Genomic DNA, 56282 nt, shown 5'->3' with positions numbered 1-56282 from the left:
CGCATCCCGCGGACCACATCGACCCGGGCGCCATTGATGTTGCCCGCCGCCACGGCGTCGCTCTCGCGGACGTTCCGCCGCGCCGGCTGGATGAGGTGGCGAACGATGGAGACTTCGTTGTGACCGTGTGCGATAACGCCCACGAGGAAATCCGCGACCTGGGCGGGATCCACTGGTCCGTTCCGGATCCGCTCCGGCTGAACACCGAGGACGCCTTCGAAGGCGCTTTCACTGACATCGCACGCCGCATCAGCGGCCTCGCACCCCGCCTGCACGCCGCGTAAAACCCGACAACCCGCCAATATTGACAAGTGTCGATTTGTTGTTCGATACTGCATGCATCGACAGGCATCAATGTCTAGTCGCTCAGTGCGGGGACAATGACCTCATCAAAAACCGATCCATACGTAACTGATTCCAGGAGAAAACCCGTGACCGCCGAAGCCGCCAAGAAGCCCTCCGTCCTGTTTGTCTGCGTCCACAATGCCGGCCGTTCCCAGATGGCCGCCGCCTTCCTGACAACCCTCTCGAAGGGCGGCATCGAGGTCCGCTCCGCGGGATCCCAGCCCGCTGACAAGGTGAACCCGGCCGCCGTCGAGGCCATGGCCGAGCTCGGCATCGACATGTCCGCCGAGATCCCGAAGGTCCTCACCACCGAGGCCGTCAGGGAATCGGACGTGGTGATCACCATGGGTTGCGGCGATGAGTGCCCGTACTTCCCCGGCAAGCGTTATGAGGACTGGGTCCTGGAGGACCCTGCCGGCCAGGGCGTCGACGCCGTCCGCCCGATCCGCGACGAGATCAAGACCCGCATCGAGGGCCTGATCGCTTCCCTCAGCCCCGCCGCCAAGTAACTGTCCCGGACACCAGGAGAGATCTTCGTGAGCACCAAAGAAGTAAGCACCGAACAGCTGATCATCATCGGGTCCGGCCCCGCCGGCTACACCGCGGCCATCTATGCCGCCCGAGCCGGACTGAAGCCCCTGGTTCTGGCCGGGGCGGTCACTGCCGGCGGCGCGCTGATGAACACCACCGAGGTGGAGAACTTTCCCGGCTTCCCCGGCGGTATCCAGGGGCCCGAGCTCATGGACGGCCTGCAGCAGCAGGCTGAACGGTTCGGCGCGCAGGTGGTGTTCGACGACGTCACCGAGGTTCAGCTGACCGGTCACCTCAAGCGGGTGGTCACCGGTGCCGGCGACATCCACGAGGCGCCCGCTGTCATCCTCGCCACCGGCTCCGCATACAAGGAACTGGGCCTGGCTGAGGAGAAGAAGTTCAGCGGCCACGGCGTCTCCTGGTGCGCCACCTGCGACGGATTCTTCTTCCGCGACCAGGACATTGTGGTGGTGGGAGGCGGGGACTCGGCCATGGAGGAAGCGACCTTCCTGACCCGCTTCGGGAAGTCCGTGACCGTCGTGGTCCGCAAGGGTGAGTTGCGCGCTTCCCGGATCATGGCCCAGCGGGCCAAGGACAACCCGAAGATCAGCTTCGCCTGGCACTCGGCCGTCAGCGCCATCCACGGTGACGGCAAGGTCACTGGTGTGACGCTGAAGGACACCCGCACCGGCGAAACCCGCCAAAAGGCCGCGACCGGAATCTTCGCGTGCGGCGACGCCGTGGACCACCGCTACCGCCAGGCCATCACCGCCGCCGGCACCGGCTGCGCCGCCGCCCTGGACGCCGAACGTTACCTGGCCGCCCTGGACGACGCGGACAGCATCGCCACCGCCTTGGTGGAAGAACCCACCCACGCCTAATCCAGTACAGGGGAGGAGGTGAGCTGAATGAACACCGGATGCTGCGACGACGGTTGCTGCGACAACGATCAGGACTGCTGCTAACACCCTCCCGCCTGCCGGCCCCCACAAGGGACCGGCAGGCATCTCCCACCAAAACCGCCAAACCTACGGATGAAACAGAGGACAACCATGGATTCAGCGAAGAACCTTCCCGTTGCTGTGATCGGCGCCGGCCCCGTGGGTCTGGCCGCCGCCGCCCACCTGCTCGAACGCGGCCGCGAACCCCTGATCCTCGAAGCCGGGCCCACAGCGGGCGCCGCCATCGAGCAATGGCGCCATATCCGCCTCTTCTCCCCGTGGCGGTTCAACATCGACGCCGCCGCCGTCCGCCTGCTCGAGACAACCGGCTGGGAATCACCCCGGCCCACGGCCCTTCCCTACGGCGGGGAACTCATCGACCAGTACCTGACACCGCTGGCCGCCCTTCCCGAGATCGCTTCCCGGTTGCAGACCGGCGCCAAGGTACTCGCCGTGACCCGCACGGGCATGGACAAGACCCACACCCGCAACCGCGACACCGCACCCTTCGTCGTCCGGGTTCAGCATGAGGACGGAGAAACCCGCGACCACACCGTGGCCGGAGTCATTGACGCCTCCGGCACGTGGTCTATCCGCAACCCGCTCGGCACCTCGGGCCTGGCCGCCATCGGCGAGGATGCCGCAGCCGACCGGATCTCCGCCCCGCTCCCGGACGTCACCGGCCGCGACCGCGCAGCGTTCGCCGGCCGCCGTGTCCTGGTCGTCGGCGCCGGCCACTCCGCCGCCAACACTCTGATCAGCCTCGCCGATCTCGCCAAGGAAGAACCGGACACCCGGATCCTGTGGGCGGTCCGCGGCGCGTCCGCAGAGAAGGTCTACGGCGGCGGGGACGCCGACGGGCTGCCCGCCCGCGGCCAGCTCGGTGCCCGACTGCGCCGCCTCGTCGAGGCAGACACCATCGAACTGCACACCGGCTTCGGCATCGCTTCCCTCAAGGCACTGGCTTCCGGCGTGACAGTCGAAGCGGTTGACGGCCGCACCTTGGACGCCGACGTCGTGGTGCCCTGCACCGGCTTCCGGCCGGACCTGGAGATCCTGCGCGAACTCCGCCTCGAACTTGATCCCGCCGTCGAAGCTCCCAGGGAGCTGGGCCCGCTGATCGACCCCGAATTCCACTCCTGCGGCACCGTCCCCCCGCACGGCGCGAGGGTCCTGGCTCACCCGGACAAGGACTTCTACATCGTGGGCATGAAGTCTTACGGACGGGCGCCGACCTTCCTGCTGGCCACCGGCTACGAACAGGTCCGTTCCGTGGTGGCCGCCCTCGCCGGAGACCGTGAAGCCGCGGACACCGTCCACCTCGAACTCCCCGAGACGGGCGTCTGCAACACCGACGCCGGCACCAGCTGCGACGTCCCCGCATCTGCCGCGGCCACTCCAGACGCGGAGGAGGCGGGATGCTGCGGCGCGCCGGAACCGGTGCTGGTCGGTTTCCCTACCGGCCTGGCCCACGGCCGCTCCGGCATAAACTAGGACCCCCGCCGACCGAGCAATGGAGTGCTTCCCTGCCGGCAACCGAATTCTCGACCCCGCCGTCGTGACTGTAGTGTCCGAGATGGGCCCGGACCTGTCCCGGAACTACCCCCTTCGACACGGTCCGGGGGATCCGCGACCTGATCCACGCCAGGGTCAAAACCCTGGTCGACTCACTCACAAAGGAAACAACGCATTCATGACCCAGGAAACGTTCAACGCCCAGAAGATCCCCGCCGTGCTCTTCGTCTGCAGCAAGAACGGCGGCAAATCCCAGCTCGCCGCCGGACTGATGAAGCAGCTCGCCGGCGGAGCCGTCACCGTATACTCCGCTGGCACCAAACCGGGCAGGTCCCTCAACCCGCAGGCCGTGGAGTCCCTGACCGAACTCGGCATCGACATCACCGGAGAACACCCCAAACCCGTCACCGACGAGGTCCTGGACACCGTGGACGCCGTCATCATCCTGGGCACCGAAGCGAAGCTCGAACCGCACGAGGGCACCCGCTTCGAGATCTGGGAAACAGACGAGCCCTCCGACCGAGCCATTGAAGGCATGGAACGCATGCGCCTGGTCCGGGATGACATCAAGGCCCGGGTCCAGAAGCTCCACTCGGAGCTGACCGGGGACTAGCATGCCCGCCCCCGCGGTAACCCGGTCACTGGTCGCGGAGGGTGCACCGCGCGGGGGTCTCGCCGCACTGTGCATCACCCAGACCACCGGGCGGGGCGTGCTCTACTATGCGCTGTTGGCGGCGGTCCGTCCCATCCTCGAGGACACCGGCTGGGACCCCGCCGTCGTGACCGGGGCGTTTCGGCCGGACTCCGGGCGGGCAGGGTGAGGACCCTGAACTCATCGATCCCGGCGGCTCTGCGGTGGAGACCTGCCGCGAGGACTACCCGTACGAGGAGCGGATGTCGCGGGAGGAATAGGAGCTCGAGAAATACCGCCTGCAGGCCGAACTACTGAAGTTCCAGTACTGGGGCCAGGACCACGGCCTCAAGAACGTGATCGTTTTCGAGGGGCGCGACGCCGCCGGCAAAGGCGGGACGATCAAGCGATTCACCGAACACCTGGATCCCAACGGGTCATGGGCTTCTGCACCGACGAGGAGTATCGCACCCTTATGGAGCAGGCGCCGGTTTTTGAGAAGATGCTGGTGGACTCCGGGATCCACCTGAACAAGTTCTGGTTCTCAGTGACCCGCCACGAGCAGCGCACCCGCTTTGCAATCCGGCAGATCGACCCGGTGCGGCGCTGGAAGCTTTCGCCCGTGGACCTCGCCTCCCTGGACCGGTGGGAGGCCTACACGGAAGCCAAGGAAGAGACGTTCCTGCGCACCGATACCGATCACGCGCCGTGGATCACCATCAAGTCCAACGACAAGAAACGGGGACGAATCAACGCCATCCGATTCTTCCTCAACCAATTCGACTACGACGACAAGAACATGTCCGTCGTTCATGACGCTGATCCGCTCCTCGTGCGCCGCGGCCGCGAAGCCGTCGGAGACTGAACCCCATCCAGCCAGCTGGAGTTCACCCTGCCGGCGCGTGGCTTCGGGGACGTCAGATATCCGCGGATTCGGCGGCGAACTCGCGTTTGAGTCTGTTCTTGGCTCCGTGTTCGACCAGGGTCGGGATGTAGGTCCGGATCCTGCTGGCATCCAATGATTCGTATTCCTCCGCGACGACCCGGGCTACGCGGGAGCGGGGGGCGCCGGGATAGCGTGCGGCGAGCCGGTCAGTGACTTTGGCGATGGTGTCGTGCTTTTCCGTGTCGTCCATCAGACAAGTTTGATGCCCGGGGCTGCAGGCGTCCATCAGCTTCCTTAGGGTTTGCGCGGCCCGGGCCCGGGCACGAAGAAATCATGCGGCGGAAACTTTCGTGCAACCCTGAACGTGCACTCTGTGAGAGCGGAACGCTTCGGAAAGGATGCGACTCATGACCATGAGTGTAGAAACTGTTGTGGGTACCTGCCATGAACTCGCTGCCGGGGATTTCATCGTCGCGCGGTACAAGGGTGCCCTCGTTCACCGCGGACGCGTGACCGAGCGGGTCCCGGACCACGGCCTGTTCTGGATCCTGGACGAGCTGACCGGCGGGCGGCGTTTGCTGGACATGGCCGACCTTGAGATCGCCCTTGTGTGCAGCGGCAGCACCGCACCGAAGGCCCCGGACGCTGAGCGGGCCGCCGCCTGACCCTCAACGGGCGCACTGACGCACTCGAGCCGACCCTCGTCACGCTGACTGATGCCTCCGACGTTTTCCGCTCTTCCAGCATCCCGGAACCGAATTCATCTACATGCTCGCCGGCAAGATGATCTACGGCCACGGGGCCTCGGTCCTTTACAGCTGCTGCCGAACCTTCCGCCGGAGGGATGAGCCCAATAGTGATGCGCCCACAAGGGCGAACAGCGAACCTATTCCAAAGAACAACCATGTGCCGAACATGTTGACGTTTCTGAATTCGCCGACGATAGCGCCACTTTCGGGATGGCGGGTGTCATAGGTTACCACGCTGTCACCGATCTTCCATTCGCATGGGTAGACGTACAGCTCAGACTTTGCCTGGATTCTCTCGTGGTTGGATTTGAGCCGTCCACCCGGTCCCGTTCCAGTACTGCATTGAGTCGGGATAGTACGGGGACGGATACCAGGGGAGGATGCATTTCCTTAGACGCGATTAGTTTCCGCGGGCCGGCCCGATCTGGCTATCTGGCTATCGGCAGTTTCGTCTATGACGCGGGCCGGGCGCCCGTTTTGAGTGAAGAAGTTAGGTTAGCCTACACTTTGCAATGGTCTTCTCCTGTCGTTTCAATGCGTCTGCCCCGTTTACAGGCGCTCAATCTAGGTGGTTTTCGTTGCGCAATTCTTTCCCGCTGCTTGTGTCCCTGGGGCTCGCGGCGCTTCTCCCACTGTCCGGCTGCGGCTTCAGCGGCGCGGCAGGAAACACCAGCAAGGCGGCCGACCTTGACCAGCGGATCGTCGTCGACAACTTCCGGGCGCCGGTAGCTGACTGGGCACTGGAGAGCGACGCCGCCTACATCCTCTCCCTGTCCGGCTGCCTTGAGACCCTGACCCGCTATGACGAGGCACAGGGAAAGATCGTGCCCTCCCTGGCAACAGACTGGAAGCAGGTTTCCGCCCTTGAATGGGACTTCAAGATCCGCGAGGGCGTCAAGTTCCAGGACGGGAGCGCGCTGACCGCCGATGCCGTGGTCGGTTCCCTGCAGAACGTCCTCGAGGCCGACGTCCCGGCCCGCGCCTTCAGCCCCAAGGTGGTCAGCGCGGTCAAGGCCCTCGACGGTCACACGGTCCGCGTGACCACCCCGACCGAGAGCCCTCTGGTTCCGTACCGACTGGCGAGCGTCAACACGGGCGTGCTGTCCCCGGCCGCATTCAAGGGCGAAACAGTCGATCCCTTCGGCCACTGCACCGGCCCCTTCAAACCGGTGTCCGAGAAGCCGAAGCAGTCCCTGACCCTGGACCGCAACGAAAACTACTGGGGCGGGCAGGTGCAGCTCGCCGGCGCGGAGATCCGGTTCATCACCGACGGAGCCACCCGTACGGCTCAGGTCCAGACGGGCGAAGCGGACGTGTCCCTCTCCATTCCCGTCTCCGGCCTTGCGGCCTTGGAAGCGGACTCCAACGTCAAGGTCCTCAAAGCCGATTCGCCGAGGACCGCCACGCTGTACATGAACAACGGAAAGGCTCCGTTCGACGACGTCGACTTCCGCAAGGCGGTCCGCGCGGCTCTCGATCTGGATGCCCTCGCCGCCAGCGTTTATGAAGGTGCGGCCGTCGCGGCCAGCGGGCCGTTCGCCCCCTCGGAGCCCTGGGCCAGTGAAGGTGCCGAGGCGCCCAAACAGGACGTTGAGGCTGCCAAAAAGCTGCTTGCCTCCGCCGGCTACACCGCCAGCCGGCCGCTGGAGATCGTGGCCATCGTGGAACGCGCGGAGTTCGCGGACGTGGCCACCGTCATCCAGGACAACCTGAAGGCCGTGGGTGTTCCTGTGAAGATCCAGACCAAGGAATACGCTGCGGTGGAACCGGACCTGCTGTCCGGCAACTATGACATGGTGCTGAGCCAGCGTAACCGCCTGATCGACATCGCCGATCCCATCGGCTTCCTCACCGCTGACTACACCTGCGATGGCAGCTACAACCTCAGCCATTTCTGCAACGAGGAGTACGACAAGAAGGTTGCCCAGGCCGCCAAGACGGCCGGCGCCGAGGAGCGTTACAAGCTGTACGCCGAGGCCGGACAAATCCTCCAGGACCAGGCGGTGAACGTTTGGCTCGTCAACGAGCAGGCAATCGACGCCGTCCGCACCGATCTGCAGGCCCACGTCCAGGACCCGCTGTCCCGTTACGTGCTCCGGGCGGATACTGCCAAGTCGGGATCCTGACCATGGCCTTCCCCCGCAGGGAATCCCACGAGCGGGTTCCCCGATGATGCTGTTCCTCGCCAGAAGATCGGCGGCCCTTGTGACCGCCGTTCTTCTGGCGTCTTTCGTGGTGTTCCTTATCCCTTACGTGACCCCGGGCGACCCGGTGCGGAAGATCATACGTTCCCGGGTGGCCGGAGAGGCGATCGAGGACTCCGCCGTCGATTCCCTGGCCCTTCAGCTGGGACTGCAGGATCCCCTGTGGTCGCAGTACCTGCGCTGGCTGGGGCGGCTTGCCACCGGCGACATGGGGCTGTCCTACACCAGCCGCACGCCGGTGGCCGACCAGGTGCTGCCCGCCCTCTGGGTCACGCTCAGCCTGGTGGTCATGACCCTGGCCGTGGCGGTACTGATTTCTGTGCTTCTGGGCGTTGCGGCCGCACTGAACGAGGGACGCGCGGCCGACAAGGCCATCACTGCGGTCAGCCAGGCGTTCATCGCCATGCCGGAATACTGGCTCGCGCCGATGCTCGTGCTGGTCTTCGCGCTCGAGCTGTCAGTCCTGCCCTCGGCAGGCTGGGAAGGCCCGACGTCGGCAGTTCTGCCCGTGGCCGTCCTCGCCTTGCGGCCGGCCAGCCATTTCACTTCCGCCGTCCGGGAGGGAATGCTCGAGGCCCTGGGTGCCGACCATGTTGCTGCCGCGCGGGGCAGGGGACTCAGCCACTTCCACACCGTGCGCAAGCACGTCATCCCCAACGGCCTGCTGCCCCTGACCACCCTGGTGGCGGTGTGGTTCGCCGGCCTGCTGGGCGGATCCGTCATCGTCGAGGTCATTTTCGCCATCCCGGGCATGGGACGCCTGCTCTTCGACGGCGTCCTGAACAGCGACATTCCGCTGGCCCAAGGGGCGGTGGTGCTCGTCGTCGGGCTTGCCGTGCTGCTGACAACAGCAGCGGACCTGGTCCACGGACTACTCAACCCCCAAGTCAGGATGCGCCATGCGTAACCTATCCATGCTGAATCTGCCTTTACACTTGCGCGTTGCTGCCTCCGCGCTGGCCCTCATCGTGCTCTCCGTGGTCCTGGCCGGCTGGATCGCACCGTATCCGCCCGCAGAACAGGACCTCGCGTCCCGGCTGGCCGCGCCCGGCGTGGCCCACTGGCTGGGCACCGACCATCTGGGCCGCGACACCTTGAGCCGCCTGCTCGACGGCGGGCGCTTCTCCTTGACCATCGCGGCCCTGGCCACTGTCCTTACGGCGGCAATCGGCACAGCGATCGGCGTGCTCAGTGCCCGACGGCGGGGCTGGCTGGACGAGTTTTTCACCCGCACAAACGACGTCCTCCTGGCAATGCCGGAGATGGTGGTGGCACTGTTCCTGGTGGCCGCGCTGGGTGCCGGCTACCCGTCGCTGCTGCTGGCCCTGACAGTGACCGGCTGGACACCCTTCGCCCGTCTGGCGAGGGCACTCGCCTACGACGTCTCGGCCCGCGGCTTCATCGAGGCTGCCCGTGTACTGGGCTGCCCGCCCTGGTTCATCGTCCTGCGGCACATCCTGCCCCATCTGGCCGGCCCCCTTCTCGGACAGGCAACACTCCGGTTCGGACAGTTTCTGATCAGCGTGGGCGCCCTGTCATACCTGGGTCTCGGAGTGCAGCCCCCGCAGTCCGATTGGGGGTCGATGCTCGCCGCAGCGCAGCCATACGCAGTGAGGTCGCCGATGACCATCCTTGCCCCCGGTTTGGTGATCTTCACGGTGGCACTCTGCGTCACCCTCCTCGGCCAGCACCTCGCGAGCATGTCCAGCAGCAGGCTGCTGCTGGCTGCCGCCCCTGCAGCGGTGGTCACCAGTGTCTGAGGGGCTGTTCATCGAGGGGCTGCGCGTCGGCCAGCGGGCATCCCCGGCCGTTCGTGGGGCAGGCGCCGAGGCGTGCGGAGCGGCCGCCGACGCGTGCGGGGTATCCGCCGGTGAACGGCGACTTCTGCCGTCCGGTAGGGTTCCGTCGCTGCAGGGGCCGCCCTGCCGGCCGGTCCTCGCCGGCGTCGGCCTTTCCGTGGCGCCGGGCGAGTTCGTAGCCCTGGTGGGGTCCTCGGGAAGCGGCAAGACGATGACGGCGCTGTCCGTCCTGGGACTTCTCCCGCCGCAGCTCCATGTCGAGTCCGGGGCAATCCGGCTGGGCGGGGCAGACCTGCTGCGGGCCGGCGACAGGCAGCTCAACCGAATTCGCGGCGGACGGCTGGGCATGCTGTACCAGCAGCCAAAGCGCATGTTCAATCCGCGACTGACAATTGGCAGCCATCTGGCCGAACCGCTGAAGCTTCACCGCGGACTGCGCGGACGCACTGCCAGTGCACAGGCGCTGGAGCTCCTTGCCGACGCCGGCTTCGACGACCCGGCGCGGTGTGCCCGGGCCTATCCCCATCAGCTCTCGGGGGGCATGGCCCAGCGCGCGATGCTTGCGCTGGCCATGGCCGGCCAGCCGGAGATGCTGCTCGCGGACGAACCGACCTCCGCCCTGGACAAGGTGCTGGAGCGGCAGATCCTGGAGCTGATCGACAGCCAAAGGCACCACCACGGGCTAGGGGTCCTTTACATCACCCACGACCTGGCAACCGTCTCCGCATTCGCTGACCGGGTGGTAGTGATGGACGCCGGACGCGTCTTGGAGGCGGGGCCCGTCAGGACCGTCCTCGACACGCCCCGGACCAAATGCACAATGGACCTGCTGGAGGCGTCTGCCCTCGCGCGCCAGCCACTCACGCCGGCTCCGTCCCGCACGATTGTGGCGCTGGACGGTGTCACCAAGCGGTTCCCCTCCACCGGGCGCGGCGCCAGGCCGGCGCTGGAGAACGTGTCGCTCAATTTACAGGAAGGCGAGATCCTCGGCGTCCTGGGGCAGTCCGGTTCCGGGAAAAGCACCTTGGCGAGGCTGCTTGTCGGGCTCGAGAGCCCGGACAGCGGCAGCATCACCCGGTTGCTCCGGACCGAGGACCGGGCGGATAGCGCAAACCATGGCAGGGCTGCCACCATTGCGGCGGACACGGACGTGCAGCTCGTCTTCCAGGAACCGCACGGTGCCTTCGACCCGCGGATGACCCTCCGCGCGAGCTTGGAGGCTCCGCTGCTGCGGAGGCGGAACTGGACGGCCGACGAGCGCAGGAAGCGCGTCGATCAGACCGTTCGGGACGTTGAACTGGACTCCGAGCTGCTGGACAGGTATCCGAGCCAGTGCTCGGGGGGCCAGCTACAAAGGCTCACCATCGCCCGGGCACTTCTTTTGGAACCGGCGGTGCTGATCTGCGACGAGGCCACCTCGGCCCTGGACGCAGTCACGCAACGCAAGGTCCTGGATCTGCTGCTGGGTCTGCAGAAGGTCCGACAGCTTTCCCTGATCATGATCTCGCACGACATGAACGTCATCCGGTACATGAGCCACAGGGTGGCAGTGCTGTATCAGGGTGAATTGGTGGAACTCGCGCAAAACGCCGCCTTCTTTGCCAACCCCCGGCACGGGCACAGCAAGGAACTGGTGGCGGCGGCCGTTCCTTGCCCGAAGGCGGCCGCAGCCGCCACGAGTGTTAGCGCCCCGGCCAGCGAATCCCGGGCCCCGCACGCCCTGAGCCTCGTCAGCACCGCGAAGGATGCCGGCAGCACTGGCTAGTCCTTCGGGTGCAGTCCCGCCTGTTCCACGAGTTCAGCCAGCCATGGTCGATGACCCTGGTGGAAAACCATTCCGTCGGGCAGTCCCTGGACTGTGGGTACGGAATTGGTGATGTCTATGGTGATCCGGCCGCCCGCCATGGGCGCGTTGGTGATGTGCAGGTCACCGTAGGAATCGGGGAGCACTGGATCCAGCCAAAATCCGCCGCGGGAAACGTGTGTGTCGTAGCGCATGAGGCTTGTCACGAGCTGGATCGGGGTGGTCGCCGCCCAGGCCTGGGGGGAGCACGCCGTCGGATAGGGCACTGGCTCAGCGAACTGCTCCCGGCTGAAGCCGCAGAACAGCTCCGGCAGTCGCCCGCCCGAATATTCGGCCGCCTCCAGGAGGGCGGTGGAGATCCGCTTCGCCTGCTCCACGAAGCCGTAGCGCATGAGGCCGGCCACGATCACCGCATTGTCATGGGGCCAGACCGACCCGTTGTGGTAGCTGGCCGGATTGTAGGCGCCCATGTCGCTGGCGAGGGTGCGCACGCCCCAACCGCTGAACATCTCCGGCGACATCAACCGTTCGGCCACCAGCGGTGCCTTGTCCTCATCAATCAGACCCACCCACAGGCAGTGGCCCATGTTGGAGGCGCATGCGTCGACCGGCCGTTTGTTGCCGTCCAGTGCGATCGCGTAGTAGCCGCGCTCGGGCAGCCAGAACTGCTCATTGAACCGCTTCTTCAGTTGGGCCGCCTCGTCGGCAAGTCGGGCCGCCAAAGGCGCGTCGCCGGCGTCGTATGCTATCCAGGCGCGCGCCATGAATGCGTCGTAAACGTAGGCTTGCACTTCGCAGAGCGCGATGGGCGGCTCGGCCATGCGTCCGTTGGCGAAATTGATGCCGTCCCAGGAGTCCTTCCAGCCCTGATTGATGAGCCCCCGGGGGTTGAGGCGCTCATATTCGACGAAGCCGTCGCCGTCCTTGTCCCCATAGTTGCGGATCCAGTCGAGGGCACGGTCGGCATTGGGCAGTAGCGCGGCGATGGTCTCGGCAGCAAAGCCCCAGCGGCTCACCGATCCAAGTACCGCCACGAAAAGGGGAGTGGCGTCCGCGCTGCCGTAGTAGATGCTTTTACCGCCAAGGGAAAGACCGCTTGAGACATCGAGCCTGACCTCGTGCAGGATTTTCCCCGGCTCTTCCTCGCTTACCGGATCCACCACGCTTCCCTGGCGGTCAGCCAACGTCTGGAGCGTGCCGAGAGCCAGTGAGGGGTCCACAGGCATGGACATTTCTGAAGCCCACAGTGAGTCCCTGCCGAACAGGGTCATGAACCACGGGGCGCCGGCGGCCACCACAACACGCTCAGGGTGGTTCGGATCCTCGATGCGAAGCGCGCCCAGGTCATCGTAGCTGCGACGCAGCGTCCGTTCGATGGATTGGTTGCCCATGTGTAGCTTCGGAATCTTCGCCACCCACTCTTGCCGGCGGCGGTCCCTGGGGGACAAGCCATCACCCCCGGTGTGGACGAACGACGGCGGCGGGGGGCTGGCCGCCTCGTTGATCGGCACGGCGGTGAGGACTGTACTCCACTGGCTGTGTGGTGCGACAGTCACGCTGTAGGTCATGGCATCCTGAGTGACGTCGGCTCCGGGCGCCTGGACAAGGATGCCCTTCCGGACATCCTGCCACGTAGCCCGGATGGTCAGGGAATCACCGTCCACGTGCCTGGTCTGGTCCCAGCGCCGGGGGATCCGTGCTTCTTTTACCTCGAAAAGGTCAGCGAAATCCGCTTCGGCCCTCAAGGAAATGACGCAGGTGGCCGGCTCGGTCGAGTGATTGCGAATAGTGACCTGCTCCTGGATCCCGGCGCCCACTTCACGCAGCCGCTCCACTATCACCGGGCTGTCCGCATACCCGTCCGAGCGGGTGACGCGGCCGGCAAACAGCGCCCTGTACGGCTCTTTCGTCTGCGCTGCCAGCGGTTCCAGGGGTTGCCCGTTGACGGTCAGGTTCCAGCGGGACAGGATGCGCGTGTCCTGGTAGAAAACACCGTGCGGATGTTCGGGATGGATATCGCCGTTTGGCAAGGAGATGCAGAAGGATGTGCCTTCCACGAGGGTGACCGTCCCGGCCCCGAGAGGTCCGGCAGCGGTGTCAGCGTTCCATCCAGCCATCCCGGCCCCTTAATGAAAACCAACCGGGCGCCCCGGACCATCAAGTCATCCTTCTGCCGGCATCGCCCTGTTCTTTACGACGCTACTCTTGCTTGCGTGCGGATTCCAGCATGCAGCAGAGACTGTCCGGGGGCTCTAGTCCACGTCACGGGGAGAGTTTTCACCGGTAATGCTTTCTTTGGCTTGCGTTGGTGCGGTGAGATCCTCAACGGCCGTTTGCATGTGCTGCTTGATGGCCTTGAGCAGCCCTTTTCTGTCCCCTGCTTCGAGGAGGTCCAGAAGGTTCTGGTGTTCCTCCACCAGAACGTCCGCGCGTGGATAGGAAACTTCCAGATTGAGAATGCACATCCTGGATTCTGCCGCGAGGGTCTTGTAGATCCGGATCAGGCGGGTATTGCCTGCACCGGCAACGAAAGAGGTGTGGAATTCCATGTCCAGCCGCGCAATTGCCTGCCAGTCGGACACGGCGACCTGCTTTGCCATGTCTTTGACGATCCCCTTCAGCACTTGGCAGGTGTCGTTGATCTGCTCTTTCCCGGCGTCCAGCAGAGTATTTGCGGCGGTGGATTCGACGGCCTCGCGGACGGCGTAAATCTCCTTGATGTCGCCAGCTGATAGCTCCAGGACGAACACCCCCCGGTTGCGATGGCTCACCAGGATCCCCTCCTGGGCCAGCCGCTGCAATGCCTCGCGGACAGGACCGCGGGAGGTGCGCAGCTGGCCCGAGAGGACTGATTCGTTAATCTGCTGTCCTGGGCGGAAGACCCCCTGGACGATTTGCTCCCGCAATTGATCTGCGATCAGTTGAGCTGTGGGCCTTCCCTCCAGCACAAACAGTCCTTCCGGTGCCGTCATTGACATCCCTTCATCTCCCTCTTGTAGGCGTAAACAAAATTCAGGCAGGCGGAACGACCAAGGCCCATGATGAACAGCTTTCCATTCAACATCAGAGCACCCTATCCAGAAAGGCCCTGGTCCGGAGCTCTTTCGGATTGGCGAGGACCGCCCGTGCATCGCCGCGTTCGACGACGAAGCCTTCGTCCATGAAGAGAAGGGAGTCGGACACCTCCCGGGCGAAGCCCATTTCGTGGGTGACCACCACCATGGTCATGCCCTTCTTGGCGAGCTGCTTCATGACTGCGAGGACTTCGCCGACTTTTTCGGGATCCAGGGCGCTCGTAGGCTCGTCGAAGAGCATAATCTGCGGATCCATGGCCAGGGAACGGGCGATTGCGACGCGCTGCTGCTGGCCGCCGGAAAGCTGCGCGGGATAGTAGTCGCCGAAACCACTGAGGCCGACGCTTTCCAGCAGCTCATGGGCCCGCTTGGCTGACTCTTTCCTGTCAGCACTCTTGACCAGGACCGGACCGGCCATGATGTTCTCCCGGGCGGTCATGTTGGGAAAGAGGTTGAATTGCTGGAAAACCATGCCGATTCTGGTGCGTTGTTGGGCGGTTTCCTTCTTGCTGAGGGCCTGGTACGCGGTTTCTGACTCGTAGTAGCCGAGGTCTTCGCCGTTGACTTTGAGAACTCCTGAATCAACGGTCTCCAGGCCATTGATGCAGCGGAGGAGGGTTGATTTACCGGACCCACTGGGCCCGATGATGCAGCACATTTCACCGCTGGCGATGTCAAGATCAACGTCTTTCAAGACTAATTTGGGGCCGAAGGACTTTCGGATGGCGCGGGCATGAATGGTGCCGTCGGCACTCATCGGGCAATACCTTCCGGTGCTGTCAGCACAACCTTCGCCTTCCGGGGAAGCCTGGAGGATGTACGGGAGTATTTTTTCTCAAGCTGGGACTGCGGGTAGCTCAAGACGAGGGTCATCACGAGGTACCACAAGCTGGCAACGATCAGCAGCGGGATGGTCTCGTAGGTGCGGGCGTAGATTAGCTGGGCACTTTGGAGCAGTTCCGCGACCCCGAGCACGCTGACGAGGGAGGTTTCCTTGAACATGCCGATGACCTGGTTGCCTGTCGCTGGAATGATCGAGGGCATCGCCTGGGGGATGATGACTTTGCGCATCTTCATCGCGCCGCTCATTCCCAGTGAGTCGGCGGCCTCGATTTGGCCTTTGCCCACGGAGGAGAACCCGCCGCGGATGATCTCGGCCATGTAGGCGGCCTCGTTCAGGGTGAGGCCGATCAGGGCTGCGGTGATGGGTGCCATCAGCGCGTTGATGTCGATTGCGGTGCTGAGGTCCGTGAAGGGGATGCCGATGGTCAGGGTGGGGTACAGGGCGGCGATGTTGAACCAGAAGATCAGCTGTACCAGGACCGGTGTGCCGCGGAACAGCGTGATGTAGACACCTGCCGTCACTGCAATGGGTTTGATGCTGGAGGACCTCATGATCGCCAGCACCAGACCGAGGAGGGTACCGAGGATCATGCTGGCAACCGTCAGGAAGATGGTGAGCATCAGGCCGCGGATGATGGTTTCATGGGTGAAGTATCTGGCAACCACGCTCCACTTGAAGTTGGGATTGGTTGCTACGGAAATGAGGATGCCCAGGGCCAGCAAGCAGCATACGATCCAGGCGGCGTATTCGAAGGTACTTCGACGCCGCAGCCTTGGTTTGAGTGCAGGGTCTGTCGTGCCCGCGGTCGTTTCGCGTCTGTGGCCTTTGAATTTCAGCACAGTGTCCCCTAGTTGAGCTTTGCTTCTGTGATGGCGCCCGCCCCGAGGCCCCAATTGGCGAGCGACTTCTTGTATTCGGGGCTGTCCAGGACCGACTGGACTGCAGCCTGAAGAGCGGGGGTCAGGGCCGAGCCCTTCTTGAGGCCGATGGACGTAACGTCGCTGGATCCGACGTTGATCTGGGGGGTGAGTATGGTGAACGCGCCCGGCTGCTGCTTCGCGGCCCACGCGAGGGAGGTGGTGTCGTAGAGGATGCCGTCGATGCGTTTTGACGCCAGCTGGGTCAGCGCGTCCTGGACGTTGGGCAGTGTCACGGGGTTGATGGCTGGCTGCCCCTGGGACGTACAGGTTTGCTCCGAGAGGGCAGGGAGGCGCTTCAGCTGCCCCGTCGAACCGGCTGTGACGGCAATGTTCTTACCGCACAGGCTCTCATTCGTGAGCTTCAGCGGATTTCCCGCACTCACGGCCACTGAATTGCCGGCTTTGAAGTAGTCGATCATATCCAGGACCTTCAGCCGCTCGGGCGTGGGAGACATGGTGGTGACAGTGAAGTCGTAGCGGCCCCCGTCAATGCCGGGAATGATCGTGTCAAACACGGTGTTCTCGAACTTCAGCTTCAGCCCAAGCTTCTTGGCCACCAGGCGGGCAATATCCGGGTTCAGGCCGATCGGCGTGCTGTTGTCCTCGGCGAGGAACGTGGTGGGCGGGTAGTGAAGGTCCATGGCCACGGTAAGTTCGCCCTTGTCCTTGTAGGACTGCGGTAGGAGCTTGACCGCGGCATCGTGGGGCTGGACTCCTTCGGAGATGTCAGCCGAATTTGAGGTGCTCGGGCCCTCCTGTGCCGGATCACTGCTGCAGCCGGCGCACGCGCCGAGTGCCAGCAGCACTGCTAATCCTGCAACTGCACGCCGGACTTTGCTACGAGTCTTCATCGCTGCTTCCCTGGGCGGGGGTGGTGCTGGAGCCGGTTCCTGAGCAGACCGGCCCTAACGTTCTTACCTAATAATGGAACCATTCAGATCGCAGATCATCGACAATTTACAGAAGATTTTTTTGCGGTTTCCTTTCGTCCCGTCCGGGCAGGTAGACGGAAGAGGTGGCCAGGCCCATGGGGACCTCGCCACCTCTTCTGTGGATCGTGCTCGGGAAGGCCCTAGGCGCGGATTTCGTTGTCCTGCGTCGAGAGGGTGAGATCCTCAACAGCCTTTTGCAGGTGGCGTTTGACGGCCTGCTGCAGTCCTTCCCTGTTTTCTGCCTCGAGCAGGTCAAGCAGGTTCTGGTGTTCCTGGACCAGTACATCCAAGCGGGGATAGGCAACTTCCAGGCTGAGGATACACATTCTCGATTCGGCTGCCAGTGTCTCGTAAATGCGGATCAGGCGGGTATTCCCCGTTCCTGCAACGAAGGATGTGTGGAACTGCATGTCCAACCGTGCAATCGCCTGCCAGTCGGACACAGCAACGTGCTTCGCCATGTCCCTGATGATTTCCTTCAGCACCCGGCAGGTGTCCTTGATCTGGTCCTGCCCCGCGTCCATCAAGGTGTTGGACGCGGCCAGTTCCACCGCCTCGCGGACGGCGTAGATCTCCTTGATGTCGGCAGTCGAAAGCTCCAGGACGAAGACTCCTCGGTTACGGTGGCTGATCAGGAGACCCTCCTGGCACAGGCGCTGCAGTGCTTCCCTGAGCGGGCCCCTGGACGTACGCAACTGCGCGGCCACTGCAGATTCATTGATCTGCTGTCCAGGGCGGAACGTCCCCTGGACGATTTGCTCCCGCAGCTGATCGGCGATCAGCTGCGCCGTGGGTCTTCCTTCCAGGACAAACAGTCCTTCTGGTGCCGCCATTGACATCCCCCTCATTTTCATTTTTCGGCTTGCTGCACTCTAGACCGCTATTGCGGTGTACTTGGTCTCGAGGAATTCTTCGATGCCGATCTTGCCGCCTTCGCGTCCCAGCCCGGACTGCTTGATACCGCCGAACGGTGCTGCAGGATTGGAAACAAGGCCGGTGTTCAGTCCGACCATGCCTACTTCCAGTTCCGTGGAGAAGCGCAGGGCCTTGTCCATGTTCTCGGTGAAGACGTAGCCAACGAGGCCCCACTCGGTGTCATTGGCGAGGCGAAGGACTTCGTCCTCGCTGTCGAACGGGGTGATGGCTGCTACCGGTCCGAAGATCTCGGTGCTCATCAGATCAGCGTCCAGGGGCACGTCGGTCAGGACGGTGGGGGTGTAGAAGTATCCCGGGCCCTCGGGGCGGCTTCCGCCGGTCAGGATGCGTGCACCCTTGGACACCGCGTCGGCCACCAGGCTTTCAACTTTGTCCAGGCCCTTCTGTTCGATCAGGGGGCCGACTTCGGTTCCTTCCAGGGCGCCGTTGCCTACCTGCAGTTCGGAGATCTTCTTGGCGAACTTCTCGCTGAATTCCCCGACGACGGAGCGGTGCACGAAGAAGCGGTTGGCCGCGGTGCAGGCCTCGCCCATGTTGCGCATTTTGGCCTTCATGGCTCCGTCGACTGCCTTTTCGATGTCTGCGTCGGCCAGGACGATGAAGGGGGCGTTTCCGCCCAGTTCCATCGAGGAGCGCATGACGTTCTCGGCCGCCTGGCGCAGCAGGATCTTGCCCACCTCGGTGGAGCCGGTGAAGCTGATCTTGCGGGCAATGCCGCTGCTGGTCCAGGTTCCAACGACGCTGGCGGCGCTGGAGGTGGTGACGACGTTCAGAACGCCGTCAGGTAGGCCTGCCTCCCGGAAGATCTGCACCAGGGCGAGGGATGTCAGCGGTGTGAGCTCCGCGGGCTTGAAGACCATGGTGCAGCCGGCCGCGACGGCTGGCGCGATCTTGCGGGCACCCATGGCCAGTGGGAAGTTCCACGGGGTGACGAGCACGCACGGACCTACCGGTTCCTTGGTGATCATGATCCGGGTGTTGCCATCAACGGAGGTGGCGTGGTCTCCGCTAATGCGGACGGCTTCTTCGGAGAACCAGCGGAGCATTTCGGCGCCGTAGGCCACCTCACCCTTCGCTTCGGCCAGGGGCTTGCCCATCTCCGCGGTCATGATTGCCGCGAGCCGGTCGGTGTTGGCAATGACCAGTTCAAAGGCGCGTCGCAGGATGTCGGCCCGTTCGCGGGGAGTGGACTTTCCCCACTGTGCCTGGGCCCGCCCGGCGGCCTCGATGGCTGCGCGGGCTTCCTCGGGGCCGCCATCGGCGACGTGGGCGATGACCTCATGGGTGGCCGGATTCTCGACTGGGAACGTGGCGCCGCTTGCGGCCTTCCGCCAGGCACCGTCGATGAACAGGTCAGTGTGAAGGGTATTTGGGTCAAATGAAGAGCTCATGGCACGCTTTCAAGGATCGTGGGGGAGATTAGGAGGTGGCTGTCTTCAGCGCTTGGGTGAACCTGGTCAGCCCAGCCTGGATCTCGTCGCTGCTGACGTTGAGCGCCGGGATGATGCGGACCACGTTGCCGTTGGGGCCGCAGGTGAGAAGGAGGAGCTCTTCCTTGACAGCGGCCTGCTGGACAGCCAAAGCGGTTCCGGCGTCCGGGGTGTTGTCCTCAGCGGTGAATTCGACGCCCTGCATGAGGCCGCGGCCGCGGACGTTGCCGATGCCGGTGAATTCTGTTTTGAGCTTATCCAGTCCTGCGCGCAGCTCGTCTCCTCGGAGCAGCGCATTCTGAACCAGGTCCTCGCGTTCGATGACGCCCAGGGTTGCGACGCCGGCTGCAGCTGCGACGGCGTTTCCGCCGTAGGTACCGCCCTGTGAACCTGCCCAGGCTTTGCCCATCAGCTCGGTGGAGGCGGCGATGGCTGAGATGGGGAAGCCGCTGGCGAGTCCCTTGGCGGTGATGACCACGTCAGGGCTGATCCCTGCCCAGTCGTGACCCCAGAACTTGCCGGTCCGGCCGACGCCGGCCTGGACTTCGTCCAGGATGAGCACGATGCCGTGCCGGTCGGCGCGTTCCCGCAGGCCCTGGAGGAAGGCCGTGGGAGTGGGGATGTAGCCGCCGTCGCCCAGGACGGGTTCGATGATGAAACCGGCCGTGTCGCTTGGGCTGCTGATGGTGAGGAGGAGGTGGTCCAGTTCCTTCAGGGCGAAGGCGACGGCGGTTTCCTCATCCCAGCCGTACCGGTAGCTGTGCGGGAAGGGAGCGATGTGCACCCCGCCCATGAGCGGGGAGAAGCCTGAGCGGAACTTCGTGCCGGCGGTGGTGAGCGACGCGGCGCCCACGGTCCGGCCGTGGAAGCCGCCGTGGAAGGAGATGATGTTGGGCCGGCCGGTGGCCATGCGGGCCAGGCGGACCGAAGCCTCCACTGCCTCGGAGCCGGACGTGGCGTAGAAGACGCTGTCCAGCCCCGAGGGCAGGAAATCTCCCAGTTTCTCGGTGAGCTCAAGCAGGGGCTTGTGCATCACGGTGGTGTACTGGGCATGGACAATCTTGCCCACCTGCTCGCGTGCTGCCGCTACGACGTCGGGGTGGCAGTGACCTGTGCTGGTAACACCGATTCCGGTGGTGAAATCGAGGTACTTTTTGCCGTCGGTCGCGTGGATCCAGCTGCCGAGAGCGTGGTCAACGACGACCGGAGTGGCCTGCTTGAGGAGGGGGCTGAGAGTTGCCATGGGCTTCATACTTTCTTAGAGAGTGTAGATTGTCAACAATAGGCGATGTTGAGGGAATCGGAAAGGTGAGTGCTTCTGTTAGCTCGACTTGAAGCGTCGGGGTCGCGCAAAATCGAGGCCGTCGAAGTTTCGCTTGCCCAGGGCTTCGAGCGCGGCGATTTCGCCGTAGCCGGTGGCCATTTTGAAGCCCTGGCCGGAGAAGCCCGTGGCGACGTAGATTCTGCTCTCGTCGTTCAGGTGTCCGAGCAGAGGCTTCCCATCAGAGGTGAAAAGGTCCGGGAAGGCATCCGAGCGGACGATGTTGGGGAACAGCCCTGGGAAGAATTCGGTGACCGTCTCCATGGTTTCCGAGATTTCCGCGGATGTCAGGTCCCGGGGGACTGAATCCGCCTGAGGTGTTGGTCCTCCCCGTCCGTCAAGGGTTGCCTTAACCGTCACGCCGTCGACGGCCGGTGCGCCGTACATGGAGCGGTCCCCGGAGATTCGGATGAAGACGGGAAACTTCTCCGGCGAGAACTCCGATGCATCCCGGGCGACGAACCAGGTCAGGAAGACCCGTTTGGTTTGGGTTGCTGCCTTCAGGTAGTCGGGCATCAGCCGCTGGGACCACCCGCCGGAAGCGACGATGACGTTCTCAAAGGTCCAGGACTTCTCGCCGGAAGTGATGGCGACGCCGTCGGCGGTTTCGGTGATGCTGTCGATCGGGGTGTTGCTGTGGACGGTCGCACCGTTGGCCTGGGCGGCGGCCACCGCCGCCGTGACCGCGCGGTCGGTGCGCAGGGCGCCGGCGTGGGGGTCGTAGACGGCGACGTCGTCCGGGCGGAGGTTGTGCTGCGGGTAGCGTTCGGCCATCTCTTCTCGGCTGAGGATTTCGTGGTCCGCGCCGTTGATCCTGGTGGTTTCCAGCAGGGCCGGGATGTAGGGCCCATCGGCGGATCCGATGGAGAGTCCGCCGCAGCGGGTGAGGATGTTCTGTCCGGTCTCGGCTTCGAGCTCGGCCCAGAGCGTGCGTGAGCGCTCCAGGATGGGGTAGAAGTCAGGCACACCGCGGTAAAGCATGCGGAAGAGCCGGGTGTCCCCGCCAACGGCGCTGCGGGCGTGGGCGGGTGCATGTGCTTCGAATCCGGTGACGGAACCGGTCAGGCGGGAGGCCTGCCAGAGGGCCATGGATCCGATGCTGCCCAGGCCGATGACTGCGAGTTTTCCGTCCATGGTTAGAGCACCTGTTCGAGGAAGGCCTGGGTGCGGGCTTCCTTGGGGTTGGAGAGGACTTCGCGGGCGTCGCCGCGTTCTACGACGTAGCCGTCGTCCATGAAGATCAGCGAGTCGGCGACTTCGCGGGCGAAGCCCATTTCGTGGGTGACCACGACCATGGTCATGCCTTTTTTGGCGAGCTGTTTCATGACGGCGAGGACTTCACCGACCTTTTCGGGGTCCAGGGCGGAGGTCGGTTCGTCGAAGAGCATGATCTCGGGGTCCATGGCCAGGGACCGGGCGATCGCGACGCGTTGCTGCTGCCCGCCGGAGAGTTGGGCGGGGTAGTAGTCCCCGAACCGGGCCAGGCCGACACTGGCGAGCAGTTCGTGGGCCTGCTTCATGGCTTGTTTTTTGTCCTGGCCTTTGACCAGGACCGGTCCGGACATGACGTTTTCGTTCGCTGTCATGTTCGGGAAGAGGTTGAATGACTGGAAGACCATGCCGACCCTGGTGCGCTGCTGGGCGAGTTTCTTCGGCGGCAGGGCGTGGTAGGCGGTGTCGGTTTCGTAGTAGCCGAAGTCTTCGCCGTTGACTTTCAGGACCCCGGAGTCCACGGTTTCCAGGCCGTTGATGCAGCGCAGGATCGTGGATTTACCGGAGCCGCTGGGCCCGATGATGCAGCAGATCTCTCCGCTGGCGATCTCCAGGTCGATGTCTTTGAGGACTGTTTTGGGTCCGAAGGACTTTCGGATCTTCCGGGCAAGTATCGTGCCGTCGGTGCTCATCGGAGGTTACCTTCCGGGTCGGCCAGCACAACTTTTTTCGCTTTCCGGGGAAGCCGGGAGGTTGCGCGGGAGTATTTCTGTTCGAGCTTGGACTGCGGGTAGCTCAGCAGCAGGGTCATCACGAGGTACCAGAGACTGGCAACGAGCAGCAGCGGGATGGTCTCGTAGGTGCGGGCGTAGATCAGCTGGGCGCTTTGGAGCAGTTCGGCAACACCGAGCACACTGACCAGGGAGGTTCCCTTGAACATGCCGATCACCTGATTACCGGTGGCGGGGATGATCGAGGGCATCGCCTGGGGGATGATGACCTTGCGCATCCTGGTGCCGGAGCTCATGCCCAGGGAGTCGGCGGCCTCGAGCTGGCCCTTGCCGACCGAGGAGAACCCGCCGCGGATGATCTCGGCCATATAGGCGGCCTCGTTCAGGGTCAGGCCGACCAGGGCCGCGGTGATGGGTGCCATCAGGGCGTTCATGTCAATCGCGGTGCCGATGTCCGTGAACGGGATCCCGATCGTCAGGTTCGGGTACAGGGCCGAGATGTTGAACCAGAAGATCAGCTGCACCAGGACCGGGGTGCCCCGGAACAGGGTGATGTAGATACTCGCGGCGATGGAAACCGGCTTCACGTGCGAGGAGCGCATGATCGCCAGGCCCAGCCCCAGCAACGTTCCCAGGGTCATGCTCGCAACGGTGAGGAAGATCGTGAGCATCAGCCCGCGGAGGATGGATTCATGCGTGAAGTACTGGGCAACCACACCCCACTTGAAGTTGGGGTTGGTCAGGACGGAGGTGAGGATCCCGATGCCGACGAGAATGCTGAGGACCCATCCCGCGTACTCTTTGGGAGTCCGAAGCCGAAGCCGTGGCTTGAGGGCTGCATCAATGCTACCCATCGTTGCTTTACTTTCTTTAGTAGCTGTGACCATGGTGGCCTCCTGCTAGTTCAGTTTGGCGTCGGTGATGGCCCCGGAGTCGAGACCCCAGGTCTCCAGGGACTTCTTGTACTCCGGGGTTTCCAGGACGGACTGGATCGCTGCCTGCAGGGCAGGGGTCAGCGGCGAGCCTTTCTTCACGCCGACGGCGGTCACGTCGCTGTTGCCGACGTTGACCCGGCCGATGAGGGTGAAGGAGTCGGGCTGCTGCTTCTGGGCCCACCCGAGCGCGGTGGTGTCGTAGAGGATGCCGTCGACCCGCTTGGAGTGCAGCTGGGTCAGGGCGTCCTGGACGTTGGGCAGGGTCACGCCGTTGATCGCGGGCTGTCCCTTGGAGGTGCAGGTCTGCTCGCTCAGGGCCGGAAGGCGCTTGAGCTGGCCGGTGGAACCCTGGGTGACGGCGATGTTCTTCCCACACAGGGTCTCGACGGTGAGGTTCAGCGGGTTCCCGGAGGCTGCGGCCACAGAGGTGCCGGCCTGGAAGTAATCGATCATATCCAGGACCTTGAGCCGCTCTTCGGTCTTGGCCATGGTGGTGGCGGTGAAGTCGAAGCGTCCACCGTCGAGGCCCGGGACGATCGTGTCGAACTTCGTGTCCACGAACTTCACCTTCACCCCGAGCTTCTTCGCAATGAGCCGGGCGACGTCCGGGTTCAGGCCGATCGCGGTGGTGTTGTCCTCAGCAAGGAAGGTCGTCGGCGGGTAGTGCAAGTCCATCGCGACCGACAGCTCGCCCTTGTCCTTGATGGACTGCGGCAACAGCGCCACCGCGGCCGCATCAGGCTGCACGCCTTCTGAAATGTCGGTGGTGTTGTTGGTCTTTGACTCGGATCCCGGCGTGCTGCTGGCCGCGCCGCCGCAAGCGCTCAGTGCCAGGAGCGCGGCGAGGGCGGCTGCTGCGGTCTGAACTTTGTTTATGGTCTTCATGGTGCTTCCCTTCGAATGGTTTCGGCTGAATTGGATCCGCCAAAACGGGTGCATATTTCGCGGGACCGACCGGTCGGCATCCCTGACTTTAAGGGTGCCGGGTCGGTACAAACGTGTCTTGCGTCATGCGGAGCTGTGATCCTGATCTCGTTCCGCATCTAACCCAATGCAACCGCCTCAACAGCGGATTGTCAACAATTGACGAAAAGAAAAATGATGGGTAAATGATTCCCGAAGGGGACCCTGAACTGTTGACAATTTACAATTTGCGGTTCTAGAGTCGATGTATCGGGCAGCAGAGTCCCCTGCCACGGGGAAGAATCCAACCGGCTCTGCACATGCCTTGGGACCAGAATGAGACTCGGTATCCGAGCCTTCGACACAACTTCAAGAAACGGACGAATCATGGCAGACTCCAACCGCCCGAAGTACATCTCTTTTGATGTGTACGGCACACTGATCAACTTCGACATTGATCCCACCACGCGTCGCCTGCTTGATGGCCGCATCTCTGAGGAGCAGTGGCCTGCATTCAAGAAGCAGTTCCGTGGGTACCGGTTCGACGAGGTCCTTGGCGACTTCAAGCCCTACGAGCAGATCCTTCAGGATTCCTTTGACCGGGTGTGCAAGCGCTGGGGCATTGGGCCGACCGAAGGCGCCGGCGCAGCGTTCGCTGAGGCGGTACGCGGCTGGGTTGCCCACGAGGATGTGCCGGCTCCGCTGAAGCTCATGGGCGATAACTACAAGCTGGTGGCTTTGTCCAACGCAGACGACAGCTTCCTGGACATCAGCATTCCCAAGCTCGGCGCACACTTCCACGCCGTGCTTACTGCTGAGCAGGCCCAGGCCTACAAGCCGCGCTACCAGGCCTTCGAGTACATGCTGGACACGCTGAACGCCAAGCCGGAGGACTTCCTGCACGTCTCCTCGCATACCCGCTACGACGTGCATCCGATGCACGACATGGGCTTCCGGAACCTCTGGTTGCTCGACCGTGGCTATGACCCCATTGGCCCGGGCTACGACCTCAACACTGCTAAGTCCTTGGACGAGATCAACAAGCACCTCGGTCTCTAAACCGACTCCGAGGCGAAAGGTCAAACCGTGAAACTCATTCCTTACTGGCTGGACACAGCCGAAGCATCCGGAGACTACCGGCAGACTCCGGTACCCGAGAATGTCGATGTGGCAATCATCGGCGCCGGATTTACGGGGCTGTCCGCGGCCATTGAATTTGCCAAGCAGGGCGCCAGTGTTGCCGTTTTCGAACGCCACACGGTGGGGTGGGGCGCATCGGGCCGGAACGGGGGAATGGCGACTACCGGGTTGGCCATCAGCTTCAGCACCGCGGTCAAGCGCTACGGCGCCACGCGCGCCGTGGAGATGTTCCAGGAATACAACGACGCCATCGACACCATCGAGAAGCTGGTGCGCGACAACGGCATCGACTGCGACTACAACCGCTTTGGAAAGCTCTCGCTGGCCTTCCACAAATCTCACTATGAGGGCTTCCTGAAGTCGCAGGAGAAGCTGGCCACCCTGGCCGACCACCACGTCACCGTTATCCCGAAATCCGAGATCCACAGCGAAATCGGCACGGACTTCTACCAGGGCGCGATGGTGGACCCGCTCGGGGCAGGTCTGCACGTGGGCAAATTCGTCCATGGCCTGGCCGGAGTGGCTGTTGCAGCCGGAGCCGATATTTGCGAGAACGCTGCAGTAACCGAGCTGAAGAAAGTCTCCGGCACCGTGCACGACGTCCACACCACCCGGGGCATCACCCGGGCCAAGCAGGTCCTGGTGGCAACCAGCGGCTACACCGGCGGGGTCACTCCGTGGCTGCAGCGCCGTGTCATCCCGGTGGGAAGCTTCATCATTGTCACCGACCCGCTGCCCGAAGACGTGGTCAACCGGATCCTGCCCAACCGGCGCCAGGCCTCGGACAGCAAGATGCTGACCTACTACTTCCGGATCACCCCGGACAACCGTCTGCTGTTCGGCGGCAGGGCCCGTTTTGCCCTGTCCAGCCCGGACTCGGACGTCAAGAGCGCCGAGATCCTGCGCAAGGCCATGCTCGAACTCTTCCCGTACCTCTCCAACGCCAAGGTGGACTACATCTGGGGCGGCCTGGTGGACCTTTCGATGGACCAGATGGTCCACGCGGGTGTCCACGACGGCCTCTATTACTCCCTCTGCTACAGCGGACACGGCGTGCAGATGGCCGCGCACATGGGCAAGAGGATGGCCCACTACATGGCCGGAGACAAGTCTGCGAATGTGTGGGAAGACCTGAAGAACCCTCCCGTTCCCGGCCACTTCGGCCCGCCATGGTTCCTGCCGTTCATCGGCGCAGCCGCAAAAATCATCGACCGAGTCAAATAGGTAAATTAAGGGTTCCCATGATCGCATCTACAACCGTGGCTGAAGCACGCCCAAAATCAGCCGAAGAAACCGCCTACAGGCGCACAAAATTTGCGAATCTCCCAGGAGGAGCGTTCTTCGAGGGCCAGTGGCAAACTGCCGACATGACCCTTGAAGTAAGGGACCCTGAAGACGGTGTCTTGCTGGGGCGCGTATGTACCTCCACGGCGGAGGACGTTCGCCGGGCAGTAGCGCACCTTCACCGGCACCTCCAGGGTGACGAGTGGCCGCTGCGTTCCCGCCGTCAGGCGCTGGAAAAGGCAACTCAGCTGCTGACGGAACAGGCTGACAGGTTCGCCAACATCATTGCTTCGGAGAGCAGCAAAACCATCACCGAAGCCGAGCGCGAGGTCCGCCGCTGCATTGAGACCTTCAGGCTCTCCGCCGCAGCGTCCGGCGAGCTGACCGGAGAGACGCTGGGCTTTGAGGACAGCATGGCCGGCGGCAGCAAGATCGGCTGGTACAGCCGCAAACCGGTGGGGATCGTCGCGGCCATCACCCCGTTCAACGACCCGCTGAACCTGGTGGCGCACAAGCTGGGCCCGGCCCTCATCGGAGGCAACGGCGTCGTCCTTAAGCCATCGGCCCGCACCCCGCTGACCGGGCTGGCCCTTGTCCAGCTGCTGCTCGAAGCAGGCGTCCCGTCCGGACGCATCGCGGCGATCGTGAGCGGGCCGGGCGTTGCCGAAGCGCTGGTCACGGATGACCAGGTGGACTTGATTTCCTTCACCGGCGGTCCCCAGACGGCGGAACGCATTGCCGCGGCCGCCGGTGCCAAGAAGATCCTCTCCGAGCTCGGCGGCAACAACGCCACAATTGTCTGCGCCGACGCCGACGCGCACCAGGCAGCCGAAGCCATCGTGGCCGGAGCCTTCGGCGTGGCCGGACAGAACTGCCTCTCGGTCCAGCGCGTGTACGTGCACATCTCACTGTTCGAGGAAGTCCTGGAACAGGTCACCCGTGGCACAGAGGCGCTCAGGACCGGGCCGAAGCTCGACCGCGGCACCGACGTGGGACCGCTCATTTCCGAGGCGGAAGCACGGCGCGTCGAGGAGTGGGTGGAGGAGGCCAGGGCCGCCGGGGCAACCGTCCATGTGGGAGGGACGCGGCGGAACGCCTACTACGAGCCGACCGTCCTGACCGATGTGCCCGCCGAGTGCCGGGTGATCCGGGATGAAGTGTTCGGCCCCGTCGTCAGCATCACGCCCTTCATCAGTGTCGCGGACGCCGTCCATGCCGCCAACAGCTCCGACTACGGTCTTCAAGCCGGCGTCTTCACCCAGTCCATCGACCAGGCGCTGGACATTGCCGAGAAGCTGCACGTGGGAGCCGTGGTCATCAACGAGACCAGCGACGTCCGGATCGATTCGATGCCCTTTGGCGGTTTCAAGAAGTCCGGTGTGGGACGCGAAGGTGTCAGGTATGCCGTCCACGAGATGACAGAGCCTAAAAGCACCATCGTCAACCTTCGAGGATCCGGTGCCCGCTGGCAGCCGATGCCGGGCGCCCTGCCAGAGCGGACAATGCCATGAGCAATCACAAAATCGCAGTTATCGCCGGAGACGGCATCGGGAATGAAGTTGTCCCGGCAGCCATCGAATGCCTCGAACGGATCGCGGGAATCCATTCCCTGAACCTGGAGTTCACGTATTTTGATTGGGGATGCGACTACTATGCCCGGCACGGTCGGATGATGGCCGAGGACGGGCTGGAGCAGCTCGCCCGGCACGACGCCATCTTCCTTGGCGCTGTCGGTTCGCCGGAGGTCCCCGATACGGAGTCCCTGTGGGGGCTGCTGATCCCCATCCGCCGGGAGTTCCAGCAGTACATCAACCTCCGCCCCGTCAAAACGCTCGACGGCGTCACGTCTCCTCTTGCGCCCGGGCATCCGATCGATCTCCTCATTGTCCGGGAAAACAATGAAGGGGAGTATTCCGAAATCGGCGGCCGGATGTACCGTGGCCTGCCCGAGGAAAGTGCCATGCAGACCACCGTCTTTACCCGATTGGGCGTCCTGCGGGCGGCGCACTATGCGGCACGGCTGGCCGCGTCCAGGCGCGGACAGCTCACTTCGGCCACCAAGAGCAACGGCATAGTGCACACCATGCCGTTCTGGGACGAGGTCGTTGCCGAAACGGTCCGGGAGTACCCGGACGTCAGCCTCACCAGCGAACTGGTGGATGCACTCGCCGCGCACCTTGTCCTGAAGCCCTGGACCTTGGACGTTATCGTCGCCTCTAACCTGTTCGGCGACATCCTCTCGGACCTTGGCAGTGCCGTGACGGGCTCCATTGGCCTGGCTCCCAGCGCAAACCTGAACCCGGAGGGCGACTACCCGTCCCTCTTCGAACCCGTTCACGGCTCGGCGCCGGACATCGCCGGAAAGGGCCTGGCAAACCCCGTGGGGCAGATCTGGTCCGGCGCCATGATGCTGGAGCACCTCGGACACCGCGAAGCTGCCGCCCACCTCCAGGATGCATTCGAGTCAGCCCTGCGCGACGGCTACGGCACCCGCGATGTCGGCGGCACGTCGTCGACGTCGGAATTCACCGCGGCGGTCCTTGCCGCGATCGACACCCTGGCCGCGGAACAGGCAGGCAGCCCCACTGCAGTAGCGGCCTCATGACCGCGGCAGTAGAACGCAAGCGGCCCGTCGTGGCGGTCCTTTACAGGGAGGCGCTGCCGCCCCGGTTATCCGAGATCGAGGAGCTTGCAGAGGTCCGGCTGACTAAAGCTGATGGTCTCGCCGACGCGCTGGACGGCGCCGACGTGCTCTACCAGTGGCACTCGTTCTCCCCGGCATTGCGAGAGAACTGGGATGCGGCATCGTCCCTTCGGTGGGTTCATGTCTCGGCGGCGGGCGTGAGCCAGCTGCTGTTCGATGATCTGATCCGCAGCAATGTCGTCTACACCAACTCCCGCGGAGTCCTCAGCCGGGCCATCGCAGAGTTTGCCCTCGGTTTCGTACTGGACATGGCCAAGGATGCGCAGGGCTCGTTCCGGCTGCAGCAGCAACAGCGGTGGCAACACAGGGTGACGCGCAAGGTCCAGGGACAACGGGCCCTGGTGGTCGGCACCGGTTCCATCGGGCGTGAAATTGCCCGCCTCTTCCGCGCTGTAGGAATGGGGATCAGCGGCGCGGGCCGTACAAGCCGGGCAGGGGACGATGACTTCGAACGGATCCACTCCTCACAGGATCTGGCCGGAATCGTCCATGACTACGACTATCTTGTGCTCGCCGCTCCGCTGACTTCAGAGACCAAGGGACTGGTGAACGCCGAGGTCCTGGCGGCCATGAAACCGTCTGCACACCTGGTCAACGTAGGGCGCGGCGAGCTGGTGCACACCGATGCCCTGACTGAAGCATTGGCGTCGGGTTCGATTGCAGGCGCGGCGCTGGACGTTGTCCACCCGGAACCGCTCCCTGCCGGCCACGCGCTGTGGAGCATGGAGAACGTCATCATCACACCGCACATGAGCGGGGACACTGAAGACCACATTGACGACCTTGGCCTGCTGTTTCTGGACAACCTGACGCGGTACCGCGCAGGCGAGCCACTGCAGAACGTCGTCGATAAGGAACTTGGCTTCGTTGCCGCTTCCTGAACCACTGTAGAAACGGAACCCTTATGCCTACCCACGCCAAAGCTTATATCGCAGTCTCGGCCACGGCGCCTCTGCAGCCCGGCACCGTCGAACGCCGTGAACCCGGTGAGTTCGAGGTGCAGATAGCCATCAAGTTCACAGGGATCTGCCATTCCGATATCCACACCTCGCGGGGCGACTGGGCGGGCGTGAATTACCCGGTGGTCGTTGGGCATGAGATTGCCGGCGTCGTGGAGGCTGTCGGGGCCAAGGTGACGCGTCATTCAGTGGGGGACCGTGTGGGTGTGGGCTGCTTTGTGGATTCCTGCCGTGAGTGCGTCAACTGCCGTGCTGGCGAGGAACAGCACTGTTTGTCCGGTGCGACGAGCACCTACAACGCGGTTGGCAGGGACGGCCTGCCCACAGCCGGAGGCTACAGCACCAGCATTGTGGTGGACGAGAACTATATCCTGCGGATTCCTGACGGCATTCCGCTAGAGACTGCTGCGCCCCTGCTGTGCGCCGGCATCACAATGTACTCGCCGCTGCGCACGTGGGCCGCCGGACCTGGGAAGCGCGTGGCCATCATCGGCATGGGCGGGCTCGGCCACATGGGCGTAAAGATCGCAGCAGCCATGGGCGCGGAGGTCACAGTGCTTAGCCAGTCCCTTAAGAAGCAGGAGGACGCGCTCCGCCTTGGGGCGAAGCATTACTATGCCACGTCGGATCCCACCACCTTCGAAATCCTGAGAGGTCATTTCGACCTGATCGTCAACACGGTCTCCGCTGATATCGACATCGACGAATACCTTTCGCTGCTTGCTTTGGACGGCACCCTGGTCCTCGTAGGGCTGCCTTCGATGCCGCTGACGCAGCGCGCCTGGTCACTGGTCAGTTTCCGCCGCAGCCTCGCCGGGTCCAAGATGGGCGGCATACGGCAGACGCAGGAGATGCTCAACTTCTGCGGTGCCCACGGGCTCGGGGCAGAGGTGGAAGTCATTCCGGCCAGCAAAATCAACGAGGCCTATGAACGCGTCCTCGCCAGTGACGTGCGGTACCGCTTCGTCATCGACGCAAACACTTTCTGAGCCATCGTTGCAGATCACTGCCCTCTCCGAAGGAACAACATGAAGAAAAGACCCCTGGACTCGAGGCCGACTTATGACGCACGCGTGGCATCCCTGACTGGTCATCATTGCCCGCAGACCGGCTGGTGGTTAGCGGATGAAGACCTCGACCAGAGATTCATTTTCGAGGGTGATGTGATGCCTGCGGTCAACGGCAGGCCCACGCATTGGCAGAGGTACGCTTCCAAGGCCTTCGGCCTGCTTCGGCGTCTGGGACCGGGCCCTAGCAGCGCATAACGGCGCCAGTCTTGGATCAGGCGCGACCCAGTAACCGGTTGGGTTTGTGTTCTGCACGGGCCGGAAGTTAATGTCCCAGGTGCCCGGTCTGATACTGTTGCTAGACCTTTCCGCAGCACAGTCCCTGTGCCGGCACGCCTGCACAGGAGGCATTCCATGGCTGAAATCTTGTCGGACTTTTCGGGTGAGTGGCGCTTTGACCCCACCCACACCCGCATCGGATTCTCAACCCGCCACGCAATGGTGACCAAAGTGCGCGGGGCGTTCAACGACGTTGAGGGCGCCATTCACGTCAATGCCGAAAACCCCGAGCAGTCGTCGGCACGGATGACCATCAAGGTGGCCAGCATCGACACCCGCAATGCGGACCGCGACCAGCACCTGCGTACTAACGAATTCTTTGACGCACCACAGTTTCCGGAGATCACGTTCTCCAGCAACCGGGTGGACCAGGTCGACGACGGCCACTTCATCGTTGGCGGTGACGTCACCATCCGCGGAGTCACCAAGGACATCGCCATCCCGCTGGACTTCATCGGCGTCGAACGAGACCCCATGGGTAACCTCCGGGCGGGCTTTGAAGGCTCACGCCGGATTGACCGGCAGGACTTCGGTCTCACATGGAATGCGGCTCTTGACTCCGGCGGGGTGCTGATCTCGGAAAAGATCACTCTGGAATTCGAAATCTCCGCCGTGAAAGTCGAAGAACCGGCGGCCTGACACCCGGCGGCCAATGCCCTCTCGACAAGGGTTCTGGCGCCCGTCGGCGTCTGGTGCGGTAGAACGAGGAGGAATTCTTCACCGCCGAAGCGGTACACCCCGTCGCTCTGCCGTGCCTCGTTCGCCAGCGCGGCAGCCACTGCCCGAAGGGCAAGGTCGCCGGCCTGGTGGCCGTAGATGTCGTTGTAGCCCTTGAAGTTGTCCACGTCGCACATCGCGAGGGCGTAATCGTGCTCGTACCGCTCGCTGCGCGCGTGCAATTGTTCCAGATCCTCGGCGAGTTTCAGCCGGTTGTGCAGCCCTGTCAGGGGATCGGTGCGGGCCTGTTCGGACAGTACCTTCCGGTAATGGTCCAGGTCGGCGTGCAAAGTGGTCACCCGAGGGGCCACGAGCAGTCTGGCGTGCAGTACGAAGGGATCCAGGGGTTTGGTGACGTAGTCGTCGGCGCCTGCCTGCAGTCCTGCGAGCATGTCGTCCCTGGGTCCCTGGGAGGTGCACAGCACGATGTAGGTGTAAAGGTCATTCTTCCGTGCCCGGATTGCCCGGCACAGGGAAAGCCCGTCCATACCGGGCATCATCAGGTCCGTGACCACGACGTCCGGCTGGTGTTCCTACCCGCAGTCCCCCTTCGCCCCGTAACCGCCACAGTAGGAACGCGCGGAATTCAGGCGCGGCTATTCTTGGTGGATGGATGCTGTATCGCTGTCAGCCGTGACCTTGAGCGGCCACTTCGCCCGTGACTTTCCGGAGATGGCCATTGCGTGGCGGGCGGAGGAGGTTCCTGACCCTGAACTGCTGGTCATTAACGAGCCGTTGGCCGCCGAGTTGGGACTGGACACTGACTTCTTAACGAGTTCTGACGGGGTGGGTCTGCTGACCGGATGTCGGCTCCCCGTTGATCTCACGCCGGTCGCGCAGGCTTACGCCGGTCACCAGTTCGGCTGGTACGCCCCGCGGCTTGGCGACGGGCGTGCCCTGTTGCTGGGCGAGATCACACACTCCGACGGTAAACTGCGGGACGTGCACCTCAAAGGTTCGGGGCGCACACCCTTCGGCCGCGGGGGTGACGGCCTGGCCGTTGTCGGACCGATGCTGCGCGAATATCTCGTCAGCGAAGCCATGCACGCGCTAGGCATTCCCACCACACGGTCCCTTGCCGTGGTGGGAACGGGGCGTTTGGTGCAGCGTGAGACCGTGCTGCCGGGGGCGGTGCTCACCCGCGTCGCGACGAGTCATGTGCGCGTGGGCAGCTTCCAGTACGCCGCGGCCACGGGGGACACCGGCCTCGTTCGCCGCCTTGCCGAGTACGCGATCAGCCGGCACTATCCAGCGGCGGCCGCTGCCGAGAACCCCTATCTCGCCCTGTTCCACGCGGTCACTGCCGCGCAGGCGTCGCTGGTAGCCCGCTGGATGCTGGTGGGATTCGTCCATGGGGTGATGAACACCGACAACATGACGATCTCGGGCGAGACCATCGATTACGGCCCGTGTGCGTTCAGGGACGCGTTCGATCCCGCTGCCGTTTACAGCTCGGTCGACGACGGCGGCCGCTACGCCTATCGGAACCAGCCCGTGGTGGCGGAATGGAATCTTGCCCGTCTCGCGGAGTCGCTGCTGCCCCTGCTGCACGAGGACCAGGAGACGGCGATCGGCCTTGCGGTGGAAGCCCTGGATGATTTCCGCCGGCAGTACAGTGCTGCGTGGGCGGCGGGCATGAACGCGAAGCTTGGATTCCGTCGCGGGCTCGAGGACGCTGTGACCGGGCCCCTTGTCGAGGAGCTTTTGGTCCTCCTGCAGGAGGGACAGGTCGACTACACGTCGATCTTCCGCAGCCTTGGCAAAGCGGCCCGCGGCGAGCCCGAGCCTGCGCGGCAGCTTGTCCCGGATGTGACGGCGTTCGATGCCTGGGTTGAGCGCTGGCGTGCCTTGAGCCCGGATGCCGACGCGATGGACCGGGTCAATCCGGTGTACATTCCCCGCAACCACCTGGTGGAGGGGGCCCTGGCCGCTGCCACCGGCGGCGACCTCGACCCGCTGTTCCGGCTTCTGGACGCGGTCACCCGCCCGTTTGAGGAACGCCCCGGTCTCGAGCGATACGCGGTTGGCGCTCCGGAAGAATTCGGAACCTACCGGACCTTCTGCGGAACCTGAGCAGGCTATGACCTGGCTCCCGCCGGGGCCTTTTGTGAGCCGGAAGCTCATGACGAGGTCGGTTCCGTCGGCAAAGAAGGGAATCACCAGGTGCTGGAACTCCAGAAGAACACGACGACGGCGGCCCCCTTCCAGTTCCTGATACTGTTCCGGGATCGCCGGATCCGACGAACAGAGGATCCCACCCACAGATCCTGAGGGATGCGGCCGGGTGCCAGGAGCCTCTACCTGTCGTGCCTGCTGACGCTATGTGTCCCTGCCACTTCCAATTTATCGCGTAGAAGGGGGCTTGCGGCAAGGCCCCCGTCATGCCTCAAACTGGGTCGGACGTGCCCGTAAGAGGCGCACGGAAAATAGTGGGAGAGGGGGCTGTGATGGTTGATGTGATCGTTGCCGGCGGCGGTCCGACCGGGATGATGCTGGCCGCTGAGCTGACGCTGGCGGGGGTGGATGCGGCGATTGTGGAGCGCCGCCCGACGACGGTGCTGGTGGGCTCGCGTGCGGGCGGGTTCCACTCGCGGACGATCGAAATCCTCGATCAGCGTGGGATCGCCGACCGGTTCCTCGCCGAGGGCCAGCGCGTCCAGGCGGCGTTCTTCGGGAACACCACATTGGATGTGAGCGACTTTCCCACGCGACACCCCTACACGCTCGGCCTGTGGCAGAACCATATTGAACGGATCCTGGCCGGCTGGATCGGGGAGCTGGGAGTGCCGGTCCGACGGGGGCACGAGGTGGCCGGCTTCGCCCAGGACGGCAGCGGGGTCGACGTGCATCTCGCTGACGGCGGGTCGGTGCGCGCGCTGTACCTGGTCGGCGCCGACAGCGGGCGAAGTGCTGTCCGCAAGGCAGCAGGCATCGGCTTCCCCGGCTGGGATGCGACCAGGAGCAGCCTGATCGCCGAAGTGGAGGTGACCGAGGAGACGCCGGCAGGCATGCGCATCGACGAGGTGGGGGTTCACGGGCTGCACCTGATGGAGGATGGGCGGACCATGCGTGTGGTGGTCACTGAGAAGCAACTTGGACCGGCGACCGAGCCCACTTTGGCTGACCTCGGCAAAGCGCTGACCGAGATCTACGGTACGGACTTCGGGGTCCACACTCCGACATGGATCTCGCGGTTCACCGACGCCACCCGGCAGGCCGCGGCTTACCGCAGCGGCCGCGTGCTGCTCGCCGGGGACGCCGCGCACATCCATGCTCCTTCGGGCGGGCAGGGGATCGGGCTCGGCATCCAGGACGCCGTGAACCTCGGCTGGAAGCTCGCCCAGGTGGTCAAGGGCACTGCGCCGGACAGCCTGCTGGACACTTATCACGCCGAGCGGCACCCCGCCGGGGCCCGCGCGCTGAAGCACACCATGGCACAGTCGATAATGCAGCGGGCGGACCCGCGCATCGGCGCGTTGGCAGACACCGTGATGGGCCTGCTGACCATCGATGAGGCCCGGAAGCAGCTGGGCGGGCTCATTTCCGGACTGGACATCCGCTACGACCTCGGTGAGGGGCACCCGCTGCTGGGGCGCCGCATGCCCGACCTCGACGTCGTCACCGCCAACGGACCGCTGCGCCTCTTCGCCCTCCTGCACGACGCCCGTGCGGTGCTGCTCAACCTCGGCGCGCCGGGCAGCATCGACCCGGGGCCATGGGCTGATCGGGTGCAGCTGGTCGACGCAACGTACGACGGCGGGTGGGAGCTTCCGGTGATCGGTTCAGTCAGCGCCCCCGCGGCCATGTTGATCCGGCCCGACGGGCACGTGGCGTGGACGGGAGACGGCACGCAGACGGGGCTGGAGGACGCGCTGGCCAGCTGGTTCGGGCCTGCCGGCATTAACGCCCCGCGATGTTGATGGCGAAGGCCATCACAAAGCCGACCGACGCGGTGCGGCCGGAGTTCAGGTTGTAAGGAGGCCGCGGGCGGCTGCGGTGATGTGGCGGGCGGAGATGCCGGCGGCGTCGAGCAGTTCCTGTGGTTTGCCAGAGGTGGGCAGGGCTTTGACGGCGAGTAAGACGACGTGGAGTTCGGGGGTGTCCGTGCCGGCCAGGGCCTCGAGGACGGCGGAGCCGATGCCGCCTTCGGGGTAGTGGTCCTCGGCGACAACGATCCTGCCCCCGGTCGCCTGGCAGGTCCGGCGCAGGGTGTCCGCGTCGATGGGTTTGATGGAGTAGAGGTCAATGACGCGGGCGTTTATCCCGTCTTCGGACAGTTGATCGGCGGCGGTGAGGCATTCGTGCAGGGTCACGCCGGCGCCGATCAGTGTCACGGCGTCGTCGGGCCCGGCGCGGTGGACTTTGCACCCGCCGAGCGGGAATTGCTCATCCGGCCCGTAGATGACCGGGTAGGCGCCGCGGGTGGCCCGAAGGTAGGAGATTCCTGTGGTGTCTGCCATGGTCTTGACGAGCCGGGCAGTGGAGGGGGCGTCGGCGGGGTAGAGCACACTCGAGGTGTGCACCGCCCGCATGGCGGCGATGTCCTCCAATGCCATTTGCGAGGGGCCGTCCTGGCCGATTTCCACCCCGGCGTGTGTACCGACGAGCCGGATGCTGACCTGGGAGACTCCTGCCATCCGGATGAAGTCGTAGGGCCGGGAGATCAGGAAAGCGGCGAAACTCGCGGCGTACGCGATGTAGCCGCGGACCGAGAGCCCGATCGCGGAGGCGATGAGTTGCTGTTCAGCAATGAACATTTCGAAATACCGTTCCGGAGCGGCATCTTTGAATTCGCCGGCGTGGGTCGAGTTTCCGACTTCGCCGTCCAGGACAACGATTTCGGGTCGGGCGGCCAGCGCGGACACGGCGGCGCCGAAGGCAGCCCGGGTTGCCACCTCCTCACCCACCTCCCACCGGGGCAAACTGACGGCTGCCCCGGGATTGGGAGTGATCGCAGGGACGCCCGGTTCGGGGAGTGCCGTAGTGATCCGCAGGTCGCTGGGACCGCCGAGGGCTGCCACCGCCCGTTCGGCCATGTCCTTCGGAAGCGCTTTGCCGTGCCAGCCGTTCTGGTCCTCGATCTCGGCAACGCCTTTGCCCTTGATGGTTTTGGCGAGAACGACCGTTGGTTGGTCGGGCCGGGATCGTGCGCTGGTGAGCGCGTCGTCGATCGCGGAAATGTCATGGCCGTCGACGACGAGGGGATAGGCTCCGAAGGACTCTACCCGCCGGGCGTAGCGGTCCATGTCCCATTGGAGTTCGGTGGGACCGTTCTGGCCCAGGCGGTTGACGTCCACGATGGCGGTGAGATTGCCCAGCTTGTAGTACGCGGCTTTGTCCAGGGCCTCCCAGATGGACCCCTCGGCCAGTTCGCTATCCCCGCACAGGACCCAGGTCCGGTAGGGCAGCCGGTCCAGGTACCGTCCGGCCAGTGCCACTCCGACCGCATCCGGCAGGCCCTGACCCAATGAGCCTGTCGCCACGTCAACCCAGGGCAGGACTGGTGTGGGGTGGCCTTGCAGCCGGCCGCCGAACTGCCGGTAGGTGTGGATCAGTTCGTCCTCCTCGACCACGCCGACGGCCCGGTACATCGAATACAGCAGCGGGGAGGCATGACCCTTTGAAAAAATGAGGTGGTCGTTGGTCGCCAGCGACGGCTGGTCCCAGTCATAGCGGAGATGCCGCATGACGAGGACGGCCATGAGATCCGCAGCCGACAACGATGAGGTGGGATGGCCAGAACCGGCCTGTGTGCTGCACCGGATGGAGTCCACCCGCAGTTGCGCCGCCAGGCTTCCGATAACCTCAGCCTGTGCAGCAGCCATAGGCGCCGAGGGCAGTTCCTGATGTTCGGTCATCGCAATCACCTTTCGCCCTTCATGGGGTCCTCGTGTCCGGGACGGCTAATACCCGTCATACCCGATGCCGGTTCCAGGCGGAAGACGCGCACAAAGGCGACCCTCAGCGCACCTAGGACTTCATGCGGCACCCGAACCGTACGGACGCGTGATCGCCTCGAGGAAATGCCCGTCAGGATCCGCGAAGTAGACGCCACGTCCGCCGTCGTTGTGGTTGATCTGCTGCGGGCGGGACCGAGCCGGGTCCGCCCAGTAGGGGATGCCCTGGGCCTGGATCCTTGCGAAGATTCCGTCGAAGTCCTCCTCGCTGACCAGGAAGGCGTAGTGCTGCGGGGAGATGGGCCGGTCCGCCGTGGCGAAATCGAGGGCTACTCCGTGGTCGAGGGGCACGGCCATGAAGGACCACATGGCCTGGGGTTTCGGCAGACCGAGCACGTTGGCCAGGAACTCCGCCGAACGGCGCTTGTCCGTTGCGTAGACGATGGTGTGGTTGAAAGTGACCGTCATGGTGACCTCCTCGGGTGTTTTGTCCAGCAGTCGGCGTTCACAACTTCAACTAACGCGAAGGTCTGATCCGGCCCCGGCGAGCGGCAGCACCAGCATGTAGCCGGTCGGCATTTCGATGCTCCAGCGTCGCGGCTCGCGGACGACGAACTGCGTCGCCAACTGCTCTGGGGTGAGCAAGGTATTAGGCGCGGGAGATGGTCCCCACTGCTGGTCGCCGTACGGGTAGAGCGGATCTTGGACGCGGATTCCGGTGACTGAGAACTCCGGGAAATGGTCCGGATCGCCGAGTGACTCGAAGCCGCTCATCACCCATACGTGGCGACCGCGCCACATGACCAGCCCGACCGGCCGGTCCGTGTCGGCGATGGCGCGCGAAGCGGTTCGCAGCGCTTCCTCGTAGTCAGTGATGCTAACGACGGCGTACGGCCCCATCCCGACCTCGTTCAGCACCTGCGCCCAACCCAAGGGGTTGGCACCGTTGAACGAGTTGGAGGACCGTGCCCGGGCCATCTCCCACAGTTCGCCCTGCTGAACGTCATCGGCCCACGTGCCGGCCCCCGTGTCGTCGATGAGGTTGTGCATCATCTGGATGCTCGCCGCCACACACCACTCAAAGGTGTACTGCGGCACGAAGTCCCCCTCCTGGTAGAGGTTGAGGGCGAACGCCTGGGGCACGGGAGGCGGCGTGGGAACCGACGTCGGGGTGGGGGACGGGGTCCGGTGAGGAGCGGGGACGTCATCGCGTGCGGCCGGCGGAGCCGAGGAAATCTGGATCGGTCGATCGGTGGCGGCCTCATCGAGTCTGATCGCGGGCGCGCAGGCCGAGAGGAGGGTCGCTAGGATGACGAACCCGGCCAGACGACGGAGCGGGGCACCGAACATGATCGATCCAGTTTATCGCGACGCGGCGGGAATGCATCGTGCAGGGTGGGCTCGTCGCGTCAGGACAGACGTCGGAATTCCCCCGACAGGAGCTGGACATGGATCGGCAGCACCATCTGGATAGGAGTATTGCCGACCGGCGCATCGAGCAGTTCGTTGATCGAGGTCTGCCCTTCCAGTTCGCCGGTCTGGTCCCTGTCCATGAATCGACAATATCTGCGCCTGGCTGCGGTGAGTACTCAGACACGCAGATCAGGTCTCAGCCCGCCGTTCGGGACTCGTCGCCCGCGATCTCGCCCAGGCACTGGCCGGCGCGCCGTGTGGAGTGTCAGGATTGGGACACGACACATGTGTAGGCCAGAGGAGGCTCGTGGATGACCGACGGGATGACAGCGGCACCCGAAACGGGATACGCGCCGGTGAACGGGCTCCAGATGTACTACGAGTTGCATGGCGACGACGGCGACGGTGATACCCCGCTGTTGCTCCTGCACGGTGGGCTCTTCGACATCGAGCTGCAGTTCGGCGCACTGATCCCGAGCCTGTCGGCCGGGCGCCGGGTGATCGCGACGGACTTCCAAGGGCACGGACACACCAACGACATCGATCGGCCGCTGGGCACTGCTGATCTGACATCCGATGTCGTCGGGCTTCTTGAGCACCTCGGTGTCGACAGCGTCGACGTGTTCGGGTTCAGCGTCGGCGGTGCGGTTGCGCTGGACCTCGCGATCCACCACCCGGAACTCGTGCGTAAGCTCATCGTTTCGTCGGTGTCTTTCCGGCCGGAGGGCGACCGTGGCGGCAACGCCGAAGCGGTAGCGGAGATGACGGTGGATATGATCGCGGGAACCCCGATGGAGGAACGCTACCTTGCCGTGTCGCCGCATCCCGATCGCGAGCACCTGCAGGGCCTGCTCGGCAAGCTCTCACGCTACGGCGCGGGCGAAACCGGATGGAGCGACGACGAGATCCGTGGAATCGCCGCCCCGACGCTCCTCACGGTCGGCGACTGCGACATGGTCAAGCTCGACCACGCGGTGAAGTTCCTCCGACTGCGCGGGGGAGACGTGAACGGCGACTTCGAGGGCGTGCCCGCGTCGCAGCTCGCGGTGTTCCCCGGAACGACGCATTTCTTCGGCCTCGCGCGGACAGACCTCGTGCGCGACGTCGTGATCACGTTCCTCGACGCACCCGCGCCCACCGGCTGGGCCGATCGCTGAGGCTGCACCGACGAATGTTGGCAGTGTTGCGGTACGGGAGAGTGTTTCCGTGGCCAAATAGAGAGTGATGCTCAGGCGTTCGGGGAAGCGCACAGAATGAAGTGTTCCACCAGCGGCTCCTTTGCCTCAGCCCCGCTGACAATAGAGAGCTCGACCAAGTCCGCGCGTTCCTTTATCTGTCGCCACACAAGGTCATCCGGCTGCTGCCGCACGGATGATTCCGGGGCCAGAGTCACCCCTAGCCCGCACTTGACCATGGCCAGCTGGGAATTGATGGAGTTGGCGTAGTGCTGCGCTTCCGGGCTGAAGCCCACTTGCCGGCACGCGGCGACGAGTTCGTCGTGGTAGTCCGGGGAAATCTGCCGGGGCAGCCACACCCAGGAGTCTTCCCGGAACTCCGACAGGCTGACAGGCCCTCTTCCTCGGGCGAGCGGGTGGTCTTTAGGCATAGCGACCACAAAGTGATCCCGGCGCAGTGGTACCGATATAAGCCGGCGGCCAGTTTCGGAATGGCGGATCACAGCGACGTCGAGCTCGCGGCGACCTAGGGCATCCCGCCCGTGATGGGAGTCGATCTCCTGAACGCGCAATTCCACTAGCGGGCGCGTGGCACGAAAGCGGGCCAGGATCTCCGGAAGCACTTCGCTGAACGCCGAGGTGACCGCTCCAATGCGCAGAGTTCCAATGGTGCCTGAACTCGCCAATTGGGCTGTCTCCTGAGCGCGTTCTGACGCGCCGACCAGCAATCTGCATTGCTCGAGGAAGAGGCTGCCCGCCTCTGTCAGCAAAACGCTGCGGCTCGATCTGTTGAGCAGCGTGGTGCCAAGCTGGCGTTCCAGCTGCAAGATGGCTTGGCTTAGTGGCGGCTGGGACATGCTGAGACGATCAGCCGCCCGGCCAAAATGGAGCTCTTCGGCCACAGCTATGAAATACCTTGCCTGACGTACTTCAACCGTCATTCATTCGCCTTTCGTCTTACACCTGGGTGAAGTCAGACCTTCATTGTATTGATGCAGCGACCACTGCTGCCATCGGTTCCATGGATACCAGCTATCCCAAATGCTTGATTCCCCCGATGGCTCAGGGTTTGCCACAGTGAGGAAGTCACTTTCGGCGGCTGAACGGCGCCGATTCTCCGTGACCACCACGAGGCAAAGGGAGATTCAATGGAGAATATTCAGCTCACGGGTACAGCGACCAGGGAAGCTGCACCCGACCCTGCGGCGACGCGACAGGCCGGACCACTCCAGGCAACCCTGCTGGTGGCAGGCAGCTGCATGCCGGTGCTGGGGGCCGTCCTGCTGGCACCCATCCTCCCAACCCTTAACCAGGCGTTCGCAGACACCCCCGGGGTTGCCATCCTGGTGCCGCTCACCCTGACGCTGCCGGCGCTGTTCGTGGCGCTTTTCTCGCCCCTGGCCGGCTATGTTGCCGACCGGGTAGGGCGGAAGCAGCTCCTGATCTTCGCCATGCTGGCCTACGCCGCCTTCGGGACGGCACCGCTTTGGCTGGAGACCCTGGAAGCCATCGCGTTGTCCCGTGTCGGCGTCGGAATCGCCGAAGCCGCCATCATGACCTGCTGCACCACCCTCATCACGGATTACTATGCGGGCGAACAGCGGAACAAATACCTAGGGCTTCAGACCATGGTCAGTGCGCTCGCAGCCACCGGATTCTTCGCGCTGGGCGGTGCTTTGGGCAGCATCGGCTGGCGGACGCCGTTCTGGCTCTACGCCGCAAGCGCAGTCATCGTCATCCTCATGGTCTTCAAGCTCTGGGAGCCGGCCAAGAGCCAGCGCACGAGGGCGGACAAAACGCCGGTGCCGTGGCGGCAGATCGGTGCCCCGGCCGCAGTGACGCTGTTCGGCGGGATTGTTTTCTACGCACTGATCGTGCACCTGCCGTACGTCATTACCGGCCTGGGTGTCGGTGACGCGGCACTCATCGGACTGGCCGCGGCCATCGCCTCCCTCGCCACCGCGGCAGGCGCCATCTCATTCCGCTTCCTGGCGAAGCTGGGCACGCGGAACCTGCTGGCTCTCGCATTCGGGCTGGCCGCCGTCGGACTTTCCCTCGTATCCGTCGCGGGCACGGTGCCTCTGGCGATCGCAGGGGCGGTCATTGCCAGCGCAGGAACAGGCGTGCTGCTGCCTACGCTGCTTACATGGGCCGTCAATGGCCTCGAATTTCAGCAGCGCGGCCGTGGCACAGGCATCTGGACCGGGACGCTGTTCATCGGCCAGTTCCTGACTCCCATCGTCCTGGGAGCCGCCACGGCGGGACTTGGGAGCTTCGGCTTCGCCCTTGGCGCGCTGGGAATCGGCTGCGCCGTTGCACTGCTTGCCGTCTTGTTCCGCGGTCCCCGGATGATGCCCGTCAGTAACTAGGACGGCCGGTGTCCTGTACGGATAGCCTGTGGGTATGAAGAACCTGGACCTGAACCTGTTGCCCCAACTTCAGGTCCTTTTGGAGCTGCGTAACGTTTCCCGCGCGGCTGAGAGGCTTCAGCTCAGCCAGCCGGCCACCAGTGCAGCGATGGCCAGGCTCCGGCGGCACTTCGACGACGAACTCCTGGTCCGAAATGGCCGTACGTACGACCTCACGCCGTTCGCCCAGGCATTGGTCCCGCTGGTTGATGAGGCTATGCTTCACATCCAGCGGGCCACACGGGTGCGCTCGGGCTTCGATGCCGCCACAAGCGAGCGGGAGTTCATCATCGCCGCCTCGGACTACGCGGCGGCGCTGATGGTGAGTCCCCTCCGCCGGATTCTGCGAAAGGAAGCACCGAACGTCTCCGTGGACTTCGTCCCCACCGCCGGCTCCGGAATCCAGGGCCAGATGGCGGACTACTCGAAAATCGACCTGCTCGTGGGGCCAACTGGCTACCACATGCAGGGCGCCACCAAACAGCTGTTCCGGGACAGTTTCGTGGCCGTGGCTGACGCTGGAAACCCTCTGCTCCAGCAGCCCCGGCTGACCCTGGAGGACATGATCACGGTTCCCCACGCCGTCGGCTATTTCGGTGAGGGAATCAGCACCCCGGCGGACAAGCTCTTCGAATCCCGCGGTGTTCAGCGCCAGGTGGCGGCAGTCGTGGCCGGCTTCCTGTCCCTGCCGCTCCTCGTCGAGGGCACGGACCTGGTGGCGCTTGTCCCACGGATGCTGGCTGCCAGGGCCCAGCGCGGCGCGGACATCGCCGTAGTGGAGTTCGCTGAGGACGCCGAGGCTTCCCTCGTGGAGGCCATGTACTGGCACCCGTCCCAGACGGAGGATCCCGCGAGCGCCTGGCTGCGTTCCGTGGTCCAGCGGGCCTGCGCCCGGTTGCATGAACTCTTCCCCGTCACAGCCCATCCGGTGACTATCACTGTGACGGATACCAGGTAGACGAAACCAGCCGTTCCCCTTCCGGACAGGCGCCAATCCGATGGTCGACGGCGGCTGGTCAGCGGTTGCCGGGCTAGGTGCGGCGGCCATTCCCAACTAGGTAGCAGTAGGTGCCGTTATGAGCGCTCATAACGGCACCTACTGCTACCTAGTTGGGGCGAGCGTCAGCGCATCGCGTCAGAGACGGACTTCGCTCCGCCGTGGCCTGACTGGCCGCCGTCCACCGGAATCTCGGCACCCGTCACGAACGAGGACAACGGGCTGAGGAGGAACAATACAACGCCGGCCACCTCCTCTGCGCTGCCGGTGCGGCCCAGCGGTGTCTCGGCCAGCGTGGCCTGCCGGAACTCGGGCTTTGCGCTCGCCGTCATAGCTGTTTCGATGAAGCCCGGGTGGACGGTATTCACCCGGATCCCGCGGGGGCCAAGCTCCATGGCCGCGACGTGGGACAGCCCCCGCAGGGCCCATTTGCTGGCGGTGTAAGCCACGGGATAGTGCGCTGTAAGGCCCGCAACGGAGCCCACATTCACAATCGCGGAGCCGCGGCCCATCATTGGTGTGAGGGCCTGGATGCCGAGCAGGGCCCCGGCGACGTTTATTTCATAGACGCGCTGCAGGTCGGCCACCGAGGCATCCAGCAACCGGCTGCGCTGCGTGATGCCGGCATTGTTCACGAGCCCGTCCAGTTGCCAGCCCCGGGACTCGATCCAGCCCCCGAGATCGGACCAGCCGGAGGCATCAGCGACATCGAGCTGCCGGTACGCCAGCGCATCAGGCGAAGATGCCGACAAAGCGGCCAGGTGCGCAGGCATCTCTGCGGCAAGGTCCGTCGCGATGACCCGCGCCCCTGCTTCCACCAGCAGCCGCGCCTCGGCGGCACCCTGTCCCTGGCCCGCGCCGGTGACCACCACTGTGCGGCCTTCGAGCTGAAGGGAGGCCACGCTATCGCCCTGGAGAAACAGATGACGGAACCTGAACGCGGTTCCTTGGGCGGATGCGGGCAGGAACACGGGTCACAGCGTCCCTGCGTTCGCCTACGGTGTTCTCGATGCTGCCGATTCCTTCCACCGTCATACGGACCACGTCGCCGGACTTGAGTGGCGGGGGAGTCCGGGACCCGTTCCGCCCCCAGAGTTCCGCGAGGCAGCCGCTGCCGCACGTGCCGGAACCCAGGACGTCGCCGGGCCGCACCACGGAATCCTGCGAAGCGTATGCCACCAGTTCGCCGAACGGCCAGCCCATGTTGGACAGCAGGTCCCGTCCGATGGCTTCCCCGTTGACTTCCACGGCCATGGAGACCGGCAGGAAACCCTCGGCATCGTGCAGGTCCTCGAACTCGTCCGCGGTGACAATCCAGGGCCCCAGTGTGTTGGCGAAGTCCTTGCCCTTGCAGGGGCCCAGGCTGACCTTCATCTCGCGGCGCTGCAGGTCCCGCGCCGACCAGTCGTTTAACACCGTGTAGCCGAAGATATGGCGGTGGCCCTCGCCTGCGGTCAGGTTGCGGCCGTCGCTTCCCGGAACACGTCCGACGACGGCGGCCACTTCCGTTTCAAAGTCCAGGTCCTCGCACCCCGCCGGAATGCCAATCACCTCGCCGGTGCCGGTCACCGTGTGCGGATTGGTGAAGTAGAACGTGGGCGCCTCGTACCATTCGGCCACTACGCCGGCCACGCCGTCGATGCTCTTCCGCACCCCTTCGACATGTTCCTCGAAAGCCACAAAGTCACGGATGGTGGCGGGCACCAGCGGGGCGAGCAGTTGCACGTCCGCCAGCTGCACGGGCGAGGCGGAACCGATGGTTTCCGCTGCGCGGGTCAGGGTTTCGGCAAGCCCGGCTTCCAGCAGGGAGCTGACGGACTGGCTTGCGGGCAGGGCGTAGCAGTTCGCTCCGTCCACGAACCCGGACTGCGTGCCGCCGTCGTGGTTCCAGCGTGCGATCTTGACCATGCGCGTGTTCCTTAAGTTGTGGGTCGGGCGGTGAGGACTGAAGCAGGTGTGATGCCCAGGGCGGCGGCGTTGCCGGCAAGCACTCTGGCTTCGTCGGCCGCGGGCAGGCTGGCCGTGCGCACTTCGGCCGCTGGGCTGTCGGAGCCCATGTCGAACGGGTAGTCGGAGCCCAGCATCACCTGCTCCGGCCCGGCGGCCGCAACGAGGGCCCGGAGTTCGGCAGCGCTGTGCACCAGGGAATCGAAGTACAGCTTCTTCAGGTACGACGACGGCGGCTGGGCGCAGCCGTGCGCTTCCGGCCGGACCTTCCAGGCATGGTCGGAGCGGCCCAGCGTGGTGGGAAGGTAGCCGCCGCCGTGGGCGGCCAGGACTTTCAGGCCCGGGTGGCGGTCCAGGACGCCGCTGAAGATCAGGTGGGACAGGGCCACCGCGTTTTCGGCCGGTTGGGAGACGGTGTTGGCGAGGTAGAAGCGGTCAAGCCGTTCGTCCAGCGAGCAGCCGAATGGGTGCAGGAAAACGAGGGCGCCGAGTTTTTCGGCCCGGCCCCAAAATGGTTCCAGGCGCGGGTCCGAAAGTTCGACGGTGCTGCGGTCCGGGTCGCCGGGCGTGGCGGCGAACGAGCCGATCTCCACGCCGAGCAGCCCGCATTCCACCACGGCGTGCTCCAGGGCTTCCACCATCAGCGCAGGATGCTGGAGAGGGACCAGCCCCAGGCCGTTAAGGCGCTCCGGCGCATGGTCAACGAAGTCCCGGACCGCCTGATTGGCCTGCTTCGCGAGCTTCAGGGACAGTTTTTCGCCGGCGAAGTAGTAGAAGTGCGACGGCGACGGCGAGACCAGCTGGACGTCTACGCCCTGGGCGTCCATGTCCGCCAGCCGGCGGTCCAGGTCGGTCAGTTGAGGCCAGCGCTCGTTAATCATTTTGCCCGAAGCGGCCAGGGATTCCGGCCCATTCCGCCGGACCTCCAGGGCCTGCTGGGCGCCGAAACCTTCGGGATCGGCCTCGGCCACCAACTGCAGGAGGGCAGGGAGCAGGATGTGGGCGTGGACGTCAACGGTTGGTGTTTCCTGAGGGCCGGTGCTCATGCGGGTTCCTTGAGCATGGTGGACAGGGAGTGCATGAGGCCGGGCACGTCGGCGTCGCGGACGCCGTCGAGCATCCACTGGCCCAGCTGGACGGAGGCGGTGACGACGGCTTTGGCCCGGTCCAGGCGCCGGTCGGTGAACTCTTTCCAGAGTGTCTCGGTGAGATGGTCGGCGTTGATCAGCAGTTCGGCCAGGACGGACGCGTCTTCAAGGGCCATCGCGGCGCCCTGGGCAATCGTGGGCGGGCAGCTGTGGGCGGCATCCCCAATGATGACAGTGCGGCCGTGGTGCCAAGGCCCGTCCACCAGGTGGGTGGTGAAGCGGGTGTAGTTGATGCGGGCACTGTGGTCCAGGTTGGCGCGGATCTCGTTCCAGGGGCCTCCGTAGGCGGCGGCGAGTTCGGCCATGATGCGGGGGCCGTCCTCGTGGTTGCGCTCCTGGGCCTTTTCGACGAGGTAGGCGTAGATGGTGTCCGGGCCGGTGGGGCAGTAGCCGGCAATGAAACACGGGCCGCCGTAGGTAAGGTCCGTGCGGACCACGTCCTCGGGCCGCTCCACAAACGCACGCCAGATGCCCATGCCGGTGGCCTGGGGTTCGACGTCGATGCCGATGGCCTTGCGGACCGCGGAGTGCAGGCCGTCCGCGCCGATCAGGAGGTCATAGCGTGCGGTGGCGCCGTCGGCGGTGCTGACGGTGACGGATCCGCCGTCGTCCGCTATATCGGTAACGGCCTTGCCGTAGCTGATCCGGGCACCGGCGTGCTCGGCGCGTTCGCGGAGGACGGCCGTGAGGTCGGGGCGGTACATGCCCAGGGTTGCGGGCAGATCATCACCGCCGGTCCGGATGTCCGCCAGCACGGCGATGACGGTGCCGGCAGGGTCGGGGGCGCGCAGGCCGAGGGTGCTGAACGCGTAGCCCTTGGCCCCGATCTGGTCCCAGACGCCGAGCTGGCGGAGAATCCGCAGGGCGTTCCCCTGAAGGGTGATACCGGAGCCGACGGTCTGCGGGGTTTCCGCCTTTTCCAGGACTTCCACGTGGATTCCGGCGTCCGCCAGGAGGATGGCTGCGGTCAGTCCCGCGGCTCCCGCCCCGACGATTCCGACGTTCTGTACTGCTGCCATCGCTGACTCCTTTGTATTGACGGCGTTACTGACTTTTGTTGCTGTGCGACTGAAAGCTACCGAACGGCGATCGGGTTGACCGGTGAGCCGACGGCGCCGGTGATGGGAAGCGGTGCCGCGGTGAGCAGGAAGTCGTACCTGCCGTCCGCTGCACACGCTTCCGCCAGTCCGTCCGGATCCCACATCTCGCCCAGGAACAGCCCCAGGTTGGGGATGGCGATCTGGTGGAGGGGCTGAAAGGCGCCGTCAAACTCGTTGGGACGTACTTCGAAACCCCACGTGTCGGTGGCGATCCCCGCGATTTCGCTGTTGTGCAGCCACGGTGCGGTGCTGAAGGACAGGCCCGGGGCGGATCCTCCGGCGTAGTCGCCCCAGCCGTCGCGGCGGACGCGGGTGTGCTGTCCGGTGCGGATCACCACGATGTCGCCCCGGCCCACCTTCGAGCTGGGTCCCTGCAGTTCGACGGTCCGCTCGAGGTGTGCGGGCGTGATGGCGAATCCGTCCGGCAGTTCGCCGTCGTTCCTGCCGAGTTCCGGGCCGAGCGCCCGGCCGACGTCGAGCAGCACGCCGCGGGTGACGATCTTGGCCGCGGCGGTTTCGATGCCGGTGACCAGGTCGCCTTCGGAGGTGACCACGTCGCCCGCGGCCCGGCCGTTCCAGGCCTTGCCTTGGTCGAAGATGTGGCCCAGGCCGTCCCACTGGGTGGAGCACTGCAGCGGCATGGCAATGACGTCGTCCGCGCCGCCGAAACCGTGCGGGAAGCCCTGGTTGCCGCGTTCGGCGTCCACGCCGGTGTCAGTCATGGTGTGGACGGGGTTGGTGCGGCGGCGCCAGCCCTTCTGCGGGCCGTTGGTGTCGAATGGCTGGGAGAGCGAGAACGCCTCACCCGTCTTCACCAGGGCCGCGGCTTCGATGCGCTTGGCGGCGTCAATGAAGTTCAGGGTTCCCAGGACGTCATCGTTCCCCCAGCGGCCCCAGTTGTTGTGGGCTGCGGCCATGGAGCGGATGCTGCCGAGCGGGTCCGCACGCCGGATCACCGGGGAGTCCATTGATTCTCCGGTGCCGGTGATGGGTGCTGTGTCGTGCGAAGTCACTGGACCTCGTCCTGGCAGTGGATCAGCTGGGTGCCCAGGCCGGTGATGGTGCCTTCCATGACGTCGCCGTCCTGCAGCAGCCGGCCCCAGTGCTGGCCGTTGCCGGCGGGGCTTCCGGTCAGGACCAGATCACCGGGGCCCAGGGGCATAATCTGGGAGGCCTCGCTGACCAGCTTGGCCACGCCGAAGATCATGTCCTGCGTGGACTCGTCCTGCATGGCCTTGCCGTTGAGCTTCAGGGTCACCTGCACGTCCTGCGGGTCGCCGAAGAACTTGGCGGGCACCAGCAGCGGACCGGTGGGCAGGAAGCCAGGGGCGTTCTTTGCGCGGTACCAGTCCGAGCCGATCGCGGGCATGTCCTTGCGGAAGACGTACTCGCGGGTAGTGATGTCGTTGACCATGGTGTAGCCGAAGACGTAGTCCAGAGCTTCCTCGGGGGTGACCCGGAACGCCGTCCTGCCGACGACGGCCGCCAGTTCCAATTCCCAGTCGTGGGACTTGGAGTAGGAGGGCAGGGTGAGGTCGTCAGTGGCAGACGCGATCGCCGTCGGGAGCCCGATGAAGAAGTACGGCGTGCCCTGGCCGGCCCGTTTGTCCATCATGGCCGCCGTCTTGGCGCGCACCTCGTCTTCGTCCTGGCCCGGTTCGCGGTGGGCTGCGGCGAGGTCGATCACGTGCTTGCGGTAGTTCGCGCCGGTCTGCAGGACCTGGACCGGCTCCACCGGTGCAAGGACTTCGACGGCGGCCAGGGCCAGGCCGGCCTCCTGGCCGGCGGAGGTTGCCAGGGCGTCCAGCTGGCCTTCGGTGGTTGCCCAGTGCTCGATCAGGGAGTTGATGTCGCCGTCCAGCGGCAGGACCCGGCCGCGGACCAGAAGGCCCACGCGGGCCTTGCCGGCGCCCGGCTCCTGGAAGCGGATGAGGGAATACATAGCCTCAGTCATGACCCTTAGCCCCGGCCCTGCTTGGCGTACGGGTTCAGGAGGGCTTCCTTCATCTCCGGCGATGCTCCTTCTTCGGTGGCGGTGAAGCCTTCGGCCGTTGGGAACGATTCGGTCATGGAGTGCGGCATGGCGCCGTTCTTGTAGAAGTTGTTGGAGCCTAGCGACGGCTTCCAGGTGTTGGCATCCCAGTCCGGGACGTAGTTGCGGTAGCCGCCGGAGTTGAGCTCCACGCGGAGTCCCGAAGGGTCGCGGAAGTAGAGAAAGTTCTGCTCGCCCACGCCGTGGATGGAGGGGCCGTATTCCATCGGGGTGCCGTTTTCCATCATGACGTCCGCGGTGCGGAGCAGGTCCTCGGTGGCGTCCACCCAGAAGGCGATGTGGTTGACGCGGCCGGCGCGGCTGGAGGTGTCCAGGACAACGCCCAGGTCGTGGGATTTTTCGTTGGTGGTCAGCACCGAGAAGACGGTGATGGGTGCTTCGTCGAGGTCAACGAACGCCATCACGCGGAAGCCCAGGGCCTCGTTGTACCACGTGGCGAAGCCGCGGACATCGGAGCAGGCCACGGTGATGTGGTCCAGGAAACGGGGCGCGGCCGCGTGGCTGCTGCGGCGCTCCGGACGGTCCGGGTACGTGGACTCGAAGCCGGGTTCGGCCACGAACTTCTCCAGGTCGTAAAAGAGGCGCATCGGATGGCCGTAGGGGCCGGTGAATTCATAGGACTTGCCGTAGCCGTGACCGCCGGCGGTCCAGGAGCCCTGGACACCGGTTGCCTCTACCCGGGCGGCAGCGGCTTCGAGGGCCGCCTGGGAGTTGGTGCGCCAGGCCATCCGGCCCAGGGCCGCTTCCGGTCCTTCGGTGACGACCAGGCTGTAGCGGTAGTAGTCACCCCAGCAGCGCAGGTAGACGTTGCCGTCCACCCGGTCAATGATGCGCATGCCGAACTTTTCCTCGTAGAACCGAGCCGACGCTTCGACGGCCGGGGTGGTGATCTCGAGGTGGGCAAGATGTGAGAGGGGAGTCTCCACGTTGAATTCCTTCTGGATACTGGCTGCGCTACTCGTTGCTGCAGGTCTGAGACAACTGTGACTCACGGCAAGTATTTGAGGAAGGCGAAGTTCTTGATAGCAAGTATCCGTTCGGCGGATAGTTCTTCGGGGTTCTATCCAGGCGCGCCCCGTATAGGCGTCGTAGACGTACGCCTCTATACGGCGCAGAGCGCGATAGGGGGCTCCGCCAGCCGGCGGTTGGCGACGTTGATGCCATCCGAGGAGTTCTTCAAACCCTGGGTTCGACCGGAAGCGGCGCGTAAACAGCGCGACTCCTGATACGGCGCCCGATATCGGACCCCAAAATTCCAGGTCCGGGAGTGTGGCCGGCAGGTCTACTGTTCAGAGGGCCCTGAGTGTCTCCGCGAGCCGAGCAATGCCGAGCTCCGTCCGCTCAGGGGTTTGCGAGGCAAAGCACAGCCGCACAGCGTTGCCGAACTGTCCAGTCACAAAAAACGCGTGACCGGGGATAAATGCCACACCGTTCCGGATGCCCAAGTCAAAGAGCTTTGAGGTGTTGACGTGTTCGCCGAATGTGAGCCACAGGAAGAATCCACCCTGGGGATTAGTCCATGTCGCCTGCCCGCTGAAGTGGCGCTCCAGCGACGTCTGCATCGCCCGCATCCGTATGTGATATTCGCTGCGGAGCCGCTCCAGGTGTGGCTCGAGTTCACCGCGGCGAAGGAACTCGGCCGACACGAGTTGATTGGGCACATTGGTGCAGGTGTCCATCGTCTGTTTTGCATCAATGAGTTTCGCCACGATGGCGGGATCGGCGTCCACCCAGCCGATACGCAGCCCTGGAGCGAGGATCTTGGAAAAAGTGCGTACGGAGAACACGAGCGGGTCCCCCCCCGCCCAGCTCGCGGAATCCCGGGATGTGATCGCCGTCGAAACGCAGCATTCCATAGGGGTCGTCATCGATGATGATGCTTCCCCATTCCCTGGCCAGGGCGAGTAAGAGGTGGCGGCGTTCGAGAGACATTGCCGTCCCGGTAGGGTTCTGGAAATTCGGAATGACGTAAATAGCTTTGGGGATGCGCCCGGCTCTTTGAACCAGCTCAGGCAACGCTTCAACCATGAGTCCGTCGTCGTCGATCGGTGCCTCCAGGATGTCCGCACCATAAGCAAGGAGGGTGGCGCTCCCGTTGGTGTAGGTCGGGGCCTCGACGATCACAAGGTCTCCCGGGTCAACAAAGAGCTTGCCCGCAAGGTCCAACCCCTGCATTCCTCCAGTCGTGATGAGCAGCCGCTCGGCCGACGTACGCTCGGGAGTCGAATCCAGGAATGCAACGAGTTCATCTCGGAGCGCGGTTTGGCCCTCGGTGGCTCCATAGCCAAAGGCTGCAGCCCCGGCATCGGCGAGAACGGAACTGTAGATCTCGCGGAAAGCCTCGGAAGGAACTGCTTCAGCAGCGGGACTCCCCATGGCGAAGCTGACGATATCGTGCGTCTGCCGCTGCAGCAGGGACGTGCTCGAATCGATGATCGAACCGACCAGACCCTTCGTGCGGGTTGCCCACGGGAGACCGGCGGGGTTCACGACTTTCCTCGGCGCTGAGCCAGGAGCTGTAGTTCCCGGGCAACCGCTTGGATCTCATCGGCCCGCGCGGCCAGCCTGCTGTTCTCCAGGCGTTTTGGTCCGAAGTCATTGGATGTGGACGATCGATGAGAAGACTCGAGGGGACGGTAGGAGCGCACTGCTTGCCCCTCGGGCAGCGAACCCGAGAGGGGGTCGTGGAAGACCACCGCCGCCGCTGTCCGTGATGGGACGCCGGCCGGCGACGGCGGGCGTCTGTCCCCGGTCGGAGCAATGGGATTACCGGGTGTTGGTTCGGTCATTGGATCGTTCCCAGTTGAATATTGACAGCCAGCAGAACGGCGCCCAAGGCAAGGATTCCCGAGGAAATCTGCAATGGGAAGTTGCCTTTGAGCTGCCTCCGGCGGCATTCACGTGGTGCTGGCGACGGCAGTTGCGCGACAGCGCTTGAGCTGGTTAGAAGCCCTGCCGTGATGAGCAAGATCAGACTCAGCATTGCCCCGCTCCCAGGCCTGATGTTCCGCAGAGGGTTTTGGACCGACGTATTCCCATAGTCTTCCTAGTAGGCGTAGACATTGCCGGAAATCAGCAGGTCGTAGTCATCCTCGACATGGAACAGGCGACGGTCTCCGATCTGGTCTGTCACCCAAATCGTCCGACCATCCTCAGTCCGCTCATCGATGGAACCCTTGTAGCATTCGACGCCCTGCCGACAAAGAATGATGACGTCTCCGCGCTGAAGGGACGTCCACATGGATACACGACGGCTCTGTCGCATTTTTGTGCCTTTCTGTGGATTGCCTCGGTGGCCGGGGCCTCTGCCCTCGCCATCATTGGGTCCGGAAAGACGGTACGTCGTCCGGGGCAGCCACCGCTGGAAAACTTCCACGCCCAGTCTATCGTCAATTGTTGACAATAGGTACGATGGGAAAGTGTCATCCAATGAGGCAGACAAGTACGTACAGGGCGCAGCCCAAGAAGGAGCAACTATGGTCAAGGCGACCGTCATGAGCGATGCAACCACCGCAAGCCCGGGGGAGCACAACCCTAAGGAAACCGCGATTCAGGCCGGGCAGACCGAAGCGTCCTTCCGCCTTTGGAACAGGGACGGCCTGAAGACCGGTATCTGGGAGGTCACTCCCGGAGAGTTCAAGAGCACGCGTCCCGGTTACGACGAGATCTGCCAGATCCTGAGCGGGCGCGGAACAATTACCGAGCCGGACGGCAACAGCTTCGATATCGGACCCGGTACCCTGTTCGTGACCCCCGCGGGCTGGGAGGGTCACTGGACCATCCACGAAACGCTCCGCAAGATGTGGGTTGTGGCGGATGTTCCCGCCACTACCGAATAATCGGCGGAAACCAACAAGGCGGAACCTAGCAGGTAAAACTCTCTGTGCGCCGGCGAACTGCTCCCCGGAAGTTGGACTGACAAATTCAGTTTCGACTTCCGGGGAGCATTTTTATGCATGCACGTATGTCGTTAGCCGAGGATCTGCGCCGAGCCGCCGTAGCTTGGTTTGAGAAAGGCATTCGGACACCACCATCGGGAAGCCCAACAAAGCTAAAGGGCCTGAGCCCGGTCTAATACCGTGCTCAGGCCCTTGCAGCTTAGGCTCTTATCTAGCGAGTCCGTCTCACTTTCATAAACAGGTCTTGGACTGGGTTTAGAGGCCGAGGTGCTTGTTCAGCTCGTCCAGGGACTTCACGGTGGTGATGTTGTAGCCATCGGCGAAGGGTTCAGCGCCACGGTCCAGCATTACAAGGTCTCGGAAACCCAGGCTGTACATCGGGATGTGGTCGTACAGTGGGTGCGAGGAGACATGCAGGAAGTCCTCAGGCTCGGCGTTCAGGGTGTCCAGCATGTACTCAAACGCCTGGAGACGCGGCTTGTAGGCCCCGGCCTGCTCAGCGGTAAACACGGCGTGCCACTCTGCGCCAAGCTTGGGAATGCTGATGTCCAGGAAGCTGTCGTCAGCGTTGGACAGAGCCACCAGCTTGTAGTTGTCCCCCTGGAGCTTCAGCGCAGCCGGCACGTCCTCGTGGGCAACGGCGTTGCGTACAGCCTCAGCGAGTTCTGCGCCGGCACCGGGAGTCGGCCCAATGCCAAACCGCTTGCATGCGCGGTCAAAGGCATCCTGAAGGATCTGCTCGTAGGGCTTGTAGTCGCCATTGACCTCGTCGAACCGGTATGCACGGAAAACCTTCTTAAAGGCCAACCACTGCTCGTCTGGGATGCGGCCATCGAGCAGGCGCTGGGTGGTGGGATAAATGTTGAAGTTGATCAGCGTGCCGTAGACATCATAAGAGATGTACTTCGGCCGGAAGTTCGTGTCTGCCATGATTAATCCGTTCCTAGTTGGTTTGTATTTTGTTGCGGGTTGTATATTTCGACAATTGGCGACAGGTAGTGGATCACCTTCTTGTTGAACGATTGATACTGCTCCTAGCTCAGAACCAGTGATGTGAGTCGCGTATCGGGTCCGAGGAACCGTGCTGGGTTCATGAAGCTAACGTCGGTGGCCGTTGTTCCGTCCAGCAGGAGGTCGGCGGCAATAGCTCCCAGTGCAGATGCCATCTTGAAGCCGTGGCCGGAGAAGCCGGCCGCCACGACGACGCCTTCCAGTCCGGGCACTGTGCCAAACATCGCGGTCGCATCAGGTAAATGACCGTCCGCGCACGTGGCAACCCGCACCGGTTCCGGAATCAGTCCAGGAATGAATTCGCGGACCCATGCCCGGATGGTGTCCAAATGCTTAGGATCCCAAGTAGGGGGCCTCTCCATGGACTCAACCTCGTCCAAAAAGATGCTCGCAACGACTTTTACGGTCCAACCGTCAGCGCTAGGGAACCCGTACAACTGG

At 64.2% G+C, this 56282-nt stretch carries 55 protein-coding genes and 2 pseudogenes (2 of these 57 running past the window's edge); 25 read left to right on the top strand and 32 right to left on the bottom strand.

The annotated features are described in order from the left end of the window. The 7 genes and pseudogenes from AB0N24_RS15795 to AB0N24_RS15765 all read left to right on the top strand — a co-directional run. Positions 1-284, top strand: the 3' end of a protein-coding gene (locus AB0N24_RS15795; protein ID WP_364126063.1) for a helix-turn-helix domain-containing protein. Its footprint begins 391 nt before the window's first position; 284 of the gene's 675 nt are visible here — the last part of the coding sequence; the start codon falls outside the window, past its left edge; the stop codon is at positions 282-284. A gap of 147 nt (positions 285-431) precedes the next feature. Further along, positions 432-854 (top strand): arsenate reductase ArsC, encoded by a 423-nt coding sequence (locus AB0N24_RS15790; RefSeq protein ID WP_364126060.1) that lies wholly within the window; start codon positions 432-434, stop codon positions 852-854. Between the two features lie 27 nt (positions 855-881). Continuing rightward, positions 882-1757 (top strand): FAD-dependent oxidoreductase, encoded by an 876-nt coding sequence (locus AB0N24_RS15785; RefSeq protein WP_364126057.1) that lies wholly within the window; start codon positions 882-884, stop codon positions 1755-1757. A gap of 171 nt (positions 1758-1928) precedes the next feature. After that, positions 1929-3311: an FAD-dependent oxidoreductase gene (locus AB0N24_RS15780; protein ID WP_364126054.1), complete on the top strand. Its 1383-nt coding sequence runs from the start codon at positions 1929-1931 to the stop codon at positions 3309-3311. Positions 3312-3510: 199 nt separating this feature from the next. Continuing rightward, on the top strand, positions 3511-3945 hold the full coding sequence (locus AB0N24_RS15775) for a low molecular weight phosphatase family protein (RefSeq protein WP_364126052.1): 435 nt from the start codon (positions 3511-3513) through the stop codon (positions 3943-3945). 1 nt (position 3946) lies between these two features. Beyond that, complete coding sequence (locus tag AB0N24_RS15770) at positions 3947-4153, top strand: hypothetical protein (protein ID WP_364126051.1); 207 nt, start codon at positions 3947-3949, stop codon at positions 4151-4153. A gap of 1 nt (position 4154) precedes the next feature. After that, positions 4155-4828, top strand: a pseudogene (locus AB0N24_RS15765) (polyphosphate kinase 2); the annotation flags it as partial. A gap of 52 nt (positions 4829-4880) precedes the next feature. Here the strand turns inward: AB0N24_RS15765 and AB0N24_RS15760 are convergent. Beyond that, positions 4881-5099 (bottom strand): three-helix bundle dimerization domain-containing protein, encoded by a 219-nt coding sequence (locus AB0N24_RS15760; RefSeq protein ID WP_364126049.1) that lies wholly within the window; start codon positions 5097-5099, stop codon positions 4881-4883. A 163-nt stretch (positions 5100-5262) separates the two neighbouring features. Here AB0N24_RS15760 and AB0N24_RS15755 point away from each other — a divergent pair, with 163 nt between their 5' ends. Beyond that, on the top strand, positions 5263-5514 hold the full coding sequence (locus AB0N24_RS15755; RefSeq protein WP_364126047.1) for a hypothetical protein: 252 nt from the start codon (positions 5263-5265) through the stop codon (positions 5512-5514). A gap of 358 nt (positions 5515-5872) precedes the next feature. Here AB0N24_RS15755 and AB0N24_RS15750 read toward each other — a convergent pair whose 3' ends face one another. Continuing rightward, positions 5873-5980, bottom strand: coding sequence for a DUF2510 domain-containing protein (locus tag AB0N24_RS15750; RefSeq protein WP_364126140.1), 108 nt, complete (start codon positions 5978-5980; stop codon positions 5873-5875). Between the two features lie 196 nt (positions 5981-6176). On the opposite strand from AB0N24_RS15750, the gene AB0N24_RS15745 reads away from it, so the two are divergent. The 4 genes from AB0N24_RS15745 to AB0N24_RS15730 are packed head-to-tail and all read left to right on the top strand — an operon-like array spanning position 6177 to position 11366. Next, the gene (locus AB0N24_RS15745) at positions 6177-7724 is read left to right on the top strand and encodes an ABC transporter substrate-binding protein (protein WP_364126045.1); all 1548 of its coding nucleotides are present in this window, start codon (positions 6177-6179) and stop codon (positions 7722-7724) included. 43 nt (positions 7725-7767) lie between these two features. Next, positions 7768-8709, top strand: coding sequence for an ABC transporter permease (locus AB0N24_RS15740; RefSeq protein WP_364126042.1), 942 nt, complete (start codon positions 7768-7770; stop codon positions 8707-8709). Between the two features lie 7 nt (positions 8710-8716). Then, positions 8717-9562, top strand: a complete 846-nt coding sequence (locus tag AB0N24_RS15735) for an ABC transporter permease (RefSeq protein WP_364126137.1) — start codon at positions 8717-8719, stop codon at positions 9560-9562. Further along, a complete protein-coding gene (locus AB0N24_RS15730; RefSeq protein WP_364126040.1) occupies positions 9555-11366 on the top strand; it encodes an ABC transporter ATP-binding protein in 1812 nt (603 codons plus the stop codon). The genes AB0N24_RS15735 and AB0N24_RS15730 overlap by 8 nt, the downstream gene beginning before the upstream one ends. Here the strand turns inward: AB0N24_RS15730 and AB0N24_RS15725 are convergent. The 12 genes from AB0N24_RS15725 to AB0N24_RS15670 all read right to left on the bottom strand — a co-directional run bounded on the left by AB0N24_RS15725 (position 11363) and on the right by AB0N24_RS15670 (position 24625). Continuing rightward, on the bottom strand, positions 11363-13522 hold the full coding sequence (locus AB0N24_RS15725; RefSeq protein ID WP_364126037.1) for a glycogen debranching N-terminal domain-containing protein: 2160 nt from the start codon (positions 13520-13522) through the stop codon (positions 11363-11365). The genes AB0N24_RS15730 and AB0N24_RS15725 overlap by 4 nt on opposite strands. Positions 13523-13657: 135 nt before the next feature. Then, entirely contained in the window at positions 13658-14377 is a 720-nt protein-coding gene (locus tag AB0N24_RS15720) for a GntR family transcriptional regulator (RefSeq protein WP_364126034.1), read from the bottom strand. 91 nt (positions 14378-14468) lie between these two features. Further along, complete coding sequence (locus AB0N24_RS15715; protein ID WP_364126031.1) at positions 14469-15236, bottom strand: amino acid ABC transporter ATP-binding protein; 768 nt, start codon at positions 15234-15236, stop codon at positions 14469-14471. Next, positions 15233-16045 carry an amino acid ABC transporter permease gene (locus tag AB0N24_RS15710; RefSeq protein WP_364126028.1) on the bottom strand — a complete coding sequence of 271 codons (813 nt, stop codon included), beginning with the start codon at positions 16043-16045 and terminating at the stop codon, positions 15233-15235. The genes AB0N24_RS15715 and AB0N24_RS15710 overlap by 4 nt, the downstream gene beginning before the upstream one ends. A 125-nt stretch (positions 16046-16170) precedes the next feature. After that, positions 16171-17094 (bottom strand): ABC transporter substrate-binding protein, encoded by a 924-nt coding sequence (locus AB0N24_RS15705; protein WP_364126025.1) that lies wholly within the window; start codon positions 17092-17094, stop codon positions 16171-16173. 221 nt (positions 17095-17315) lie between these two features. Next, on the bottom strand, positions 17316-18008 hold the full coding sequence (locus tag AB0N24_RS15700; protein WP_364126023.1) for a GntR family transcriptional regulator: 693 nt from the start codon (positions 18006-18008) through the stop codon (positions 17316-17318). Positions 18009-18047: 39 nt separating this feature from the next. Continuing rightward, on the bottom strand, positions 18048-19502 hold the full coding sequence (locus AB0N24_RS15695) for an NAD-dependent succinate-semialdehyde dehydrogenase (RefSeq protein ID WP_364126020.1): 1455 nt from the start codon (positions 19500-19502) through the stop codon (positions 18048-18050). A gap of 28 nt (positions 19503-19530) precedes the next feature. Next, entirely contained in the window at positions 19531-20784 is a 1254-nt protein-coding gene (locus AB0N24_RS15690) for an aspartate aminotransferase family protein (protein WP_364126018.1), read from the bottom strand. 78 nt (positions 20785-20862) lie between these two features. After that, positions 20863-21996, bottom strand: coding sequence for an FAD-dependent oxidoreductase (locus AB0N24_RS15685; protein ID WP_364126015.1), 1134 nt, complete (start codon positions 21994-21996; stop codon positions 20863-20865). Positions 21997-21998: 2 nt separating this feature from the next. Beyond that, positions 21999-22766, bottom strand: coding sequence for an amino acid ABC transporter ATP-binding protein (locus tag AB0N24_RS15680; protein WP_364126013.1), 768 nt, complete (start codon positions 22764-22766; stop codon positions 21999-22001). Then, positions 22763-23659, bottom strand: coding sequence for an amino acid ABC transporter permease (locus AB0N24_RS15675; protein ID WP_364126010.1), 897 nt, complete (start codon positions 23657-23659; stop codon positions 22763-22765). The genes AB0N24_RS15680 and AB0N24_RS15675 overlap by 4 nt, the downstream gene beginning before the upstream one ends. A gap of 45 nt (positions 23660-23704) precedes the next feature. Next, entirely contained in the window at positions 23705-24625 is a 921-nt protein-coding gene (locus AB0N24_RS15670; RefSeq protein ID WP_364126008.1) for an ABC transporter substrate-binding protein, read from the bottom strand. A gap of 405 nt (positions 24626-25030) precedes the next feature. Between AB0N24_RS15670 and AB0N24_RS15665 the strand changes: the two genes are divergently transcribed. The 7 genes from AB0N24_RS15665 (at position 25031) to AB0N24_RS15635 (ending at position 32715) form a co-directional block, all read left to right on the top strand. After that, a complete protein-coding gene (locus AB0N24_RS15665; RefSeq protein WP_364126005.1) occupies positions 25031-25702 on the top strand; it encodes a haloacid dehalogenase type II in 672 nt (223 codons plus the stop codon). A 27-nt stretch (positions 25703-25729) separates the two neighbouring features. Continuing rightward, positions 25730-27007: an FAD-binding oxidoreductase gene (locus AB0N24_RS15660; RefSeq protein WP_364126002.1), complete on the top strand. Its 1278-nt coding sequence runs from the start codon at positions 25730-25732 to the stop codon at positions 27005-27007. Between the two features lie 143 nt (positions 27008-27150). Continuing rightward, on the top strand, positions 27151-28578 hold the full coding sequence (locus AB0N24_RS15655) for an aldehyde dehydrogenase family protein (protein ID WP_364125999.1): 1428 nt from the start codon (positions 27151-27153) through the stop codon (positions 28576-28578). Further along, positions 28575-29672 (top strand): tartrate dehydrogenase, encoded by a 1098-nt coding sequence (locus tag AB0N24_RS15650; protein WP_364125996.1) that lies wholly within the window; start codon positions 28575-28577, stop codon positions 29670-29672. The genes AB0N24_RS15655 and AB0N24_RS15650 overlap by 4 nt, the downstream gene beginning before the upstream one ends. Beyond that, the gene (locus tag AB0N24_RS15645) at positions 29669-30652 is read left to right on the top strand and encodes a D-2-hydroxyacid dehydrogenase (protein ID WP_364125994.1); all 984 of its coding nucleotides are present in this window, start codon (positions 29669-29671) and stop codon (positions 30650-30652) included. Before AB0N24_RS15650 ends, AB0N24_RS15645 begins: the two co-directional genes overlap by 4 nt. Positions 30653-30675: 23 nt before the next feature. Continuing rightward, positions 30676-31719 (top strand): NAD(P)-dependent alcohol dehydrogenase, encoded by a 1044-nt coding sequence (locus tag AB0N24_RS15640; RefSeq protein ID WP_364125991.1) that lies wholly within the window; start codon positions 30676-30678, stop codon positions 31717-31719. 432 nt (positions 31720-32151) lie between these two features. Beyond that, a complete protein-coding gene (locus AB0N24_RS15635; RefSeq protein ID WP_364125988.1) occupies positions 32152-32715 on the top strand; it encodes a YceI family protein in 564 nt (187 codons plus the stop codon). A 23-nt stretch (positions 32716-32738) separates the two neighbouring features. Here the strand turns inward: AB0N24_RS15635 and AB0N24_RS15630 are convergent. After that, positions 32739-33314 (bottom strand): annotated as a pseudogene (locus AB0N24_RS15630) (diguanylate cyclase); the annotation flags it as partial. An 88-nt stretch (positions 33315-33402) separates the two neighbouring features. Here AB0N24_RS15630 and AB0N24_RS15625 point away from each other — a divergent pair. Together AB0N24_RS15625 and AB0N24_RS15620 are read left to right on the top strand one after the other, a co-directional pair. After that, positions 33403-34866 carry a protein adenylyltransferase SelO gene (locus AB0N24_RS15625; protein WP_364125985.1) on the top strand — a complete coding sequence of 488 codons (1464 nt, stop codon included), beginning with the start codon at positions 33403-33405 and terminating at the stop codon, positions 34864-34866. A 374-nt stretch (positions 34867-35240) separates the two neighbouring features. Then, complete coding sequence (locus AB0N24_RS15620; protein WP_364125982.1) at positions 35241-36713, top strand: FAD-dependent monooxygenase; 1473 nt, start codon at positions 35241-35243, stop codon at positions 36711-36713. Between the two features lie 45 nt (positions 36714-36758). On the opposite strand, the gene AB0N24_RS15615 is transcribed toward AB0N24_RS15620, so the two are convergent. From AB0N24_RS15615 to AB0N24_RS15600, 4 genes are all read right to left on the bottom strand, one after another. Next, the gene (locus AB0N24_RS15615) at positions 36759-38651 is read right to left on the bottom strand and encodes a transketolase (RefSeq protein ID WP_364125980.1); all 1893 of its coding nucleotides are present in this window, start codon (positions 38649-38651) and stop codon (positions 36759-36761) included. Positions 38652-38771: 120 nt separating this feature from the next. Then, positions 38772-39158 carry a VOC family protein gene (locus tag AB0N24_RS15610; protein ID WP_364125978.1) on the bottom strand — a complete coding sequence of 129 codons (387 nt, stop codon included), beginning with the start codon at positions 39156-39158 and terminating at the stop codon, positions 38772-38774. Between the two features lie 45 nt (positions 39159-39203). Continuing rightward, positions 39204-40040 (bottom strand): hypothetical protein, encoded by an 837-nt coding sequence (locus AB0N24_RS15605; RefSeq protein WP_364125976.1) that lies wholly within the window; start codon positions 40038-40040, stop codon positions 39204-39206. A gap of 59 nt (positions 40041-40099) precedes the next feature. Then, entirely contained in the window at positions 40100-40243 is a 144-nt protein-coding gene (locus AB0N24_RS15600) for a hypothetical protein (RefSeq protein ID WP_364125974.1), read from the bottom strand. 171 nt (positions 40244-40414) lie between these two features. Here AB0N24_RS15600 and AB0N24_RS15595 point away from each other — a divergent pair, with 171 nt between their 5' ends. Next, entirely contained in the window at positions 40415-41260 is an 846-nt protein-coding gene (locus AB0N24_RS15595; protein WP_364125971.1) for an alpha/beta hydrolase, read from the top strand. A gap of 71 nt (positions 41261-41331) precedes the next feature. On the opposite strand, the gene AB0N24_RS15590 is transcribed toward AB0N24_RS15595, so the two are convergent. After that, positions 41332-42219 (bottom strand): LysR substrate-binding domain-containing protein, encoded by an 888-nt coding sequence (locus tag AB0N24_RS15590; RefSeq protein ID WP_364125968.1) that lies wholly within the window; start codon positions 42217-42219, stop codon positions 41332-41334. A gap of 207 nt (positions 42220-42426) precedes the next feature. Here AB0N24_RS15590 and AB0N24_RS15585 point away from each other — a divergent pair, with 207 nt between their 5' ends. Further along, the gene (locus tag AB0N24_RS15585; protein WP_364125966.1) at positions 42427-43647 is read left to right on the top strand and encodes an MFS transporter; all 1221 of its coding nucleotides are present in this window, start codon (positions 42427-42429) and stop codon (positions 43645-43647) included. Between the two features lie 34 nt (positions 43648-43681). Continuing rightward, positions 43682-44644 (top strand): LysR family transcriptional regulator, encoded by a 963-nt coding sequence (locus AB0N24_RS15580; RefSeq protein ID WP_364125963.1) that lies wholly within the window; start codon positions 43682-43684, stop codon positions 44642-44644. 164 nt (positions 44645-44808) lie between these two features. Here AB0N24_RS15580 and AB0N24_RS15575 read toward each other — a convergent pair whose 3' ends face one another. The 10 genes from AB0N24_RS15575 to AB0N24_RS15530 form a co-directional block, all read right to left on the bottom strand. After that, complete coding sequence (locus tag AB0N24_RS15575; RefSeq protein WP_364125961.1) at positions 44809-45585, bottom strand: SDR family NAD(P)-dependent oxidoreductase; 777 nt, start codon at positions 45583-45585, stop codon at positions 44809-44811. Between the two features lies 1 nt (position 45586). Continuing rightward, positions 45587-46591, bottom strand: coding sequence for a fumarylacetoacetate hydrolase family protein (locus AB0N24_RS15570; RefSeq protein ID WP_364125959.1), 1005 nt, complete (start codon positions 46589-46591; stop codon positions 45587-45589). An 11-nt stretch (positions 46592-46602) separates the two neighbouring features. After that, on the bottom strand, positions 46603-47676 hold the full coding sequence (locus AB0N24_RS15565) for an amidohydrolase family protein (protein ID WP_364125956.1): 1074 nt from the start codon (positions 47674-47676) through the stop codon (positions 46603-46605). Continuing rightward, positions 47673-48797, bottom strand: a complete 1125-nt coding sequence (locus AB0N24_RS15560; protein ID WP_364125953.1) for an FAD-dependent monooxygenase — start codon at positions 48795-48797, stop codon at positions 47673-47675. Before AB0N24_RS15560 ends, AB0N24_RS15565 begins: the two co-directional genes overlap by 4 nt. 56 nt (positions 48798-48853) lie before the next feature. Continuing rightward, positions 48854-49891, bottom strand: a complete 1038-nt coding sequence (locus tag AB0N24_RS15555; protein WP_364125951.1) for a cyclase family protein — start codon at positions 49889-49891, stop codon at positions 48854-48856. Further along, positions 49888-50832: a fumarylacetoacetate hydrolase family protein gene (locus tag AB0N24_RS15550; RefSeq protein WP_364125948.1), complete on the bottom strand. Its 945-nt coding sequence runs from the start codon at positions 50830-50832 to the stop codon at positions 49888-49890. The genes AB0N24_RS15555 and AB0N24_RS15550 overlap by 4 nt, the downstream gene beginning before the upstream one ends. Before the next feature lie 5 nt (positions 50833-50837). Continuing rightward, positions 50838-51857, bottom strand: a complete 1020-nt coding sequence (locus tag AB0N24_RS15545; protein WP_364125945.1) for a VOC family protein — start codon at positions 51855-51857, stop codon at positions 50838-50840. Positions 51858-52220: 363 nt separating this feature from the next. Then, positions 52221-52718, bottom strand: coding sequence for a PLP-dependent aminotransferase family protein (locus AB0N24_RS15540; RefSeq protein WP_364125942.1), 498 nt, complete (start codon positions 52716-52718; stop codon positions 52221-52223). Beyond that, the gene (locus tag AB0N24_RS15535) at positions 52624-53421 is read right to left on the bottom strand and encodes a PLP-dependent aminotransferase family protein (RefSeq protein WP_364125939.1); all 798 of its coding nucleotides are present in this window, start codon (positions 53419-53421) and stop codon (positions 52624-52626) included. The genes AB0N24_RS15540 and AB0N24_RS15535 overlap by 95 nt, the downstream gene beginning before the upstream one ends. 556 nt (positions 53422-53977) lie before the next feature. Continuing rightward, positions 53978-54196 (bottom strand): hypothetical protein, encoded by a 219-nt coding sequence (locus tag AB0N24_RS15530; RefSeq protein WP_364125936.1) that lies wholly within the window; start codon positions 54194-54196, stop codon positions 53978-53980. Between the two features lie 229 nt (positions 54197-54425). Between AB0N24_RS15530 and AB0N24_RS15525 the strand changes: the two genes are divergently transcribed. Beyond that, positions 54426-54770: a cupin domain-containing protein gene (locus tag AB0N24_RS15525; RefSeq protein ID WP_364125934.1), complete on the top strand. Its 345-nt coding sequence runs from the start codon at positions 54426-54428 to the stop codon at positions 54768-54770. A 315-nt stretch (positions 54771-55085) separates the two neighbouring features. Here the strand turns inward: AB0N24_RS15525 and AB0N24_RS15520 are convergent, their stop codons facing one another. Together AB0N24_RS15520 and solA are read right to left on the bottom strand one after the other, a co-directional pair. Beyond that, positions 55086-55760: a haloacid dehalogenase type II gene (locus tag AB0N24_RS15520; RefSeq protein WP_364125931.1), complete on the bottom strand. Its 675-nt coding sequence runs from the start codon at positions 55758-55760 to the stop codon at positions 55086-55088. A gap of 104 nt (positions 55761-55864) precedes the next feature. Further along, positions 55865-56282, bottom strand: partial view of an N-methyl-L-tryptophan oxidase gene (solA, locus tag AB0N24_RS15515; protein WP_364125929.1) — the 3' portion only. The gene runs 767 nt beyond the window's last position; the window shows 418 of its 1185 coding nt (coding positions 768-1185); its start codon lies off the right edge, out of view — the gene reads right to left on this strand; the stop codon is at positions 55865-55867.

The organism is Arthrobacter sp. NPDC093128, assembly GCF_040683875.1.
Taxonomy (GTDB): Bacteria; Actinomycetota; Actinomycetes; order Actinomycetales; family Micrococcaceae; genus Arthrobacter.
Note: the sequence above shows the minus strand (reverse complement) of the source record. Positions and strands in the feature narration are given on the sequence as shown.

Bases quoted from the DNA above. Each gene is read 5' to 3' on its own strand.
- AB0N24_RS15780 (WP_364126054.1), top strand. From the start codon at position 1,929: ATGGATTCAGCGAAGAACCTTCCCGTTGCTGTGATCGGCGCCGGCCCC.
- AB0N24_RS15775 (WP_364126052.1), top strand. From the start codon at position 3,511: ATGACCCAGGAAACGTTCAACGCCCAGAAGATCCCCGCCGTGCTCTTC.
- AB0N24_RS15770 (WP_364126051.1), top strand. From the start codon at position 3,947: ATGCCCGCCCCCGCGGTAACCCGGTCACTGGTCGCGGAGGGTGCACCG.
- AB0N24_RS15760 (WP_364126049.1), bottom strand. From the start codon at position 5,099: ATGGACGACACGGAAAAGCACGACACCATCGCCAAAGTCACTGACCGG.
- AB0N24_RS15755 (WP_364126047.1), top strand. From the start codon at position 5,263: ATGAGTGTAGAAACTGTTGTGGGTACCTGCCATGAACTCGCTGCCGGG.
- AB0N24_RS15740 (WP_364126042.1), top strand. From the start codon at position 7,768: ATGATGCTGTTCCTCGCCAGAAGATCGGCGGCCCTTGTGACCGCCGTT.
- AB0N24_RS15735 (WP_364126137.1), top strand. From the start codon at position 8,717: ATGCTGAATCTGCCTTTACACTTGCGCGTTGCTGCCTCCGCGCTGGCC.
- AB0N24_RS15725 (WP_364126037.1), bottom strand. From the start codon at position 13,522: ATGGCTGGATGGAACGCTGACACCGCTGCCGGACCTCTCGGGGCCGGG.
- AB0N24_RS15720 (WP_364126034.1), bottom strand. From the start codon at position 14,377: ATGACGGCACCGGAAGGACTGTTTGTGCTGGAGGGAAGGCCCACAGCT.
- AB0N24_RS15715 (WP_364126031.1), bottom strand. From the start codon at position 15,236: ATGAGTGCCGACGGCACCATTCATGCCCGCGCCATCCGAAAGTCCTTC.
- AB0N24_RS15705 (WP_364126025.1), bottom strand. From the start codon at position 17,094: ATGAAGACTCGTAGCAAAGTCCGGCGTGCAGTTGCAGGATTAGCAGTG.
- AB0N24_RS15700 (WP_364126023.1), bottom strand. From the start codon at position 18,008: ATGGCGGCACCAGAAGGACTGTTTGTCCTGGAAGGAAGACCCACGGCG.
- AB0N24_RS15695 (WP_364126020.1), bottom strand. From the start codon at position 19,502: ATGAGCTCTTCATTTGACCCAAATACCCTTCACACTGACCTGTTCATC.
- AB0N24_RS15690 (WP_364126018.1), bottom strand. From the start codon at position 20,784: ATGGCAACTCTCAGCCCCCTCCTCAAGCAGGCCACTCCGGTCGTCGTT.
- AB0N24_RS15685 (WP_364126015.1), bottom strand. From the start codon at position 21,996: ATGGACGGAAAACTCGCAGTCATCGGCCTGGGCAGCATCGGATCCATG.
- AB0N24_RS15680 (WP_364126013.1), bottom strand. From the start codon at position 22,766: ATGAGCACCGACGGCACGATACTTGCCCGGAAGATCCGAAAGTCCTTC.
- AB0N24_RS15675 (WP_364126010.1), bottom strand. From the start codon at position 23,659: ATGGGTAGCATTGATGCAGCCCTCAAGCCACGGCTTCGGCTTCGGACT.
- AB0N24_RS15670 (WP_364126008.1), bottom strand. From the start codon at position 24,625: ATGAAGACCATAAACAAAGTTCAGACCGCAGCAGCCGCCCTCGCCGCG.
- AB0N24_RS15665 (WP_364126005.1), top strand. From the start codon at position 25,031: ATGGCAGACTCCAACCGCCCGAAGTACATCTCTTTTGATGTGTACGGC.
- AB0N24_RS15655 (WP_364125999.1), top strand. From the start codon at position 27,151: ATGACCCTTGAAGTAAGGGACCCTGAAGACGGTGTCTTGCTGGGGCGC.
- AB0N24_RS15650 (WP_364125996.1), top strand. From the start codon at position 28,575: ATGAGCAATCACAAAATCGCAGTTATCGCCGGAGACGGCATCGGGAAT.
- AB0N24_RS15645 (WP_364125994.1), top strand. From the start codon at position 29,669: ATGACCGCGGCAGTAGAACGCAAGCGGCCCGTCGTGGCGGTCCTTTAC.
- AB0N24_RS15640 (WP_364125991.1), top strand. From the start codon at position 30,676: ATGCCTACCCACGCCAAAGCTTATATCGCAGTCTCGGCCACGGCGCCT.
- AB0N24_RS15635 (WP_364125988.1), top strand. From the start codon at position 32,152: ATGGCTGAAATCTTGTCGGACTTTTCGGGTGAGTGGCGCTTTGACCCC.
- AB0N24_RS15625 (WP_364125985.1), top strand. From the start codon at position 33,403: ATGGATGCTGTATCGCTGTCAGCCGTGACCTTGAGCGGCCACTTCGCC.
- AB0N24_RS15620 (WP_364125982.1), top strand. From the start codon at position 35,241: ATGGTTGATGTGATCGTTGCCGGCGGCGGTCCGACCGGGATGATGCTG.
- AB0N24_RS15615 (WP_364125980.1), bottom strand. From the start codon at position 38,651: ATGACCGAACATCAGGAACTGCCCTCGGCGCCTATGGCTGCTGCACAG.
- AB0N24_RS15610 (WP_364125978.1), bottom strand. From the start codon at position 39,158: ATGACGGTCACTTTCAACCACACCATCGTCTACGCAACGGACAAGCGC.
- AB0N24_RS15605 (WP_364125976.1), bottom strand. From the start codon at position 40,040: ATGTTCGGTGCCCCGCTCCGTCGTCTGGCCGGGTTCGTCATCCTAGCG.
- AB0N24_RS15600 (WP_364125974.1), bottom strand. From the start codon at position 40,243: ATGGACAGGGACCAGACCGGCGAACTGGAAGGGCAGACCTCGATCAAC.
- AB0N24_RS15595 (WP_364125971.1), top strand. From the start codon at position 40,415: ATGACCGACGGGATGACAGCGGCACCCGAAACGGGATACGCGCCGGTG.
- AB0N24_RS15590 (WP_364125968.1), bottom strand. From the start codon at position 42,219: ATGACGGTTGAAGTACGTCAGGCAAGGTATTTCATAGCTGTGGCCGAA.
- AB0N24_RS15585 (WP_364125966.1), top strand. From the start codon at position 42,427: ATGGAGAATATTCAGCTCACGGGTACAGCGACCAGGGAAGCTGCACCC.
- AB0N24_RS15580 (WP_364125963.1), top strand. From the start codon at position 43,682: ATGAAGAACCTGGACCTGAACCTGTTGCCCCAACTTCAGGTCCTTTTG.
- AB0N24_RS15570 (WP_364125959.1), bottom strand. From the start codon at position 46,591: ATGGTCAAGATCGCACGCTGGAACCACGACGGCGGCACGCAGTCCGGG.
- AB0N24_RS15565 (WP_364125956.1), bottom strand. From the start codon at position 47,676: ATGAGCACCGGCCCTCAGGAAACACCAACCGTTGACGTCCACGCCCAC.
- AB0N24_RS15560 (WP_364125953.1), bottom strand. From the start codon at position 48,797: ATGGCAGCAGTACAGAACGTCGGAATCGTCGGGGCGGGAGCCGCGGGA.
- AB0N24_RS15550 (WP_364125948.1), bottom strand. From the start codon at position 50,832: ATGACTGAGGCTATGTATTCCCTCATCCGCTTCCAGGAGCCGGGCGCC.
- AB0N24_RS15530 (WP_364125936.1), bottom strand. From the start codon at position 54,196: ATGCGACAGAGCCGTCGTGTATCCATGTGGACGTCCCTTCAGCGCGGA.
- AB0N24_RS15525 (WP_364125934.1), top strand. From the start codon at position 54,426: ATGAGCGATGCAACCACCGCAAGCCCGGGGGAGCACAACCCTAAGGAA.
- AB0N24_RS15520 (WP_364125931.1), bottom strand. From the start codon at position 55,760: ATGGCAGACACGAACTTCCGGCCGAAGTACATCTCTTATGATGTCTAC.